This window comes from Emticicia soli (genome assembly GCF_037860775.1).
Lineage (GTDB): Bacteria > Bacteroidota > Bacteroidia > Cytophagales > Spirosomataceae > Emticicia > Emticicia soli.
This window is the reverse complement of the sequence record NZ_JBBEWC010000005.1, coordinates 461,374-519,044: the sequence shown is the minus strand read 5'-3', so window position 1 is coordinate 519,044 and position 57,671 is coordinate 461,374. Positions and strand designations below refer to the sequence as shown.

47 protein-coding genes (2 of these 47 only partly in view) are annotated in these 57,671 nt (G+C 39.5%); 22 read left to right on the top strand and 25 right to left on the bottom strand.

What is annotated here, in order from left to right:
- Window positions 1–912, top strand: partial view of a serine hydrolase gene (locus WAE64_RS10185; RefSeq protein ID WP_340236261.1) — the 3' portion only. Its footprint begins 510 nt before the window's first position; the window shows 912 of its 1,422 coding nt (coding positions 511–1,422); its start codon lies off the left edge, out of view; it ends in the stop codon at window positions 910–912.
- A gap of 254 nt (window positions 913–1,166) precedes the next feature.
- Window positions 1,167–1,880 (top strand): hypothetical protein, encoded by a 714-nt coding sequence (locus WAE64_RS10180; protein WP_340236260.1) that lies wholly within the window; start codon window positions 1,167–1,169, stop codon window positions 1,878–1,880.
- 121 nt (window positions 1,881–2,001) lie between these two features.
- Here WAE64_RS10180 and WAE64_RS10175 read toward each other — a convergent pair whose 3' ends face one another.
- Entirely contained in the window at window positions 2,002–2,376 is a 375-nt protein-coding gene (locus tag WAE64_RS10175) for a winged helix-turn-helix transcriptional regulator (protein ID WP_340236259.1), read from the bottom strand.
- Window positions 2,377–2,501: 125 nt separating this feature from the next.
- On the opposite strand from WAE64_RS10175, the gene WAE64_RS10170 reads away from it, so the two are divergent.
- Complete coding sequence (locus WAE64_RS10170; protein WP_340236258.1) at window positions 2,502–3,374, top strand: SDR family oxidoreductase; 873 nt, start codon at window positions 2,502–2,504, stop codon at window positions 3,372–3,374.
- A gap of 163 nt (window positions 3,375–3,537) precedes the next feature.
- Here WAE64_RS10170 and WAE64_RS10165 read toward each other — a convergent pair whose 3' ends face one another.
- The 3 genes from WAE64_RS10165 to WAE64_RS10155 all read right to left on the bottom strand — a co-directional run bounded on the left by WAE64_RS10165 (window position 3,538) and on the right by WAE64_RS10155 (window position 9,436).
- Window positions 3,538–3,885, bottom strand: coding sequence for a hypothetical protein (locus WAE64_RS10165; RefSeq protein ID WP_340236257.1), 348 nt, complete (start codon window positions 3,883–3,885; stop codon window positions 3,538–3,540).
- Between the two features lie 339 nt (window positions 3,886–4,224).
- Window positions 4,225–5,391, bottom strand: coding sequence for a glucuronyl esterase domain-containing protein (locus WAE64_RS10160; RefSeq protein ID WP_340236256.1), 1,167 nt, complete (start codon window positions 5,389–5,391; stop codon window positions 4,225–4,227).
- 169 nt (window positions 5,392–5,560) lie between these two features.
- Entirely contained in the window at window positions 5,561–9,436 is a 3,876-nt protein-coding gene (locus WAE64_RS10155) for a M36 family metallopeptidase (RefSeq protein ID WP_340236255.1), read from the bottom strand.
- Window positions 9,437–10,229: 793 nt separating this feature from the next.
- On the opposite strand from WAE64_RS10155, the gene WAE64_RS10150 reads away from it, so the two are divergent.
- The 5 genes from WAE64_RS10150 to WAE64_RS10130 all read left to right on the top strand — a co-directional run bounded on the left by WAE64_RS10150 (window position 10,230) and on the right by WAE64_RS10130 (window position 16,210).
- On the top strand, window positions 10,230–10,682 hold the full coding sequence (locus WAE64_RS10150) for a MarR family winged helix-turn-helix transcriptional regulator (RefSeq protein ID WP_340236254.1): 453 nt from the start codon (window positions 10,230–10,232) through the stop codon (window positions 10,680–10,682).
- 1 nt (window position 10,683) lies between these two features.
- The gene (locus WAE64_RS10145; RefSeq protein WP_340236253.1) at window positions 10,684–12,003 is read left to right on the top strand and encodes a TolC family protein; all 1,320 of its coding nucleotides are present in this window, start codon (window positions 10,684–10,686) and stop codon (window positions 12,001–12,003) included.
- 124 nt (window positions 12,004–12,127) lie between these two features.
- Complete coding sequence (locus tag WAE64_RS10140) at window positions 12,128–13,240, top strand: HlyD family secretion protein (RefSeq protein ID WP_340236252.1); 1,113 nt, start codon at window positions 12,128–12,130, stop codon at window positions 13,238–13,240.
- 4 nt (window positions 13,241–13,244) lie between these two features.
- Entirely contained in the window at window positions 13,245–14,801 is a 1,557-nt protein-coding gene (locus WAE64_RS10135; RefSeq protein WP_340236251.1) for a DHA2 family efflux MFS transporter permease subunit, read from the top strand.
- Between the two features lie 344 nt (window positions 14,802–15,145).
- Window positions 15,146–16,210, top strand: coding sequence for a tail fiber domain-containing protein (locus WAE64_RS10130; RefSeq protein ID WP_340236250.1), 1,065 nt, complete (start codon window positions 15,146–15,148; stop codon window positions 16,208–16,210).
- Between the two features lie 70 nt (window positions 16,211–16,280).
- On the opposite strand, the gene WAE64_RS10125 is transcribed toward WAE64_RS10130, so the two are convergent.
- Together WAE64_RS10125 and WAE64_RS10120 are read right to left on the bottom strand one after the other, a co-directional pair.
- Window positions 16,281–17,585 carry a DUF389 domain-containing protein gene (locus WAE64_RS10125; protein ID WP_340236249.1) on the bottom strand — a complete coding sequence of 435 codons (1,305 nt, stop codon included), beginning with the start codon at window positions 17,583–17,585 and terminating at the stop codon, window positions 16,281–16,283.
- 345 nt (window positions 17,586–17,930) lie between these two features.
- Window positions 17,931–18,254, bottom strand: a complete 324-nt coding sequence (locus WAE64_RS10120) for a winged helix-turn-helix transcriptional regulator (RefSeq protein ID WP_340236248.1) — start codon at window positions 18,252–18,254, stop codon at window positions 17,931–17,933.
- Window positions 18,255–18,326: 72 nt separating this feature from the next.
- Between WAE64_RS10120 and WAE64_RS10115 the strand changes: the two genes are divergently transcribed.
- Window positions 18,327–19,406 (top strand): alkene reductase, encoded by a 1,080-nt coding sequence (locus tag WAE64_RS10115; RefSeq protein ID WP_340236247.1) that lies wholly within the window; start codon window positions 18,327–18,329, stop codon window positions 19,404–19,406.
- 167 nt (window positions 19,407–19,573) lie between these two features.
- Window positions 19,574–20,485 (top strand): ClpXP adapter SpxH family protein, encoded by a 912-nt coding sequence (locus tag WAE64_RS10110; protein ID WP_340236246.1) that lies wholly within the window; start codon window positions 19,574–19,576, stop codon window positions 20,483–20,485.
- Window positions 20,486–20,668: 183 nt separating this feature from the next.
- Here the strand turns inward: WAE64_RS10110 and WAE64_RS10105 are convergent, their stop codons facing one another.
- The 5 genes from WAE64_RS10105 to WAE64_RS10085 all read right to left on the bottom strand — a co-directional run bounded on the left by WAE64_RS10105 (window position 20,669) and on the right by WAE64_RS10085 (window position 24,183).
- The gene (locus WAE64_RS10105) at window positions 20,669–21,028 is read right to left on the bottom strand and encodes a VOC family protein (protein ID WP_340236245.1); all 360 of its coding nucleotides are present in this window, start codon (window positions 21,026–21,028) and stop codon (window positions 20,669–20,671) included.
- Between the two features lie 136 nt (window positions 21,029–21,164).
- A complete protein-coding gene (locus WAE64_RS10100; RefSeq protein ID WP_340236244.1) occupies window positions 21,165–21,608 on the bottom strand; it encodes a hypothetical protein in 444 nt (147 codons plus the stop codon).
- Window positions 21,609–21,704: 96 nt separating this feature from the next.
- The gene (locus WAE64_RS10095; protein ID WP_340236243.1) at window positions 21,705–22,772 is read right to left on the bottom strand and encodes a hypothetical protein; all 1,068 of its coding nucleotides are present in this window, start codon (window positions 22,770–22,772) and stop codon (window positions 21,705–21,707) included.
- A 63-nt stretch (window positions 22,773–22,835) separates the two neighbouring features.
- Window positions 22,836–23,660, bottom strand: a complete 825-nt coding sequence (locus WAE64_RS10090) for a hypothetical protein (protein WP_340236242.1) — start codon at window positions 23,658–23,660, stop codon at window positions 22,836–22,838.
- A 163-nt stretch (window positions 23,661–23,823) separates the two neighbouring features.
- Window positions 23,824–24,183 carry a winged helix-turn-helix transcriptional regulator gene (locus WAE64_RS10085; protein WP_340236241.1) on the bottom strand — a complete coding sequence of 120 codons (360 nt, stop codon included), beginning with the start codon at window positions 24,181–24,183 and terminating at the stop codon, window positions 23,824–23,826.
- Window positions 24,184–24,271: 88 nt separating this feature from the next.
- Here WAE64_RS10085 and WAE64_RS10080 point away from each other — a divergent pair, with 88 nt between their 5' ends.
- A complete protein-coding gene (locus WAE64_RS10080) occupies window positions 24,272–24,643 on the top strand; it encodes a DoxX family protein (protein ID WP_340236240.1) in 372 nt (123 codons plus the stop codon).
- A gap of 87 nt (window positions 24,644–24,730) precedes the next feature.
- On the opposite strand, the gene WAE64_RS10075 is transcribed toward WAE64_RS10080, so the two are convergent.
- From WAE64_RS10075 to WAE64_RS10040, 8 genes are all read right to left on the bottom strand, one after another.
- Window positions 24,731–25,951, bottom strand: coding sequence for a multidrug effflux MFS transporter (locus WAE64_RS10075; protein WP_340236239.1), 1,221 nt, complete (start codon window positions 25,949–25,951; stop codon window positions 24,731–24,733).
- A 175-nt stretch (window positions 25,952–26,126) separates the two neighbouring features.
- Entirely contained in the window at window positions 26,127–27,071 is a 945-nt protein-coding gene (locus WAE64_RS10070; RefSeq protein ID WP_340236238.1) for a hypothetical protein, read from the bottom strand.
- Window positions 27,072–27,279: 208 nt separating this feature from the next.
- A complete protein-coding gene (locus tag WAE64_RS10065; protein WP_340236237.1) occupies window positions 27,280–27,756 on the bottom strand; it encodes a VOC family protein in 477 nt (158 codons plus the stop codon).
- Between the two features lie 72 nt (window positions 27,757–27,828).
- A complete protein-coding gene (locus WAE64_RS10060; RefSeq protein ID WP_340236236.1) occupies window positions 27,829–28,644 on the bottom strand; it encodes an AraC family transcriptional regulator in 816 nt (271 codons plus the stop codon).
- A 560-nt stretch (window positions 28,645–29,204) separates the two neighbouring features.
- On the bottom strand, window positions 29,205–31,880 hold the full coding sequence (locus WAE64_RS10055; protein ID WP_340236235.1) for an ABC transporter permease: 2,676 nt from the start codon (window positions 31,878–31,880) through the stop codon (window positions 29,205–29,207).
- Between the two features lie 349 nt (window positions 31,881–32,229).
- A complete protein-coding gene (locus tag WAE64_RS10050; protein ID WP_340236234.1) occupies window positions 32,230–34,863 on the bottom strand; it encodes an ABC transporter permease in 2,634 nt (877 codons plus the stop codon).
- Window positions 34,864–34,973: 110 nt separating this feature from the next.
- A complete protein-coding gene (locus WAE64_RS10045; protein ID WP_340236233.1) occupies window positions 34,974–37,652 on the bottom strand; it encodes an FtsX-like permease family protein in 2,679 nt (892 codons plus the stop codon).
- A 177-nt stretch (window positions 37,653–37,829) separates the two neighbouring features.
- Window positions 37,830–38,156 carry a helix-turn-helix transcriptional regulator gene (locus WAE64_RS10040; RefSeq protein ID WP_340236232.1) on the bottom strand — a complete coding sequence of 109 codons (327 nt, stop codon included), beginning with the start codon at window positions 38,154–38,156 and terminating at the stop codon, window positions 37,830–37,832.
- 454 nt (window positions 38,157–38,610) lie between these two features.
- On the opposite strand from WAE64_RS10040, the gene WAE64_RS10035 reads away from it, so the two are divergent.
- The 3 genes from WAE64_RS10035 (at window position 38,611) to WAE64_RS10025 (ending at window position 40,447) form a co-directional block, all read left to right on the top strand.
- Window positions 38,611–39,042 carry a hypothetical protein gene (locus WAE64_RS10035; RefSeq protein WP_340236231.1) on the top strand — a complete coding sequence of 144 codons (432 nt, stop codon included), beginning with the start codon at window positions 38,611–38,613 and terminating at the stop codon, window positions 39,040–39,042.
- Window positions 39,043–39,397: 355 nt separating this feature from the next.
- Window positions 39,398–40,063 carry a DNA alkylation repair protein gene (locus WAE64_RS10030; protein WP_340236230.1) on the top strand — a complete coding sequence of 222 codons (666 nt, stop codon included), beginning with the start codon at window positions 39,398–39,400 and terminating at the stop codon, window positions 40,061–40,063.
- 21 nt (window positions 40,064–40,084) lie between these two features.
- Window positions 40,085–40,447, top strand: a complete 363-nt coding sequence (locus tag WAE64_RS10025; protein WP_340236229.1) for a hypothetical protein — start codon at window positions 40,085–40,087, stop codon at window positions 40,445–40,447.
- Between the two features lie 163 nt (window positions 40,448–40,610).
- Here WAE64_RS10025 and WAE64_RS10020 read toward each other — a convergent pair whose 3' ends face one another.
- Window positions 40,611–41,456, bottom strand: a complete 846-nt coding sequence (locus WAE64_RS10020; RefSeq protein WP_340236228.1) for a DNA/RNA non-specific endonuclease — start codon at window positions 41,454–41,456, stop codon at window positions 40,611–40,613.
- 245 nt (window positions 41,457–41,701) lie between these two features.
- Here WAE64_RS10020 and WAE64_RS10015 point away from each other — a divergent pair, with 245 nt between their 5' ends.
- The gene (locus tag WAE64_RS10015) at window positions 41,702–43,072 is read left to right on the top strand and encodes a serine hydrolase domain-containing protein (RefSeq protein ID WP_340236227.1); all 1,371 of its coding nucleotides are present in this window, start codon (window positions 41,702–41,704) and stop codon (window positions 43,070–43,072) included.
- A 1,031-nt stretch (window positions 43,073–44,103) separates the two neighbouring features.
- Here the strand turns inward: WAE64_RS10015 and WAE64_RS10010 are convergent.
- The 3 genes from WAE64_RS10010 to WAE64_RS10000 are packed head-to-tail and all read right to left on the bottom strand — an operon-like array spanning window position 44,104 to window position 46,844.
- On the bottom strand, window positions 44,104–45,228 hold the full coding sequence (locus tag WAE64_RS10010; RefSeq protein ID WP_340236226.1) for a flavin-containing monooxygenase: 1,125 nt from the start codon (window positions 45,226–45,228) through the stop codon (window positions 44,104–44,106).
- Window positions 45,215–45,757: an aminotransferase class IV gene (locus WAE64_RS10005; protein ID WP_340236225.1), complete on the bottom strand. Its 543-nt coding sequence runs from the start codon at window positions 45,755–45,757 to the stop codon at window positions 45,215–45,217. The genes WAE64_RS10010 and WAE64_RS10005 overlap by 14 nt, the downstream gene beginning before the upstream one ends.
- Window positions 45,758–45,767: 10 nt before the next feature.
- Window positions 45,768–46,844, bottom strand: coding sequence for an aminodeoxychorismate synthase component I (locus WAE64_RS10000; protein ID WP_340236224.1), 1,077 nt, complete (start codon window positions 46,842–46,844; stop codon window positions 45,768–45,770).
- A gap of 120 nt (window positions 46,845–46,964) precedes the next feature.
- On the opposite strand from WAE64_RS10000, the gene WAE64_RS09995 reads away from it, so the two are divergent.
- The 4 genes from WAE64_RS09995 to WAE64_RS09980 all read left to right on the top strand — a co-directional run bounded on the left by WAE64_RS09995 (window position 46,965) and on the right by WAE64_RS09980 (window position 53,222).
- A complete protein-coding gene (locus tag WAE64_RS09995) occupies window positions 46,965–50,036 on the top strand; it encodes an amidohydrolase family protein (RefSeq protein WP_340236223.1) in 3,072 nt (1,023 codons plus the stop codon).
- Between the two features lie 40 nt (window positions 50,037–50,076).
- Entirely contained in the window at window positions 50,077–51,381 is a 1,305-nt protein-coding gene (locus tag WAE64_RS09990; RefSeq protein WP_340236222.1) for an amidohydrolase family protein, read from the top strand.
- Between the two features lie 115 nt (window positions 51,382–51,496).
- The gene (locus WAE64_RS09985) at window positions 51,497–51,859 is read left to right on the top strand and encodes a glyoxalase superfamily protein (RefSeq protein WP_340236221.1); all 363 of its coding nucleotides are present in this window, start codon (window positions 51,497–51,499) and stop codon (window positions 51,857–51,859) included.
- 52 nt (window positions 51,860–51,911) lie between these two features.
- Entirely contained in the window at window positions 51,912–53,222 is a 1,311-nt protein-coding gene (locus WAE64_RS09980; RefSeq protein WP_340236220.1) for a hypothetical protein, read from the top strand.
- 108 nt (window positions 53,223–53,330) lie between these two features.
- Here the strand turns inward: WAE64_RS09980 and WAE64_RS09975 are convergent, their stop codons facing one another.
- On the bottom strand, window positions 53,331–53,657 hold the full coding sequence (locus tag WAE64_RS09975) for a DMT family protein (protein ID WP_340236219.1): 327 nt from the start codon (window positions 53,655–53,657) through the stop codon (window positions 53,331–53,333).
- Window positions 53,658–53,797: 140 nt separating this feature from the next.
- On the opposite strand from WAE64_RS09975, the gene WAE64_RS09970 reads away from it, so the two are divergent.
- From WAE64_RS09970 to WAE64_RS09960, 3 genes are all read left to right on the top strand, one after another.
- Window positions 53,798–55,054 (top strand): NAD(P)-binding domain-containing protein, encoded by a 1,257-nt coding sequence (locus WAE64_RS09970; protein ID WP_340236218.1) that lies wholly within the window; start codon window positions 53,798–53,800, stop codon window positions 55,052–55,054.
- Window positions 55,055–55,164: 110 nt separating this feature from the next.
- On the top strand, window positions 55,165–55,728 hold the full coding sequence (locus WAE64_RS09965) for a WcaF family extracellular polysaccharide biosynthesis acetyltransferase (RefSeq protein ID WP_340236217.1): 564 nt from the start codon (window positions 55,165–55,167) through the stop codon (window positions 55,726–55,728).
- Between the two features lie 106 nt (window positions 55,729–55,834).
- Entirely contained in the window at window positions 55,835–57,055 is a 1,221-nt protein-coding gene (locus WAE64_RS09960; protein ID WP_340236216.1) for a glycosyltransferase family 4 protein, read from the top strand.
- Between the two features lie 80 nt (window positions 57,056–57,135).
- On the opposite strand, the gene guaA is transcribed toward WAE64_RS09960, so the two are convergent.
- Window positions 57,136–57,671, bottom strand: partial view of a glutamine-hydrolyzing GMP synthase gene (guaA, locus tag WAE64_RS09955; RefSeq protein ID WP_340236215.1) — the 3' portion only. It continues 994 nt past the right edge of the window; the window shows 536 of its 1,530 coding nt (coding positions 995–1,530); the start codon falls outside the window, past its right edge — the gene reads right to left on this strand; it ends in the stop codon at window positions 57,136–57,138.

Sequence of the window (57,671 nt, the reverse complement as noted above, 5' to 3'; positions counted from 1 at the left end):
GTATTGTTAGGCAAAGTGATTTCAAAACTCCGTGGAAAACCTTTCGCACAGGTATTTAAGGAGCAACAATTTGATGTGGTTGGTATGCCAAATACTGTCTTTGGCGATTCCCGTGATGTGATTCCACATTTTGCGCCAACTTATAGCTACAAAAAATATATGGATGGCTACCCACTTACCGAAGCCAAGCTCACTAATAATTATGCAGAGTTTGCACCGTCTCGTCGTACCGGCTCGGGTCTGAACAGCACCGCTGAAGAAATGGCTAAATGGATAATTGCCCTGCAAACAGGCAAATTGTTAAAAACCAAAGAAGCCCTGAAAACCATGTGGTTGCCGATAACCTTCAATAATGGCAAACCTACCAACTGGGCTTTGGGCTGGGGTGTAAATAAGTTTCGCCCCAAACACTGGGCCGTAGGCATGAGCGGCGGCGGTCGGTCGGCTTTTCTGGTGTACCCCGACGACGACCTGGCTGTAATTGCCCTAACCAATCTGGGTGGTTCAGCACCCGAAAACTGGTTGGAAGAACTGGCAGGCATCTACAATGCCGAGATTCCGGCCGCTGACCCTATCACTATGTTGAGAATTGAACTTAACAAACGTGGCTACGATAAAGCCCCTCAGATATTAGAAGAAATCAGAAAAAAAGACCCGACGCTTGTACCTGACGAAAACGAACTGAACGATTGGGCTTACAGAGTAATGGGAGATAGACCCAATGATGCCCTCGAACTTTTCAAAATAAATGTAGCATTATATCCCAACAGCTGGAACGTATATGACAGCTTAGGCGAAGCCTTGCTTAAAACGGGTAATAAAGCAGAAGCCATAAAAATGTATCAGAAATCGGTAGACCTCAACCCTAACAACAAGGGCGGTAAACAAATGTTGGAGCGGTTGAGTAAGTGATATTTATTTAGTAGCGAAATAGGAAAGCTCTATTTCGCTACTTTTTTAATTATAAGTGATAAAATGACTAACTCTACATTTACACAAATATGCTTCCTAACCTCAAAAGTCTACAAATCCCAAAAACCTCAAAAAAAATTACAACCAAACACCTGTTTTTTGAATCATAGTTATAAATAACCCAATTCAAGATTTCGTTCTTTAAATGCTTATATTTGTAATAGGTAGATGTAACGTATCGCTAAATAAAAACTATGAAAAACCTTGCCCTCATCCTCATACTTGCCTTTGCACTAGGGTGTAAAAAAGATGCCACTGACCCTACACCTATAGTTGGTAAAAGACTGTCAAGCGTAACAAGAGAAAATAGACCTTATATGACTTTCGAGTATCAGAAAGACGTACTGGTAAAAGAAAACTATTATATGATGTGTGAAACCAACCCGGCCGATGAGTTTGTATATGAGTATTCTGGCGGAACGCTAAGCAAGTTAAAAACAACTATGCGCAGTATTTACTCTAGTTTGGCAGCCTTGTGTGACCCTAAGGGGGGCATGAAACTAGAAGAGACTTTTACTTATAACAGTAAAGGGCAACTCACCAAAGTTATCAGAACTGATAACACTACTGAGTTTGTTTATAATGCAAAAGGATTGGTTGAAAAACAAATAATTGGCGGAGGAGAAACCCCCAGGGTAAGCACCTTCGAATATGATTCAAGAGGAAATCTTATTAAAGAAAATAACTTCTACGGCGGAACAACCCACTATACATACGACAACAAGATTAACCCTTATTATACCATCAACCAAAGGCCTCAATGGATTAGCCCTTTCAACAAAAGCCCTAACAATGTGCTAAAAGCAACAGGGAGCTATACATTTGAGCGCAGTTACAAATACGATGCCGACGGCTACCCAACCGAAGTACTAGAAGACAATAAATTTGTTTACAAATACAATTATTAAACCCCTACGGAAGGTGATTTAATAGTTATGCATAAATAGTGCAAAAAACTATTCATCTAAATGCATTTCTGCCATAGTAGCATGAGTCTTTTGTATTTTCACGATACGCTGTAATCCTAATTTAGCACTCATTTTGCATAATAGTTTTTCGATGCTTTAAGCCCCAATGCAGCATACTATCTATTACTGCCGATAAATCTTTGGCCGATTCAGTCATTTCATATTCTACCAGCACGGGAGTAGCATCGTACACTATCCGCTTTACCATGCCGTTGAGTTCAAGTTCTTTCAACTCTTTCGACAACATTCGTGGCGTTATCTTCGGAATATTGCGTTGTATCTCTGTAAAACGCTTAATTCCATAAGATAATGAAGCCAGAATCGGCAATTTCCACTTTCCGGTCAGTACATTCAGGGTATCGTTTATGGCCAATACAAATTGCTCGGGACAAGCCTTTGCTTCGGCAAAATCTACTATTCTTTTTGTTGCTGTCATAATTATTGAGATGCTTGCTATACAAAAGTATAGTGCTATACATTAGTATATTACTATATTTTATATAGCAAATATAAGTACTTTTGTGCCCATCAAAACAATTTATTTATAAAAACTTTCTGAACATGATTTTAGTAACAGGCGCAACAGGGCCTCTAGGCGCAACAACTATAGATTTTTTATTGAAAAAAGGTACTCCGGCCAATACCATTGCCGCATTGGTAAGAGACGAAGCCAAAGCAGGAGACCTAAAGGGCAAAGGTGTTACGATTCTGATAGGCGACTACGACAATTACGCTTCATTGGTAGCAGCTTTTAAAGGTATCGACAAGCTCTTTTTTGTCTCGGGTAGCGATGTAATGCAACGTGGACAACAACACGAAAATGTAGTGAAAGCGGCCAAAGAAGCAGGTGTAGGTCATGTGGTGTATACAAGCTTTATACGCAAAAACGAAACCGAAACATCGCCAATTTATATTGTAGCCAAAACTCACTTGGCAACTGAGGCAGCCCTTAAAGAAAGCGGGCTTACCTACACTATTTTACGCAATAATATCTATGCTGATTTATTACCTATGTTTATAGGACCAAATGTGCTTGAAACAGGTGTGTTCCTCCCAGCTGGCGATACTCCAGTAGCATTTACGCTACGTAGCGACATGGCAGAAGCAGCAGCCAATATCTTGAGCAGTACAGGCCACGAAAATAAAGACTATGCAATCTCGAATACCGAAGCAGTTACTTTTCACGACATCGCCAGAATCATCAGTGAAGCGTCGGGTAAAGCAGTAGGCTATGTAAGCCCTGAGCCTGCGGCATTTGTTGAAATATTGAAACAAGCAGGCGTTCCTGCTGAAATGCTGGGTGTAACTGCTGGCTTCGCAGAGGCTTTCAAACAAGGTGAGTTCTCATCAACCGAAACTGATTTAGAAACCTTATTAGGCCACAAACCAATCTCTGTAAAGGCTTTTTTAAGTGGGGTTTATGGGGGAAAGTGATTGCGTGAATAGATACCAATTATTTACTGTAATGCTACGTAGGGGTTCAAAATTTTGAACCCCTACGCATTGGGTTGCTCGTTCAATAAGTGTTAACCTATACAAAATCTTAGAAATAGTCGTTCAGAAACTTACAGGAACTATAACTTAACTCAGCCAAACGCTACTTCAATTTTTGTTTGTCAATAACTTCTTCTTTTATATAACTACGAACTACCTCATAGTTATCAATCGGTTCACCATCAAATATGTCGTCACTAAAGTCATGATGAACAGTTCTGTTAAAATATACCCTTGACTCTATCAATGGAAAATACTTTGGAGTCTCCGTAATCCAAAAATTGCCATAACCTCCCGAATATGCACCAACAGGTTTGAAATAAGCATTGAAAAGCCTTCCATCTACTGACTGATAATAAAAGGTGCGAAGTTTTGATATATCCCAGAAAAAGGTACTGACAAGGTTTAAACCTAATAGCCTCAATAAAGTTAACAGACAAAGAACATTCATTATTTTCAGTGATATTGTCAACCATAATTTATTTGTCCTTCTTTTAAATACAAATATCAACGTAATTATTGAAAGCACGATTGAAAATAGTATGCCAGTCCAAAAACCTACGAGCGAAATGTCAGTTAATAAAACTGTTGCAATATATACAGAAAAAAAAATGCTTAATACTATATGTTTCCACTGTTTCATGTATACATTGGTATTAAGTTTAACAACTCGCCTGTTTGAATGAATATGTATAAGTCACTACGTCAACCCTTCTCCGAACGACAGTCAATAAATATAACATCAATAAAATCCTGCCGGATTTTGACGATTTAGAAAATCGTCCCACATTTATTTATAATGAAACCCAGCAAAACGAATAAAATTGCCCCAGTCATAGGCGGTCATGTTATGAATGCCTTCTCTGTTATGGTAGCCTAGAATCGACTGTATGATAGGTGTATTAACTGCCGGAGGATTAGGACTTAATCCTGATTTTTTGCCGTATAATGAATAAACTTTCTGTGCCTCACTAATAGACATATAAGAGCCTACAGGGTCGGCCCATATATCTTCTGTGGCAGAGGTTGTGTAAACTGGTCGAGGGGCAATTAGTGAAATCAATAGATGTTGGTCTACGGGCAGGGCATCAGCATTATCGTTGAATCGCTTATAATTGTTATTGAACCAATGCGGAAAAGTAGTATTAATAGCCTTGATTGACTCGCCAACTTTCCTTCTAGCCAAAGCAGCACCCGTATTACCCGAGCAGCTAGCAAATATCATGGCAAAACGCTTATCTTGCGCTCCAGCCCATAAAGCAGCCTTCCCTCCTCTTGAATGCCCGACTAAACTGACTTTGTTAAAATCTATGTCTTTATTGGTTTTAAAATAATCCATAACCCTACTGGCAGCCCATGCCCAAGCACCAATGGCTTTCATGCCATTATCGGCATTTAGTTGCTCAGGGTACAACTGTAAAACACTATTCTGATAGGTGTCTTTGTTATCTGGGGCTGCATCGCTTATATGAAAAGCAGCAATAGCATAGCCACTGTCGATAGCCATTTCAGCAGGCCAAAACTCGCTCTTTACCTTGCGAGTTGGGTCGGTATTCTCTTTGCCCCTATTATTAATCAGCAAAAACACCGGTGAGTTTTTCGTAGCCTTAACAGGTATAAATAATATCAAATGAATCGTTACGGTTTTCTTGTCTTTTTCTACCTTAATATCTACTTCTTTTAAGTTTGCCTTGCCGTTCATAGCATTGGCTACTTCATTAGTGGTTTTATAGCTGATTTTATCGAATTTTTTAGGCATTTGCCCGTAGATATTGTCTTCAAATAAGGTCAATATTTCTGGTCGTCGCTTTTTCTCCCAGTCCGATACCTTGTCTATTGTTATTCCATCAATGGTTTTTAATGCATCAGGCAGTGGTGAAGTAGTTTCAATGGTTTGAGCATAGCTTTTTGTAATAACAAAAAGCAGAATCAAGCAAGATTTGAGTCGTTTTATCATAGGGTTGTTTATAAAAATGTGCGTTTACAAATCTATTCAAACTAGCGGCAAGAACAAAGGTAAAAGACGAGTAAATGTGAGCATAGCTTATTACCGTCAGCATAAAACAAAATAGGGATTCAAAATTTGAACCCCTATCCATTTACTACAAAAATCTATCTAACAAAAATCAAGGACAGTTCTCTATTTTGGCCATAAATATTTCGCTGCCTCCAGCCTGAAAACCGGGATTAAGTATAATGGCTTTAGCCGCATAATAATTTACCCCAGAGGCTACATTTGCCGTACTTGTAATAGTCTGCGAAGCTCTATAATTACCCGCTACCTGCGCACCAGTTACCACCAAATTCACATTGATTGTGGCTTGCACGGTTGTTCTGGCAGATGAACAAGCCCCAACCGTACAACTAACATAATAAGTAGTATTGGCCGATAAACTTGGTGTGGCATAAGTACCGCCGGTACCTACTGCAGTACCGCCAGTTGCTACTGTGTACCAGTTAATAGTACCACCTGCACAGCCCGTTGCTGCAAGCGTAACACTGCCAGCACCACAACGGCTTGCACCCGAAGCTGTTGGTACTGTTGCAATATTAACGGTTGCTACTGCTGCAACTCTGTTCGAAACACAAGCATTTAGCGTACAATTGGCATAGTAAGTTTTACTAGCCGAAAGGGCAGGAGTTGTAAAACTTGTTCCGGTAGCTAATGATGTGCCACCTGTTACACCATCATACCAGTTGATGTTACCACCAGCGCAGCCGGTTGCTGTAAGTGTTACTGTTCCGGCACCACAGCGGCTGGCTCCGGTTGTGGTTGGCAAGGTTACATTGGTTCGGGTAATAGTTGCTACTGACGAATTAGCTTGTGGGCAATCACCACTTTTTATCACTGCTCTATAATAAGTAGTTTGTGTTAAGTTCGAATAATTGAGGCTCGTTGTTGTATTAGAAATAGACACAACATTGCTCACAAAATTATCCGTCGACGACTCCCATCTGAGAATAGTACCTGTGTACCCACTTAAAGTAAGTGTACCCGAATTTGTATTTGAGCAAGCCGTTGTACTGCCCGCAATGCTTCCTCCAACGCTCGGGTTGTTAACAATAAATCGGGTCATAACACGGCAAGCCGATAAATTAGATGCATCGGCATAAAAATAGGTTGTGCCCGCAGTAGCAGTATTTGGCACCCCGGAGCCAGGCACACCAACAGGGTTGAACACGCTACCTTTTGCTAGAGCAGTGCCGCCAGTATTAGCAGTATACCACGTAACAATGTTACTAAAGATAGGCGCAGTAGCTCCTATCACAAAGCTACCTGTTGCATTCTGAGCGTAGGTAGTTACAACAACAATATAAGTGCTATCTTTAACCAAATTATAGGTAATTTTAGAAGCATAAAGCAATGCGCCACTATCATCATCACCAATCAGGAAATTATTCGCAGGCGCAGTACTGTTAAAAGAACTTTTGTACAACGAAAGATAAGTGTCGTATCTATCGGTGTTAATGGTTCCGTTAATCGTTTCGATAGATACAGAACCTGTAACCGGAGAGATAAAACTATAGGTATAATAACGATAATTTGTGCCACTTGCTCCATTATATGTAGTTACATTATCGCCTAATGGTCTTCTATATACAGGCGATAAACCTGTAAGTGTACCTGAAAAACTGCTGGAAACCGGATTTACGATTGCCAACCCTTCTCCAGCCGGTACAGTACCATTTTTACACACATTATAGGTATCAAGCGCAGGCACAGGCTCAGGATTCACTACTACTCTCACAGTTTGCAAAGCATTACAAGTACCAGGGCCAAGACTAAAATAATATAGCACTATTATTGGTTTATTGGTTGTATTAATCAATGATTCATTGATATTTGCCGAGCTTCCGCTCCCTGCTGCATTACTGATACCTGGTACAGCCGGGCGTGTCCAACTAAAGGTGGTACCTGCTACGTTGGTAGTAGCTGTATAAACAAATGGTGTGCGCGAACAAACGCTTAAAACTTTATCCGAGCTTAATGGTCTTTCTGTATATGGTGTAAAATCTTCTGTTACGATGCGGTCGTTGGTCGAAACTCCTGTTGATGCATTTATCCCCAAACCACGGCGGGCAAAAGCCTCCCATATTACACAACTGTAACGAGCATTAAATAACAGCGTATCAGCTTTCAGAATTGCGTTTCGGGCCTGAATCATACTTGGGCTACAAGGTTGCAAGGCAAGCCCCTGATTTACGAGTTTAAGTGCTGCTACATTGCCTAAAAGGCTATCGGTTTTGTTGATATTGCTTACAATTTTGTTATCAAACATAATTATTTTCCAGGTCATATCCCATAAGATAGTTGCCCATATAGACCCTATTCCATGCGGATTCGAAAATGAAATATTTCCTACCTGCCCGTAAGTTACATGAGCATTGTAAGTACCCATATCATGAGAGTATTTAAAACCTCTGATACCCACATCGGTGGTTTGCTGCCCTAGTACGTAAGTTCCGATGCTTACAGGTCTATTGGCAGAAACTGTATTAGGCTGAAGCGCCGCCCAGTTGGTTGTGAGCATCAGGCCCAGATAATCACTCCAGCCTTCACCGCCTTGCTCAACGTTTTGCAAGCATGATGAATTGGCAGGCCCACCTGTCAGACGTGTCGACCAGCCATGCCCGTATTCGTGTGCAATTACGCCGTTGTCAAAATCAGAGTCAGGCTGATAAGCCGGAGAACCACCCTGATTCCATAAAAACATCTGCATACGGCCGTTGATACCATCAATAGGCGGATAAAAATTTGCATTGTTCGTACCAGAGCCATCTTGTGCATCAGCATAAACAAAATCATTACCTAGCCCACCTCTGCTCATATTATCTTTCTGGAAATTCCCCGCCGTTTCGTTAAACCCGTATTTATACAATACATCATGAATCAGGTTATTCCAATAAAACAGATTAGTGATTGCGGCATTAAGGTTTGCATTAGCCGACCCTGTGGCATGTGTATAGGAATAATCAAACTCTAAAGTTGCCGACGAAGGGCTAAGACCAATGGTTAATTCATTATCATTTGCCCGATCTTCTTTGGCATATACGTTATTACCTCTGGTATTAGTATAATCGGTTGTGCCATCATTGTGCCAACCATTGGTGCTTCCGGGACCAGTGCCAGCAGGGGCAAATTTGGTATATGGGTTAGTTACCACTGTTTGGCTTCCATGAATCGGGCTCTCTACCGGATAATCGAACACCCGATAACTATTAGCTGCCACAGGTTGAAGAAAATTGATATTTTCTCTGGCTATGGCTGTTAAAGCACTTGCACCTTCGCAGGCATGCGGCGCTTGCTGATGCTCAGGCGTACCAAAATTACAGTGTATCACCATATCTTTTACTTGTACAACTTCGCCCGACTGCGCATTTACATGTACACTCCATACATTCTGGTGGTCTTTCGTCTGAATCTGAACCTGCCATACTAAGTCTATCTTAGAAATCCTTTGTCGGTTAATAAGAGTATCATAAGGAAACCAATAGAGTTTTACATTGATTTCGTCGTTCGACAATGCTGTGTTTCTATAAACAGCCTTGTCAATTTGTCCATTAGGCAATTTATTGGCACTCACTTCCTGAGTACTTACCGTACCTTTTGCTAGTTTAAGGTACGCAGCAGCTTTATCAATTGCCTCTGCCGGACTTAAGCCCAGGGTATTGGTAATAGCCGGAACCTTCGAGTTTATATTTGGCACAAAGGTATTACCAACGTTCACCACCTTGTCGTTTGAGAGAGTAACATTCAGAATGCCATTAAATACCTCGATTGCCTGGTATTTTTGTGCAAAATAAATGTGGTACAAGCTTGTTCCGGTTGATGGGTAAGCACTCGAAACCCCCATTTCTTCAATATCGGTTTTAGAAAGCTGAAACTGAGCTGCATTGGCTTGCAGATATGCTTTTGCATTTTCTACCTCTTTTTGGGCAAAAACTTGAGTAGAAAAAGTAATAGTAAGCATAAAAAGAAGAATTTTATTCAACTTTGGCATGTCAGAAAATAGTTGTTTTATCATATTAGCAAATTTATTTAACCACAAATATTTATTTAATTAAGTATAAAAACATTGATAACCAGATTTCTTAGCCAGCAAAAGAATTCTAAAGGAATTGGAAAGCAGAAAATAAGCGAAAAAAAACTTTATATGATACAGTATTGGTTCAGGGTAATTTTAGAACAAAAGCATTTAATAACAAGGCAGCATATCTGGTTTAGTTTAGTTTAAATGGCGTATATAGAGATGCGTAAAATTTTCCGACTATTTTACGGAGAAAAGCAAAAAAATCCTATAAAAATTTACTAAGCGGTTTTTTAAAACAAAAATTTTAATGTTGGGGTAAAATTGGCCGTGATTTATGATATATTCAGAAGTATTGTAATCGGTGTCAGCCTGCACCCAATTCAACTGCTTTTTCAATCAGTCGGTGTGTCAGTTTTTCTCTAAACAGCATTTTGAAACACACAAACGCTTAATAACTCACATAAAATTATGCCGGATTTTGACTATTAAAAAAAACACCCCACATCTCTTTTGCTTGCTTTCTTCTATTTCTAACGCCCCCTACTTCTAACTTTAACAACATTTTAATACAATCACACGACAAGCATCACAATAAAACACAAATCACTAAAAATCAACCAATTAACACATTAAAATATTTTAATTTCTGCTATCTCCTATCCTATTTTATCTTTTCAAAAAAACACCTAATCTTGGTATAATTACATTTTTAGCATTACTCGTTTGAACATTATTTGTTTAAACAAATATCACTATTACATTTGTGCATCTTTTCAAGACAGATATGGGTAAACAATATAAAAATCAATATCACGAACTAATAGCTAACCTGCATATTACAGATGGCTACATATTTAATTACTTCGACCAAAAGCTGGCTCCTTTCAAATTATCGGTACAACAATACGTAGTGTTGCGCCAATTACAAGAAGTTTATCCCGAAAGCCTGAATGCCGGAGAGCTAAAAAACAAAATGCACGAAATTAATTCGGACATGACCCGACTGACCGACCGCCTGATAAGCAAAAACCTTATTGTAAGAGAAACCGACCCACTTAACCGCCGACGGGTGAAACTACGCCTCACGGAAGAATCGAACGAGTTTGTGAAAAGGGTAGCTATAGAGTTTCAGAATTTTGAATCGATTGTCAGTCATCTCACCGACGACGAAGTAAAAACGTTAAACACACTTTTGACCAAAATCAGAACCAAATAAAATGAGAAAGTACATCACCGCCATTGGATTAAGCTGTCTGAGCATCGCAAGTGCTTTTGCACAGTCTGCCCCAATGCCTCTGAGCAAGGCTATTGAATTGGCCCTCCAGAATAACAAGGGACTCAAAGCCGCCGACTTACGCATACAAGGGGCCGAAGCCCGTGCGCAAGAAGTAAAAGACCGTAACTTACCACAAGCTAGCGCCTCGATTAGCTACTCTCGCTTTAGCCTTATCACACCCTTTGCTTTTGGTGAGGGTGAAGACAGCAAACCCTTGTTTGGTTTACCGAAAGGTGGTTTCAGCGCTACTATGGGAGGCTTGAGCATCAAGAAAGAATTGTTTGGTGGCTTTGCCGAAAAAGCAGCCCAACAATCGGCCGATTTATTGGCTAAAGCCAGCCGCTTAGATGCCCAACGCAACCGCCAAGAGCTGGTTTACACTGTTAGCGAGGCCTATTACAATATCGTGAAGTTGATACGCTCAACCGAGATTATTAATCAGAATATCAAACAGTTTGATGAGCGTGAGAAAGACGCTAAAAACCTAGAGAAAGAGGGGGTGATTTTGCCAAACGAGATTTTGAAACTGCAATTGCAGAAGCATAATCTGGAATTGAGCCGCTTGCAGGTAGATAAAGCCCGCCAGACAGCCCTGTTCAATTTCGGTTTATTGATTGGTGTTGACGATGCCTCAACTATCGCCATTGATACTACCTTAAATAATACTCCTGTAGCAATAGAATCGCTTAATAACTTTCTGAATCAGGCTGTTCAGTTGCGCCCTGAGTTACAGGCAAATGTTTTGCGTCAGCAATCAGCCGATGCACAACTGCGCCTTATTAAGAGTAATAAGTATCCACACGTGGGTTTATCAGCAGGGTATAATTATATAAACCCAAATGCCGCCCTTATTCCCGAAGCAAATACATTCATCAACGCATGGAATATCGGTTTGGGTGTTTCGTACAACATCGGTTCGCTTTATAACCTTAAAGGACGCATCAACAGCGCCAAAACAGCTATCAACGAGAGCATTTTGCATGGTCAACAACAAACCGACCAGATTCGCACTGAGGTAGTAGCGGCGTATCATAATTACGAACTGGCCATTGAGCAACAAAAAGTAATTCTGACGGCCCTTGAACAAGCACAGGAAAACTACCGACTAACAGACTCACGTTTCCGCAACGGCTTGGTAGGCTCAACCGAATTGCTTGATGCAAATAGTTTTTTGCTACAAGCCCAACTAAACCTGATTAACTCTAAAGTAGATGGCCAATTGGCGTATCAGAAGCTTATGAAGGCTACTGGAGGAAGATAAAAACAACCCCATCCCCGACCCTTCCCCAACAATGGGGAAGGGAGTTGAATTCAAGTTCCCTCTCCACTGTTGGGGGTGGGGTTAATAAAACATTTAAAAAACACATTATTTCATACTAAAAATCATGAATACCAAGATAATTATCAGAGTAGTAGGTGCTATCGGGCTCGTTATTGCACTTATTTATGGATACAAAGAAATCCAATACTTACAACGCTACGAAACTACCGACGATGCACAAATTGATGGCGACGTAAACGCCGTTACGCCTAAAATCGGAGGATACATTAAAGCCATTCGTTTCAAAGATAACCAGTTTGTAAACGCTGGCGATACGCTTTTTGTAATTGACGACGCCGACTATAAAATCAAGGTAGCACAGGCAGAAGCAGCCTTGCAAACGGCCATAGCAAGCGGAGGCGTAAGCCAGTTTAATATCGGGGTTGCATCGGCCACTATCCAGACTTCACAAGCCAATGCACAAACAGCTCGTAATCAGGTAACAACAGCACAGGCCAATGTTGCTGCGGCACAAATACGTCTTCAAAAAGCTTCCCGTGATTTTGACCGTTATAGTCGTTTATTGGCTGAGAAAACCATTCCGCAACAACAGTTTGATAACGTGCAGGCGGAACGTGATGCTGCACAGGCAGCTTTACAAGCGGCACAATCTCAATTAGAAACAGCACAATTGCAGGTAAATGCCGCTAATACACAAACGGGTGTTACAAGCTCTCAGCGCAAAGCTGTTGAAAGCCAGATTAATGTGGCACAAGCTACGGCCAAACAACGCCAGGCAGAGCTTGATTTAGCTAACTTGCAATTATCATATACCGTTGTTGTAGCTCCGACATCGGGTGTGGTTTCTCGTCGCTCAGTACAGGTCGGGCAATTAATTCAGCCGGGTCAGGCACTTTGCTCAGTTGTAGGCACAAATGGCTTGTGGGTAACGGCCAACTTTAAAGAAACGCAGTTAACCGAAATGCAGATTGGCCAGACTGTAGATATTGATGTAGATGCTTACAGCAAAGAGAAACTAACGGGTAAAGTAGAATCATTTGCCGGAGCAACAGGTGCTAAATTCTCATTAATACCACCAGATAACGCTACCGGAAACTATGTGAAAGTAGTACAACGTGTACCCGTACGAATAGAATTAGACAAAACTAGTCCGGCATTTGCCAAATTACGCCCTGGTTTGAGCGTATCAGTAGCCGTTGACACACAAAAGAAATAAAACCATGAATATAGGATTTGATAAGTGGATAATTGTGATAACTGTTACCACGGCAGCCCTATTACAAACCATCGATTCGTCGATTGTGAACGTTACCCTCAATCAGATGATGGGGAATCTGGGTGCATCGTTGGGCGATATTAGCTGGGTTGTAACGGGTTATGCTGCTGCCAGTGCCATCATGATTACTATGTCGGGCTGGTTGAGCGCTAAACTTGGCCGCCGGAATTACTTTGCCGCTTCTATCATTTTGTTTACAATCGCCTCTGTTTTTTGTGGGCTTTCAACCAACGTGTGGGAGCTAGTTTTCTTCCGTGTGGTACAAGGCATAGGTGGTGGCGGATTATTAACAACAGCACAAGCGATTCTGATTCAGACTTTCCCGAAAGAAGACCTCGGCCTTGCCAATGCTATCTTTGGTATGGGGGTTATCATCGGGCCATCAATCGGGCCAACTTTGGGCGGTTACATCACCGACCATCTTTCGTGGAGTTGGGTATTTTACATCAATATTCCTTTTGGTATACTGGCTACGTTTCTGGCATTTAGCTATATAAAAGAGCCTGCCGAGCCTATACCTGCGGGTAAGATGGATTGGTTTGCCCTAATATTATTGGTCATGGGTGTAGGGGGCTTACAAATTATTCTGGAAAAAGGCCACGAAAAAGACTGGTTCGATTCTAGTTTTATTGTGATGATGTCGGTTATTGCAGTAGTTGGGCTAATAGGCTTTATCTGGCGACAACTCAATGTAAAAATACCAATGCTCGACCTCAAACTTTTGGCAAACCGACAGTTTGCCGTAGCCAACCTCTTTAACTTTATTTTGGGTTTTGGTTTGTTTGCTTCTGTATTTATCATTCCGGTATTTTGTCAAACAATCCTTGGTTTTACAGCTAGCCAGACGGGGCTATTGATGATGCCCGGCTCTATTTTAACAGGTTTTATGATGCTAATTGTGGGGGTTGTAATGCGTAAAAACTTTATGTCACCCATCTGGTATGCGGCCATTGGTTTTGCCATGTTTGTGGCCTTCTGTTTCGATCTATCGGGTTTAAGCCTTTCGACAGGTCCTGATGATTTCTTCTGGCCATTGATGATTCGTGGGATTGGCATGGGCTTGATTTTCATTCCGCTTATGACTATTACAGTAGCCGACCTCGAACCCGCCAAGATGGCGCAAGGCTCTGCGCTATCGAGCATGGTACGTCAATTAGGTGGTACATTTGGCACGGCCATCATGACAACGTATATCTCTACACGTACGGTTTTTCATACCAATCGTTTAGGTGATAACCTTTCGATATACAACCCGATTTCGACAGAGAGACTGAAACAATACACAGCCCTGTTTATGTCGAAAGGAGATGCGCTGGTAACAGCCACCGAAAAAGCATACAAGATGCTTTACGGCACAGTAGTACGCCAGGCAATGGTACTTACCTACGCCGACACATTTCTAGTGATAGGCGCATTTTTTCTGGTATGCCTTCCGCTACTATTACTCTTCTCAGGCAAGAAAATAGAAGCCGGCGAACACACAGAAATGGTAATGGAATAGTTTTAAATGTTAGATAGATTAGAAAAGGCACAGCGATGATTGTGTCTTTTTTTTGTGGTATTATCTTAAAATTTGAGACCCTATAAATTCTTAAATTAAAATTATTGAGAATAGAGCCGTTAAATAAAAATATCAGATTAAAGCATTTAGTATTTTTACTATTGCAACATCAATAATTTTGATTTAAAACATCACCACTAATAGGTCATTTCATCGTAAAGAAGTAACCATAGAAGTCTTACTCATCAACCGCTTAGTAAATAATTAGCTTAAAATACAAAGCTTTTATTTAATGATTGGTTTTCAGAAATTAAATTTGACAAACTAAAATCAATTAAAAAGTCATGAAAAAACTTCTACTCGTAGGTGTATCTCTGATAACCCTATCTCAAATCTCTTATGCCCAGTCGGTAACAATTTTGCCTGAATCTTCAATTTTTAATAAAAACATCGGCGATTACTCCAACAATAGTACTGAAAGCAGTGCATATAGTTTACGGGCAATCATGACCAATACTGCTCCGGGTGGCTTTTCGTCGGCGCTAAGAGGTATAAATAATGGTACCGGGGGACTAGGCATTGGCGTATGGGGGAGCCAAGCCGGAAGTGGCTGGGGGATATATGGCGTTACACCAGATGGTTTAGGAGTGTATGGAAATTCTTCTGCATCAGGGACTGGATTATATGGAAACTCAAATACTGGGTCAGGTATTATAGGTACATCAAGCAATGGTGTTGCTGCCAAATTTGAAATTTATAATAATACAAATGCTAATACTGCCCTTATGGTTTCAACTGTTGGAGATGGAGTAGCTGCGCAGGTTACTAAATCAGGTACTTCTGGGAATGGCTCGGGCCTTATTGTGCAGAAATCCTCGCCGTATGGAGGAGCATATTCAAGTACTGCCCATGTAGATTTAGAAGTTAGACACCCTATTTTGAGTACAGACGGGATGACTGGTTTGCGAATCCTGAATACTGGCCCAAATTCCAATAGCTGGACATTGTACACCAATAACTCTGGGGGGGCATTATACTTGTTTTTTAATGGTGTTTTAAAAGGTGAATTTGCTTCTGGAAACGGAGCATATACCAACTTTTCGGATGCAAGGTATAAAAATAATATTCAGCCTTATGCATCGACACTTGATAACCTGATGAAAGTAGGTGTAAAATCATACAAACTTGTTAATTCAGATAAAACCGACGTAGGCTTACTGGCACAAGAAGTATTACAGTATTTTCCTGAAATAGTTTACAGCAATACCAACGATAAAGGTGAGCAGTTTTATACGATGGACTACTCTCGCATTGGTGTTTTGGCTGTTAAAGCTATCCAGGAACAACAAAAGGAAATTGATGAGCTCCGAAAAGAAATAGAAGAATTGAAAGCTCTGATTAAGAAGTAACTCGATTAATTAAACTTTGATTCATCTACCAGTAGATGAATCAAAGTTTAATTAAAAAACATCAGCTTGTTTATTTTGTATATACAACTTTCAAGTTTGTAAGGTTGTTTCGCTGTTTTATCCAGTCCGAAAACCTTGACAACTCCCTATTGCTCAAAGGTCTGTTTGCTTGATATATTATTAAAGGCATTAACGTAGTGGTATCTGTTTGCCCATAAAAGCGTTGTGTTGTAAATACCAATGACCTAATAGCAGGAAACAAAGCATTTGCTTCATTGTATATCCCTTTACTGTCTAAATTCTTGGTTTTCAGTTCGCTCTCAAGTTTACTTATCCTATCTTGCTTGGCTATCAGAAGCGTTTGGTTTTTCGAAATCTCATTATTAATATCCGATTTGAGATTCTTTAAACTTGTATTTTGCTTAATAACCAGCCTTGTATTATGGAGTCTGTATTGAGCAAGCTGCCGATTCATCTTACGGATATCCTTCTCGCTAAAATTATCAATTAGAAAAGCTAACTCTAATAGCCTCGGGCTCTCTCCATAATCACTTTTCTTATAAATTACGGTGTGTCCCTTACGAGTAAATTCGTTTTCAATAAAACTATCAATTCGCTGGTCGAATTGCTGTTTATCAAATAATCTATAAGCAAAATACATACTTGGCAATAGCATTACTACTATTATAAAAGAGATTCCATATTTTACCTGTTGCTGGTGTTTTACGTCTATATCTTTCTTTATAGGATACTTCAAATACTTTACTATTAATAAGGTAGCAATACATATAAAAACACAGTTAATAAAATACAAATACATTGCCCCCAGAAAATAGTTCCAGTTTGCGGTAGCAATCCCAAAACCTGCTGTACACAAGGGGGGCATAAGTGCCGTAGCAATAGAACCCCCCGGAATTGGATTCCCTTTTTCTACCCTCGTAATAGCTACAACACCAACCAAACCACCAAAAAAAGCAATCAATACATCATAAATATTAGGAGAAGTACGAGCCAATAACTCAGACTGAGCTTCTTTGAACGGGCTAATAAAAAAATAAACAGAAGATGCTACTAAACTCACAATGGTAGCAATCAGAAGGTTTTTGAGTGAGCGTTTTAATAAACCAAAGTCAAATATGGCCAGGGCAAAGCCGGTACCAATTATTGGGCCCATTAATGGCGAAATAAGCATTGCTCCAATAATAACAGCAGTAGAGTTGGTATTTAAGCCAACCGAAGCGATAATAATTGCACCCACTAATGCCCAGAGGTTTGTTCCTCTAAAAGAAATATTCTTTTTAACTTCTTCAAGTGTCTTACTTTTTTCCTGTTCCCCCTTATGAAGATTCATTAATTCTGCCAGATATGCTTTCATTTATTTTGGGTATGGTTTTGTTATAACAAAAGAAATATAGGCAGACTTATTAAAATTCACAAAAGAAAAACACCTTATACTTAATTCAAATAATTGAGTTAATAAGTATTAAAGTACAAAACCCCGAAAATCTCAGGGTTTTGTACTTTAACCTACATGAATTTTCATTTTTTTTCTTGCAAATAACCCAAAAAACTTTTAAAATTTGCAGTCAAATTCCATGGTTACATGGATTGATTTATTTATTGTAATACTATGCAAAAAATCGTGCGATACTATTGTACGATTTTTTTTTAGAATTTACGTTAAATAAGACTATATGGTTTGATTTCGAAAATTTTTGGTTTATTTATCCACCCTGAATGCCTCAAACTGTTTAAGCAGAGGCACAAGCTGTTGACCTTTTTCTGAAAGGCTGTATTCAATATGTAGGGGCTTAAGCTGAACAGTAGTTTTTATTAAATATCCCTCATCTACAAGGTCACGTAAGGCGACCGACAAAGTTTGTTTGTTTGCTCCACGTATTTTTCGTAAAAACTCGCTGAAACGGACGTTTGCATCTACTGCCACTCTGAACAAAATATGGAGTGTAAATTTGCTCGACAATAATCGCATTACATCTTCTGTCGGGCATTCTTGTGGCTGTTCAATCTGGTGTGTAGTAGTCATGTTTTTCTGACTTATTGACTTAGAAATATGTTCGTTGCAACTTTGCAACATAATTTTTAAATGAATAGGTTCATGACAAAAACAATTAATTTATTTACGCCTTATGCGGGAAAAATAAGTATTCAGAATAAAATAGTGATGGCTCCAATGACACGCAGCAGAGCCATTGGCAATATACCCAATCAACTAATGGCGCAATATTATGCGCAAAGAGCTTCGGCTGGGCTCATAATTACTGAAGGCACCGCTCCTAGCCCTAACGGCTTAGGATATGCCCGTATACCGGGTATTTTCAGCCAGGAACAAATAGCAGGTTGGAAACTTACCACCCAAGCTGTCCATGCGCAGGGTAGCAAAATTTTTGTACAATTAATGCATACAGGGCGCATTGGTCACTCGGCAAACTTGCCAGTTGGTGCACACTTGCTTGCGCCATCAGCCATATCGGCCAATGAAGCAATGTGGACAGATACACAAGGCATGCAGACAACCGATACACCCAAAGCAATGAGCATTGAAGAGGTAGAAGCCTGCATTGAAGAATTTGCACAGGCCGCTGCCAATGCCATTGAAGCAGGTTTTGATGGCGTAGAATTGCATGGTGCCAATGGCTATTTACTAGAGCAATTCCTTAATCCGGGCGTAAACCAGCGTACTGATGATTTTGGCGGCAACATCGAAAACCGAATCAGGTTTGTTGTAGAGGCAACTAAAGCAGTAGTTGAGCGCATTGGAGCCGATAAGGTTGGCGTTCGTATTTCGCCATACAATACATTTAATGCCATGCCTGCTTTTAATGAAACAGTAGAAACTTATAAGCGTTTGGTAGAATCATTAAACTCCTTAGATATTGCCTATCTGCACGTAGTAGATTATGCGGCTCGTGCCACAGAAGAGGGGCAGGCATTACTAAAAACTATCAGAGGTAGTTTCAGCAATACCCTCATCTTCAATGCCGGCTATACTAAAGAAAGAGCCATAAAAGCAATTGAAAACCAAGAGGCCGATTTAATTTCGTTTGGCTCATCGTTTATCGCAAATCCTGATTTGCCTTACCGATTCGCCAATGATATTCCTCTTTCAACACCAAATCCTGAAACTTTTTATACCCCCGGCGAGGCTGGATTTATAGATTATCCGAACGCAGAATAATTGAGTGATTTTTTGTCTGAACTCTGATTTAACTGATTGACCTGATTATAATGACATCTTTATGAAATTTACAGCCGATTTCAAATATTAAATCAGATAAATCATACAAATCAGCTAAATCAGAGTTCAGACAATCCATTCGCAATTCACAATTAAACAAACGAAACATGCAAGAAACAAACCCTTTACTGTGCGATATTGAGACAGGTATGTGCATTACCGACGCACCAGAAGGCAGCACAACTGTAGTTGAAACCGAAATTAAGGAAAAACCGATAAGAATAGTTTATTACACCGATCCCATCTGTTCTACATGTTGGGGAATTGAGCCGCAATTACGCAAACTCAAACTCGAATACGGCCAGTATATTGCTGTTGAATACCACATGGGTGGCTTACTAAAAGACTGGAGCTATAATAGTGGCGGTATAAGCAAACCCAGCGATGTAGCACACCATTGGGACGAAGTGAGTCAACACTACCAAATGCCTATTGATGGCGATGTGTGGCTTGAAGACCCACTCGATTCGTCGTATCCACCATCGGTTGCTTTTATGGCTGCACAATTGCAAGACCCTGCGAAAGCGTTGTTGTTTTTGCGTAGAATCAGAGAAATGGTTTTTCTGGAAAAGAAAAACATTACTCGCTGGGAGCACCTATCAAAGGCCGCTGCTGAAGTAGGCTTAGATGTAAATCAGCTTAAAGTTGATTATGAAGGACGTGGAGCAGAGGCTTTTAAAGAAGATTTGGCACTCGGAAAAATGATGGGTGTACGAGGTTTCCCGACCTTGTTTTTCTATGACCGAAACCACAATCAACAATATTTGTATGGCTTGAAACCTTATGCCGAGTTTGAGAGTAAAATTCTTGCTTTAATACCTGGCGCACAAAAACAAAGCTATAGCACAGATTGGGAATATCTGTTCTCACATTTTGCTACACTTTGTACCAAAGAATATGCAGTATTAAGCAATAAATCGATGCAGGAAGCTGAAGCTGAACTAGAAGGCTTGTATCAGCAAAACGTTATACAGAAAAGCACTTCGAAAAACGGAAATATCTGGAAGAAGAAGAATTGATGTTTTTTGCCTTGAACTTTGATTTAACTGATTTTTGTAATTTACCTGATTTAGTAGTCGACATTTCATGTTAAAATTTGATTATTTAATAAAACAATCATGAGTTAAAATCAATAAAACAATCATGAGTTAAAATCAATGCAATCAGATTAATCAGTTAAATCAAAGTTCAAGACTCAATTTTCAAGAAATCCTCTCTGCAAATCTGATATAAAAGCCATTGGGGTCTTTAAGCACAATCTCTTTTGTGCGATAACCCTGAATCTGGTTTAATTCCACTACTTCGGTTTTCATTTCAAACGGCTTTATTAATTCATCAATCGATTCAACCTCAATATAAAGCCCTGCATCTTTTAGTGCGTAACTTTCGCCGCTCCCTAGCGGATATAACATAAACTGTGCGCCATCCCAGTCAAGTAACGCCCAATCAATTAGACATCCAGGCTCTGAATGTGTACCCAGGCACTTAAACCCTATATCAAGATACCATTCGAGTGTTTTTTCTACATCTGGTACTCTTAAAAAAGCAATACATTTAGCCATAAAGTTCAGCATTTAAACGTGAAAAATAATTGATTTATGAAGATGGCTTTTAGCTACGTATGGTATATAGGTAGCTGAAAGCCTATTAGTAAATGAAGCCTCTTGCAGAGGAGGCTCAAGATAAAGCATTATTGTATTATTCTCCGGCCGGATCGCCTACCGGATTCGGCGTTATTGGTGAGCCCGAAACCGGAAAAGCTACTGTACATGAGCGTCCACCGAAAGTAATTACAAAAGAAGCTACACCACTTGTAGCAGGTGTTCCGGTTACGCCATAGGTAATTAAGCCAGAACCTAAAGCCAATGTACCTGGCACTAAAATAGCCTGCATGCCCATTACCCCTGTTGAAGAAACACCGTTATCTGAAGTGTAAGTGCTACCATCGCCACCTGTATAAGGCACTGTAAAAACGCCATTATAAGTTACGCCCGCCGTGGCTACACCCGAAAACACAGCTCCCGGACAGGTAAGGTCTGAAATGGTAACAGGCTCAACCGATACATCTTTTTCTTTTTGCTCACAAGCCTGAAATGTCAGCAATGCAAATAATCCCAAGCAGAATAGTTTTATAGTTTTCATGATAGTAAATTTTTTGTTGTGTGAATATCTAAACAACAAAAAATTCTATGCCATAGGAAATATAAGGGCGAGTATTCCCCAGTTTTGTGTTTATATCTACTTCCTCACCATCAACTCCGTATTATTCACACTCATCACAAAGTATGGATTTGTTTTATCGACCCGCTTCAAAACAATGAGAAATGGCTTATTGTAAATCATTTTTTTTGGATGTGGCAACTCTGCTCCTAGCGAGTCTACCGATGTATAATCTTCTGATTCAAGTACAGCACCATTCTGATCTAATACAAAGCCTGTTCTCTGGTATGCCTCATGAACTATATGTGGTCTACCATCTTTGGTAAAAAACTGCTGCCCTTCAAGTGTTTTATACTTTGTATCGATATGAAACTTTACTATTGGTATCGCAAATCTATCTTCTTCATTAAGCGCATATTTCCATGCTTGCTTAGGTTCTGTTTTTTCTTTTTTTCCCTTTTCAATGTTCTCATTCAACAAACCTAAGGCATCTTTTAGACTTTTAAATTTATCAAGACCCAGCGCCAGAATAATTTCATGTTGTTTGTCTTTTGGCAAAAGTTTTAGCACTAAATGAGCATCGTCTTTATAATACAAAATCTGAGTAGCTTCAATTACATCAAAATCTTGCCAGTCTAAGCCAAAAGCAGATACCTTAGTTTTACCAAAAACAATAGGCTCTTGCAATGCATGAAATTCTATTTTGAATGGTAAGGATTTATGAAAAAAGGCTCTGGCAACAATAGCGTCTACCTTTGTATCTACCTCTATCTTATATTCATCTGGGTTTAACGATTGCTCATGCGATTTTGATTGGGTAATTAGCTGCAAATCTTGTGAGTTAGACTCACTAAGTACAATCTCGCTCTTCAGTAATTCTTCAATTTTATTCCAGGCAAAAAGCAATGTAGGTGCATAGATAGCGTTCTTTTCCTCGTCAACTAGACTCTCCAACGTTGGAGTAAACATGGTTTTCTTTAGGCTTTTCAGACTAACCACTTCGGGCAAAGCCGTCTCCTTTATTTTTGATAACTTACGAACTTCTGCTTGTAAAACTGCATTTTCGTCGGTTTTTGTAGTATTTTGGCATGCAGCCATAGATAGCCACAGTATAGCAATAGTCAACAGCTTGTATAAGCGTAACATAAAAGGATTATTTATTTTACAGGTATCTTAAAGTACAGCAATTAATTGCGGAAATACAACTATCTACCTAAACCCCTTCACATATTTTTCCATTAGATAATTAATGTTTGTAGAAAAAATAAAATTTCGGGGATTTTGTGATGCATAGGCTTTCCTGATGGCCTGAATATCCTCGTCGGTGAGCCAGCCTGCTTTTTTCAAGGCTTCAATATAGCCTTCGTTTATTTCGCTTAGCCCGAACTGGATAATGCTCATTATTTCTCCTCTTTCATTAAAAATCGGAGAACCACTAAAACCCGGTTTCGATGGGCCAAACATCACCAATTGATAGGTATCTTGTACTTTGTCCTGAAACTGTAAAAACAGATGGATAAGCGTATCGTTTCTCAATACTCCCTGCGAATTATCAAAAGCCAATATTGGCATATTGCTATATTTGGGTGGGCTTGTTTTGGCACTTAACGGCAAGAGTTTTACCGGAATCACTTTTTTCAGTTTTAATACAATAAAATCTGTCTCAAGTTTATCTGCCTGATATACGTGTTTCGAAAAATCATACTGCTTACCTATATATTTGTATAGTAAATCAATATCAACCGAGTCGTTTTTCAGATTTTGTTTATCATCTACCCTGTAATTATAATAAACAACCATCCGTTTAGGTTTCTTGGTGAATCCTGTCGGTTTAAAAAGGCTATAAGTAGTTGCCAGATATTTACCATCTACAATAAATCCACCGCCATAAATGGTATATTCTTTCCCTTTGTCGTCTACAAGCATCGCCTTCACCCTTATCAGATTTTTGAGCATATATGCACTCACCTCTTGCGCCGACACAGTTAGCGACAGTAAAGAAAAACCAAGTAATAAACAGATAATTCGCTTCATAAAAGTATAGGTAAAAGCCTTTGTGGATTTTGTTTTATGTTAACCACCATCAAAATTAATTGTTCGGGCTAAGACTATAAAAGTTTTTGGAGTTTATTTTATTGATGGTGAGTTTAAAATCTCTTAAGTCCATTAGGGAACTTGGATGATGATAAAATAAACCTCATACAACATTCTCCATCATTTTTTCCTCTCCCCATTTATCCATTAATTGTAGAATCTCGCTTAAAGACCGACCTAATTCGGTTAATTCATATTCTACTTTTGGTGGTACCTGCGGGTGCACAATTCTGTTGATAAGCCCATCACTTTCGAGTTCTTTTAGTTTGGCACTTAGCATACGCTCCGAAACACCTTTCAGTCGGGTTTTCAGCTCGCTATAACGCAATTTCTGATTGTATAACAGGTAACTCAGGATATTTATTTTCCATCTTCCGCCAATAGCAGATAGTGTGTAGGTAATGCCGCAATGCTCATTCAGATAGTTCTCATTAATAGCATTTGTAGAGTTTTCTTTTCTCATGCTTACTTTTTTGTTAGTACCCAACAATTTTGTACGTTCTGTCTTTTATGCAAGTTAGTAAAGATATTTGCAGAAAAAATAACTAATAATGGAAACACTCAAAACAATTATTCACTGGGCAAGCTACCTTTACTATCTGTATGTTTTTGGCTATGCTTCGCTCTTCAAAGTATTTCAAAAAACCTCTATGATGGAAAGTATGCAATCGTTGGGATTTAATAAAAGCTGGACAATTGCCATAGGCATTGCTGAACTCACAGGTGTGATACTCATTGTAGTTGGTTTATTTAAGCCAAGTTTAAAAACTGCTGGTATTTTATTCCTCTTTCCGTTTGCAGTCGGCGCTTTTACGGCACACATGGCACATCTTGAGTACCAGCACTATTATAATTCTTTGGCTATGTGTATTCTGACAGTATTATTGCTGTGGACCGACAAAAACTTTAGTATTAGTTTTTAACTATAAGCTCTGCGAGCTTCATGTATTTTCCTGCATTTATATTAGTCATCGTGCTTTTTGCAGGAAAATACATGGCTACTCTTAAATTCAGCCTCTACCCTTTCCACTAAAAAACAAGCCCAATGCCAAAACACCACCCACGCAATAAGCAACAGTAAGCGGCACAACCGAATTCACTAATAAGCCATCAATCACTGAGCCGCCGAAGGCACCCACAACCAGATACGCCGTGCCATAGATAGATGCTGCCATGCCTGCCTTGTTGCCCATAGGTTCGAGCGCCAGCGAACTACTATTGGGCTCAATAGCAATATTGACACTTTGCAACAAACCAATAATAGTAAATAATACAAAGAGATTGATTGGCTCGGTGGAGTTGAGTGTAAGAGAAATTAACAAGACTGCAAGTAAAACGTATATACATAATAGTAGGCGGAGTGTTCGATATGCGCCAAGCCACTGTACCAAACGAGAGTTGATAAACGTAAAGATGCTCATACAAAACCCGATTGTGCCAAAAATATAGATAAAGAGGTGTGGCCGATGATAAAGTGTACCAACAATGCGCTCTGAACTACCTACATAAGAAATGAAAGCAGCAAACAAAATAGTGGTAATAGCCACATAGCGTACAAAAGTTCTGTTACTAAATACTTCCCTGAATGATTGAAATACGGCTAGCAAACTTGCTTTTTTACGTCCATCCGCAGGCACAGATTCAGGCAAACGCAACGACCATATTGCAAATACGATGGCAAAAACTGCTGGTGTAATAAACACCACTTTCCAGTTACTGACCGATAAAATGGCTGCACCTAATAATGGAGCCAGCACCGGAACAATCAGAAAAATTGTCATAATCAGTGACATCGTGCGAGCCATTTCGTCACCTACAAACCTATCTCTCACACAGGCCAGCACGCACACAAACATAGCAGCTGAACCTATGCCCATAAAAAAACGGGCTATTAGTAACCAAAACATACTCGGCACAAGAACAGTAGCAATACACCCGCTAATAAAAAACATAAACCCAATTCTTAAAATAGGTATACGCCCGTATCTGTCGGCCATTGGGCCAAATATTAACTGACTGAACTGCCCCATAAAAAAGAAAGTAACGAGTCTTGAAGTAGCTGTAGATTCTGCCCCAAGGTTGAATTCCTGCCGAACAGCATCGAAGGTAGGCAACATAATATCTATTGATAATGCCGTAAGCAACTCGATACAAGCCATCATGGCTATGAATTCGGCACGACTAATATTTTTGATGTGAGATTTAGGCTGACTTACTCCTACTGGTTGCATGTATGTGAACGCTATTTTTTAATAATACAAAGCTACAATAAGTTTATGTGATAAGAGAGGTACAAAAACGCCAAATTGAGGGGTAAACAAGACAAGAAAATGTCGAATGTCGATTGCAAAAGGTCGAATTAGCTGCATTTATTCGACATTCTGCAATCGACACTCGGCATTCCTATCATCTTTTATTAAAATAATAATAAATACTTTCGCCACCTTTAAGCATACCCCATTCTTCGGTCAGGTAGTCAAATTTCAGTATTGAGCCGTTGGTTTTGTCGAAAACTGCTTCCATTGCATCGCTTTTCTTGGGCTGAAATACCTCCAGTTGTTCTTCTAAGCCTTTGCGAATTCCATCGCCTTTTTCCAGGCCGAGTTTATCCCACGAGGCCCTTGTGCTTTCGTCGAAATACTTTTTATATTCGGGTTCTGAAATCTGAGACAGAAAACTTACTTCAAGCGAATTTCCAAAGGTATTGCGTGCCGTTTGGCTGATAGCTTTAGGTAAACGAATAGTCTTTTTGAAATCGAAAATATAATCCGTAAACACTTCAACAGTATCTTTCTTATAATTGGTTTCGGAAGGCAGCAACGAGAAGCCTAAAAAGAAATGCTTGATTTCGGGTACTAGTACCTCAATCACATCTTCAAAATTATCGGCTAAACTGAAAAAACTCTTCAAGTTGTCAATACAATGCGTACTTCTGCTTTTCGAACTTTGGCTGATATAAAAGGCTAGCATTTGCTTCTTTAAGGCATCGCCGCCAATTAAGTTGGCAAATTCGCCCTTTTCGTTAAGTTTCAGTTTAAGCGGGATATGTAATAAAAATTGTTTGAGCATCATGGCACATTCATCTTCCAGCGTATCCGACTCAAAAGTACTATACGATAGATATTTCCACTCTACCTCATAGCCAGGCTTGGCTTCTAAAACTTTTATTTGAAAACTCTTTCTTTTCCATTTGTCTCCACCTGTAAACCCTCCCAGATTCCGTTGTTTCAAATCATAAGTCCAGACATCCCCCACTTTCCATTGAATAGGTAGTTCAATTTTTTGAGCATAGCCTATGGCAGAAATGAGTAAAAAAGCGCAGAAAACAGTAAATCGGGCTATAATTTTCATTGATAAGTAGTTTCAATTAGTCACAATTATAATACTTACGTACAATAATATAAAAAAGTATGTAGCCTATTTAGTTATTAAGCATCTTATCTATAAATATTGATTGCTACTATGTGCATGAGAACACCTATTTCATCAATTTTAAGCATGACACGCTCTTTTTCTTGCGAGTATAGGCGTGCCATACTGTATATTGTTTCACTATCCCTTAGGGGTTGGGGGTTGCTGGGGGCGCATATTTCACAATATCAATTCCGATACCGTTGGGGTCTTCAATGGCAAAGTGTCTATCGCCCCAGGGTTCATTACGAAGCTCAATTTTAATAATTACACCTTTCTTTTTCAGTTCCTGATAAAGCGCATCTAGGTCGTTGACCTCAATTGTGAGGTAGATCCCTTGTCCCTGAAAAGGTTTGTGGAAAAGTGGCTGCTGGCTTGGATGATTAGGTAATAAAAAACTGATTTCGGCTTCATGGTTTGGTGTATGCATGAGCAGATAAAATTCGTTTTCGAATATTATACCGAAACCTAAATTTTTTATATAAAAAGCCTTTGTTTCGGCTAGTTTTTTTGTAATAATACCTGCATTAAGTTTCATGTTCTGCTGATTTTTGTGTGTAGTTTTTTGTGAATAACCCTGGCTTGAAAAGCTCAGTAAAAGCAAGACTATGAGTATTTTTTTCATTATTGTGCTGATTGACTAACAACACAAAGGTCGAGCAATCAGGATGGTAAACCTTGTAAAAATCGGACATAATCAACGGCCAAAAGCCTTGCTTGGCGATACCCCGTAGAAATTCTTGAACTCTTTAATAAAATGCGCCTGGTCGTAGTAACCTGCATCAAAAAACAACTTGTTTTGCCGCAAACTCTGCGACGAAGGCTTTGCTCGCAGAATATTCTGAAAGCGAACCACCTTGGCAAATGTCTTGGCGGTATCGCCTATATAGTACTCAAAAAGCCGCCTCAATTGCCTTGGGCTGATACCTGTATCTAAATCGGTTTCGATGTTGAGAACGCCAAAATTCTGTAAGATAATACCAATAGCTCCATAAAGCCGCTTATCATCATCGAATGACTTTCTACCTAGCAGGTTAATAAAATAAGCATCAAACAATGCCTTGATTTGTGCAGATGAAGGCAAGCCGTTCAAATACACAGCCAGAAAATCAGCTACCTGTGGCACAACATCGGCCAGATGCTGAAATCTATTGCTTAGTGTGGCTGCATCAACCCCAAATAACTGCGGAAACATAGTTGGCAAAAACCTGATACCTATATAATGAAAACTATCACCCAGCGGAAACTCGGTGTATTGTTTGCAAAAGCCCATTACGTACGCATCAGTGGGGTCAGTAAGCTCAAAATAGATATCAATGCAGCCATCAGCCACTACCCTATACAAAAACTCTTCTTGCAAGGGCTGGGCAGTCTTCAGTTCCCAATAGCAATAGATGTACGGCAAAAGCTGCTCATCAGGCAGAAGCTCTGTATAACTTACATTGTCGGCTGCCTGCCGCACCGTAGGCTGTATGGGCATATATAGCTGACGTATGTTTGGCGGTGTGGGCATTTGGGCGTGTGCTTATTGCGGCTTATATTTTGCTTTCACGTATTTGAGATATTGGCGGATATTATTCTCTAATTCTGTCGGATAATTATAACTCAATTGCTTTGCCAGCGACTGTCCCAGTTCATGGCATAAATCAGCATAAGAAAATAACAAATATAGAAAATTGCTCTGTTTAAAGAGAATTTCAATTAACCCCCAAATACAAAAAATCCCCTAAATGAAGGGGGTTTTTGCTTTAATTACAATTTATTTTACTTTTTAACTAAAAGCATCGCTAATTTACTGATATAAAAACGAACAAAAATTAATTAATTATAAAATATACTTATAATTATTAAAAAAATTTAAAAAATACAATATTATATAAGAAATACAAAAAAACCGCTTGCTCAAGCGGTTTAGTCGACAGGTAATTATTTAGTAATTTTTGTCTGAACTGTGATTTAACTGATTGAATTGATTTACCTGATTTATAGGAATATCCTGATTTTTTTCTGATTTAAGTTAAATAGATATTAAATCATAAAATCAGGTAAATCAAAGTTCAAGATACAACACCCCTACTCACTCTTCAAACTTTTCACGGGATTCATAAGTGCGGCTTTTATGCCTTGGAAACTTACTGTTAACAAGGCAATGACAATAGCTAACAAACCTGCCAATGCGAACATCCACCATTGTAGATCAATTTTATAGGCAAAATCCTGTAACCAGTGGTTCATGCCATACCACGCCAGCGGCGAGGCAATAAGAATGGCTATTAACACCAATACCACAAAATCTTTGACCAACAATTGCACAATGCCACCAATAGAAGCACCCAAAACCTTGCGGATGCCTACTTCTTTTTTGCGTTGTTCAATAATAAAGGTTGATAGCGCAAAGAGCCCCAAACTGGCAATGATAATAGCCAGCACAGCAAAGGCCGAGAATATCTGCTGTGTGCGGTGCTCGTTATCATAAAGCGCAGCAAACTTTTCGTCAAGGAAATAATATTCTATCGGACCAGCCGGGTTAAAACTATCCCATTTTGCTTTGAGGTCGGTCAAGAAACCGCCTACATCACTTGTATTGATTTTTATTACCAGCCCGCCATCATTACGGCCAAGCATCATCATGGCAGGGGCTACTTTTTGTTTTACTGATGCATAGTTGAAGTCCTCCATTACGCCTAGCACTTTAAACTCTTTTTGTCCTGAGCGCACAATGGTGCGTCCGATAGGGTTTTGTCCTTTCCAGCCCAGTTCTCGCACTGCCGCTTCGTTGATAAGCACGCCTGCCGAATCGGTAGAAAATTCTTTCGAGAATGCTCTTCCCTCTTTAATCTTTATGCCCAAAGTATTAATGTAGTCGTAGTCAATATTAAAAATATCGATATGAATTTCTGCACCATTCCCTTTTTCGTTTTTCGGATAGACCTGTGTACCGTTTAGGTATTTACTCCCCGGCACCATACGTGAAATACTCGCCGAAACCACTCGATTATCCTGTTTGAGTTGTTGCTGAAAAGCCAATTGGTTCTGATTAAGTACACGGGTATCAGGCATTACCAACACCTGGTCTTTGTCATAACCCAGTTTTTTGTTTTGCATGTGGTGCAATTGCTGATACACAACAATGGTAGCAATTATGAGCAAGGTAGAAACCGAAAACTGAAATACTATCAGGCTATTTTGCAGAGGTTTACGCTGCTTGCTTCCATTGAACAATACGCCTTTCAGGGTTTTGATAATATTGAACGATGATAGGAAGAAGGCAGGATAAATACCTGCAATAATGCCCGATAAAAGGCTTACAAGCATCAGTGCAACAATTACTTTATAGTTGAAAAAGAACAGAAAACTAACGTTTTTGTTCGCCAGTTGATTGAAGTATGGCAAAAACAGGAATATAAAAAGGTAGGCAAAAAAAATGGCAAAAAAGGTCAACAAAATAGATTCCGCCAGAAACTGAAACACCAATTGTTTTTTGACAGACCCTAATACTTTGCGAATACCCACCTCTTTAGAGCGTTTGGCCGATTGCGCTGTTGACAGATTTGTAAAGTTTACACAGGCAAGCAAGAGAATAAACACTGCCAAAGCAGAGAAAATATAAATATATTGAATATCTCCACCCGGTTCGATTTCATACTTTGTATTGCCGTAAAGATGTAAGTCAGTAAGCGGCTGTAACAAAAAGCGGAAAGTATCAACAGATTTCTGGGCTTCGGCAAGGCTCACGCCCATGTCTCGTTGAATTTCGGGCACTACATATTTCATTACCAATTGCGGGAATTTGGCCTCCAGTTTTTTGGCGTCAGCGTTTTTGTGCAATTCTATGTATGTATTCGGCCCCAGATTACTCCACGTAGGGTTGGTAACATGCCACGATGCCAAGCTGATAAAGGCATCAAAATGGAAATGGGTATTGTCTGGAATTTTATCGTACAAACCCGTCACCTTATACGGATTTTGTTGCGCACCTATTAACAATGACTTGCCGACAGGGTCTTGATCGCCAAAGTATTTGGTAGCCAATGCCTTCGAAATCACCATTGTATTGGGTTCTACCAAAGCCTTATCAACATTGCCTTCTAATAGAGGTACAGAAAACATTCTCAAGAAATTAGCATCGGCATAGGCTAGTTTCTGCTCTTTAAAATGTTTTTCATCATACTTTACAAAATCTATGGCTTGCGACACCATCGAGAAAGCTTTTACTTCAGGAAATGCATTTTTTATGCCTTCACCTACTGCATGATCGGCATTCGGATAAAGATCAGTATTACCATTGCTCGTAACTGCCAGATTCACACGGTATATCTGCTCTGCATTGGCAATGTGTCGGTCATAGCTCAGTTCGTTGTACACAAATACGGCAATGAGGATAAAACAGCTAATGCCGATGGCTAGTCCGAAAATATTAATGGCTGAAAAAGCTTTGTTCCGAAGCAGATTCCGCCAGGCGATGGTAAAGTAATTGCGAATCATAATTTTTGAGAGTGGTGAAACAGAATATGTATTGTTGGTAAAAGTTGACTGAGTCATTAAACGCCGTTTCAGAAAATACGGTCGGCAAAACCGTAGCACCTCCCATATATACAGCCATCGGGCTTTCAAGAGGCCAAATTCCTGTACCTGTATATCAAACTGCTCATGCATATCGCCTTGCAGTTCTTCCAGCAAATCATCAGGCAGAAAAGCCCTTAGTAGCTTATCGGTCCATTTTGGTGGCACATTGGAATGGTTTTGCATTGTCTTGAACTGTGATTAACCTGATTGAAATGATTTTTATGATTTTAGCATTGAATATGATTTATGATATAGAGTATGTTTAAAAATTATGATTCGACCTGCGAAGTAATCTTTTTTAGCTATACTTCGTTGCATTTTTTCGATGTAGCTGCTGGCTACATCTGCAAAATGGCGCCTTGTCTAGCCAAAAAATCTTTACTTCTCGGTCAGAATAACAAAATTTAAACATACTCTAAAACCAACTTACAATCATAGAAATGTTACAATTATTATGAGTGTATTATCAGTCAAATCTGTTTAATCAGCTAAAGCAGTACGCCGCCCCGCCAAAGTTCAAAACTAAATTCCCCTACTCGCTCTTCAAGCTTTTCACAGGGTTTACAAGAGCAGCTTTAATGGCTTGAAAACTTACTGAAACGAAAACAATAGAGATTGATGATAGCAGCGTAACAATAAATACGCCTGCGCCTATCACAATGCGGTAGTTGTAATCTTGTAGCCACTGTTCCATTACATACCAACCAATAGGTGCCCCTATCAGAAAAGCCACGAGCAATAGCCGTATGAAATCTTTGGTTAATAACTGCACTACACTTATTACAGGTGCGCCTAAAACCTTACGAATTCCAATCTCTTTGGTTCGTTGTTGAGCTGTGTAAGCAGCCAAGCCAAATAAACCCAAACAAGCGATGAAAATAGTTAGTCCGGTAAAAAGACCCGTTAATGTACCTGTGCGTTGCTCGTTTACGAATTTTAATTTATAAGACTCATCAGCAAAAGTGTATTCAAACGGATAACCAGGATTATACTTGGCAAATATCTTTTCTAATATTGCCAGATGCTCGCTCACAGGCACATTTTTGCTCAACCGAATACTTAACCAACCTAAAGAATTGGGTTCTTTCGGGCCTTCTACTATTACAGGCTTAATGGCTTCATAAGGCGAAGCAAAAATGAAATCTTTCACAACACCAACCACGTGCCAGTTGGTTTTACCAAAACTCACAACCGTGCCAACAGGGTTTTGCAGACGCATGGTTTTCACAGCTGTTTCGTTGAGCAAGATGGCAGTAGAGTCGGTAGGATATTTCCTTACATCAATCTCTCGGCCTGCTATCAGGCTCGTACCTGTAGTTTTCAGAAAATCGGTATCTGTACCAAATTTATCAAACTCAATATCTTTATCGGCGGTAGTGCTACCTGGCCATGCCACGCCCCATTGGCGGGTGTTGATGTAGGTAAGTGGGCCCAATGATTTACTCATTGATACCGCCACGCCACGCTGCATTAATTCTTGCTGAATAGCTGGGTAATGATTAATTAAATCACCTGACAGATAAGTAAATAGCAGGTTATTCTGGTCATAACCTTTGTCACGACTTTGTGCGTGGTCTATTTGTCGGTTTATAATCAGGGTAGCAATAATCAGCACAATGGCGAAAGTAAACTGAACCACCACCAGCACTTTTCGGGGTGTAAATGCAGCTCTTTGTGAACGCAAAGCGCCTTTTAATACTTTTGATGGCTGAAAATTGGCCAAGAAGAATGCAGGATAAGCACCTGCTAATATACCTGTGAATAACAAAACGCTAATAGCCACCAGCCAGAAATAGGCGGAAGTGAAATCTAAGGCGAGCATTTTGCCAGTAAGCTGATTGAAGAAAGGCAGGCTCAATAAAACAAGCAGCAAAGCCACAATGCCAGCCATAAAAGTGAGCAATACCGACTCGCCAATAAACTGTAATATCAATGATATTTTTTGTGCGCCCGATACTTTTCTTACGCCTACTTCTTTGGCTCTTTTTTCGCTACGGGCAGTGCTCAGATTAATAAAATTTACTGAGGCAATAAGCAATATAAAGAAGGCAATAAGCCCAAACAAGCGCACGGTTACAATATTACCATCAACCAGTTGTCCATTTTCTTGTTTCGAGTATAGATACCATCTATCGGCTGGGTGCAGAAAAATCTGGCGGTTACTTACATTATCAAGAATACCTTTCAGGTGTTCGGCCGTTACTTGTTTAATCTTGGCGTTTACGGCATCAGCATTGGCCGATTCTTTCAGTAATACATAGCTATAATCGTTGTTCGATTCCCAAGCTTCAGAGCCCCAACCTAGATTTACAAAATAATTGTAAGGCAGCAAATAAGATAAATTACTGAACTTGCTGTTGTTTGGTAGGTTTTCTAATATACCTGTTACCGAAAAAGCATCTTTATTTTCAATCTGAATCACTTTGCCTATGGCGTGGGTTGTACCAAACAATTTTTCGGCTAGTGCCTCGGTTATCACAATGCCGTTATTACCTACAAGTACACTTTGGGCATTGCCTGACAAAAGCGGAAAATCAAATAGAGTCAGGAATGATGGGTCGACAAAACCTCCTTCAACATTCATTTTAATATTATTGGTACTTAGTAATAAGTTTGTCGGTCGTATCCTTGCTACCTCTTCAACTTCGGGGTAATTTTGTTTCAGCGTAGGCGCCAGTAAGCGTGGGGCAGCATCCCATACCTGTGGTGTGCCGCTGAAAATATCTTTATTATAAACCTCATACAGGCGATTGGTCTTACTATAAAATCGGTCATACCCTAGCTCGCTCTGAATCCAGAGTATAATAAGCGTACAAGCAGCTATACCTACCGCTAAACCTATGATATTAATAGCCATGTAGCTTTTGGCACGCATTAAGTTGCGAAAAGCTATTTTCAGATAATTTTGTAACATAACAGGGTTTATTAAAAAGTAATAGTCATTCATAATATCAGCCTTGGCCATTAGCCTACGCTTCAAAAAATACGGTCGGCAAAACCTTAATACCTCCCAAATATATAGCCATCTGGCCTTGGTAAGCCCAAACTCCTCGACCTGCATTTCAAACTGTTCATGTATATCGCCTCGCAATTCTTCGGCCAGGTCATCAGGTAGAAAAACCTCCAGCAGCCTATCTGCCCAGCGTGGTGGTATGTTGTTTTTCATAATTTATTCAGTGATTTAGTAAATGAGTGATTTAGCGACTATTTTTTGTCTGAACTATGCTTGAGCCATTCAATCACACAATGGCTCATTCACTAAATCACTAAATTTCCCTACTCACTCTTCAAACTCTTCACTGGGTTCATTAATGCAGCTTTAATGGCTTGGTAGCTGACAGTAAGTAAGGCTACTGCAATTGTAAATGTCCCTGCTACTGCAAATACCCACCATTCGATATTGATGCGATAGACAAAATCCTGTAACCAACGTTGCATCAGATAATAAGCTATCGGAAATGCCAGAACCATAGCAACAAGTACCAATACAATAAATTCTCTTGTAAGCAAGGCATACACACTACTGATACTTGCACCAAGTACTTTGCGGATACCGATCTCTTTGGTGCGAAGCTCAACTGCGTACAATACCAGACCCAATAAGCCTAAAGAGGCTATTAGAATAGCCAGAACGGCAAAACTTGTGGCTATTTTGCCTGTTTTCTGGTCAGCCTCATACTGACGATTAAAATCTTCGTCCATAAAACTATAGTTTAGTGCCTGACCAGGTACACGAGCCTTCCACTTCGCTTCTATCTGGCTTATTAAGCCTGGCAGGTTTTGTGAAGAAACTTTAATGGAAATACTTCCCAGATTTTCACCCAAAAACAGCCCAAGTGGCGTAACCTCATGCCGCAGATTACTGAAATTAAAGTCTTTAATTATACCTACTACTGTGTAGGCAATCATTACTTTGGTATTTATATCTTGCAGTGTGTAAATCTTTTTGCCAAGTATATCATTCCCACCAAATTTTTTGGCAGCTACTTCGTTCAAAATAACCATTGAACTATCGGTGCTAAATTCTTTAGAGAAGTTTCGGCCTTTTAATAGTTCAATCCCTAACGTAGGTATATAGGCGTCATCAACTGTCCAGCTTTGCATAGATACCGAACCATCAGCAGCGGGATTTATGAAAAAAGTATTGCTGTTTCTATAATAATTTGACGGCAAATAACCGCTCTTAGAAACCGACTCAACACCCGAAATGTTGCTTAATTCTTTTTTGAAACTTTCAGCTTGTTTATTCAACACCTCCATGTTTTGTAAAACCAAAACCTGGTCACGCTTATAGCCTATATCTTTACTCTTAATAAAGTTGAGTTGGCGGTAAATAACAATTGTACCTATGAGCAAAATAATTGTAATGCTAAACTGAAATACAACGAGCGAATTACGGAACCAGCCCGACTTAAAGCCTTTGGTAATCTTGCCTTTTAATACCTGACTAGGCACAAATGAAGAGATAAAAAACGCAGGATAAGCACCCGAAAACAAGGATAAAACGAGCATCAACACCAAAGAAGACACAATGAGTTGTGGCTGCAGAATATCCTGAAATACTAGAGATTTGTTTGCCAGATGATTGAACGTCGGTAACAATAAGGCTAACAAGAGATAAGAAATAAATAAAGCTACAAACGATAGAACCAGCGATTCAGATAAAAACTGGACAATGATGCTCAGTTTGCTACTACCCATTACTTTGCGCATACCTACCTCTTTAGCCCGATTGGTGGCCACAGCAGTAGAAAGATTTGTGTAGTTGAAACTTGCCAGCAACAATATCAAAAACCCGATTACTGAGAAAATATACACATTGTCAGGATTGCCGTTGCCTTCTAGTTCTCCTATTTTATGAGATTTTAAATGGATATCTAACATAGGCGTCAGGCTGATATTAGCCAGACCTCCAGACTGTAAGAATTCATCAAGCGATTTGTTAATGACTGATTTTAGCTCTAAGCTGAGTTTTTCGTGGTTTATCTTGGCCATTTTAGCTTGTAGCGTTGCCAGATTAGCATCTTTACGCAGCAATAAATAAGTATTATAATTTGCGCTGAGCCAAGTAGTTGCTTTGCTGTCGGGGTCGTCGGACATGGGTACAAAAACATCAAAATTAAAATGCGATTGCTTAGATATGTTTTCAATCACAGCCGTGATTTTATATGTTTTATGGTCGGTCACAAAACTCTGGCCTGCTATATTGGTATTATTAAAAAACTGCAAGGCTATTTTTTCTGTGAGTACAATGCCGTTAGGTTCGTTGAGGGCAGTAGCCAGATTACCCGACAAAGCCTTAAAACTGAACACATTAAAAAGCGTAGAATCGGCAAAAGCTACCCTTTGTATCAATTCAGTTTGTCCGTCTTTTTTTAACAAAAGATTCCCTCTCCACCGTAAACGCACATAGTTTTCTATTTCAGGAAAAGAGGCTTTAAACACTACCCCGACTTGCGGCGAACACACAGCCATATCATTGTAGTTGTCGTTAAATTTTATTTCGTTATCAATCCGGTAGATTTGACTGGCATTTTTGTGATAGCGGTCGAAACTCAGCTCGTCGCTCACATATAAAAAAATGAGTAAACAGGTAGTAAGCCCCGTAACCAAACCAAATAGGTTGATAGATCCGAAGGTTTTGTTTTTAAGAAGATTTCTCCAGGCGATTTTTAAGTAATTGCGTATCATATAAGGGTTTATTAAAAAGTAATAGTCATTCATAGAATCGGCTTGCGCTGATAAGCGACGCTTCAAATAATAAGGTCGGCAAAAACGCAGCACTTCCCACACATACAGCCATCGGGCTTTGGTCAGCCCCATTTCCTCCACCTGCATTTCAAACTGCTCGTGCATATCACCTTGCAGTTCTTCGGCCAAATCCTCAGGCAAAAAAGCCATCAGCAGCTTATCTGCCCAGCGTGGAGGAGAGGGTATGTTGGGGTGGTTTTTCATAATTTTATATTTTTATCTTGAACTCTGATTTACCTGATTGATTTGATTACACTGATTCTTTGACATCTTGATTTTATCATTCTCCAAGTTGATAATAGCCCCTATAACATTAATCATAATTCTATAGTAAAATCATAAAATCAGCCAAATCAGGTAAATCAAAGTTCAAGACATTCTTTAATTGAACGAAAGTTTAGGAATTGCGCTCCATAACTCGTTGCGTACTTGGCGCATTTCATCTAGTGTGCGTTTGCCTAAGGCTGTTATACGGAAAAATCTTTTTCGTCGGCCGCCACGCTCGTTAGTAGCTCCACCTAATTCCGACTTCAAGAAGCCTTTTTCTTCTAGTCGGTACAAAGCAATGTGTACACCGCTGAGTGTAATTACGCGGTCGGTACGCTTTTTGAGTTCGGCTGCTATTGTAACTCCATAAGCCTCACCCTCCAGCATGGCTACGGTGAGCAAAACCAGTTCCTCAAATTCGCCTAAATAGGGTCGTCCCATAATACCTATTGTTTAATCGGGTTATTTCATTATTATTTGCTAAACAAATCGGGCTGCGCTTTCAAATTAAGCTAATAAACAAGGCCGAGATGTATTTCATTTATATTTGTTAAACAAATGGAGTGCCAAGCGAGAAAATGGACATTCGGGCTTAGGCGTTTTGCAGAATATTATTTGGCACACTTTCCAACTCTATCCTCCTAAACTATGAAAACAGTGCTTAAAAGTCCCTCTTCTTACTTTTTCGGCGATAAACTAATACGTAAGGACTTAGCGATTCCAAATAATATTTTACAACCATAACTTCAATGCCAGAATACCATTAGACCAAGAACGTCCGTTTTCGGACACTTACTTGTCCACTTTTGGGCAAAAGACAAACACGGCACTCCAAACAAAACGACCCTCTAGGGTGTTTATATGAAATTCGTTTATTGACTATATCTACACAACAATGAGCAGAACAGTAGCACAGAAAATGGGTATTAAGCCAAACAGCAAAGCCTTATTTGTTAATGCTCCGGCCGATGCCATAGAAGCTATAAATCTGCCCGAAATTGAAAGCACCGAAAATGCCACAGGAGAATTCGAGTATATTCATCTATTCGTAAAAACAGAGGTAGAACTTCGTGAACAATTTCCTAAACTGAAACCTCATCTAAAACTTACGGGTATGCTGTGGGTATCATGGCCTAAAAACAAGCAATTAGGGACTGATTTATCCTTGCCAAAGGTGATTAAGATTGGTTATCAATCAGGCTTGGTTGAAAGTACTGCCTTGAGTGTAAACGCCGTGTGGTCGGCTATTAAATTTACACACCCTAAAAAAGACAAAGAATACAACAACAGTTATGGCGATTTGAAAGCGCGGACTACTGGGCGGTGAGTTTATTTTCAAATCTTCCTTTAGACCATTTTATATATTTTTACACACCAAACCTTACACAAATATCTCAGACGAGCGTTCCTGAACAAAGAAAACATGGATTTGGCGTTCAGAGTCATGCAAAGAAGTTAGCACATTTTTATTCTGCTGTCGGGATTAGTTTTATCTGGCATTGGTATCTATTCCAATCGGCACGGCTGGCATTTTCCCATATCATTCAATACCTTGCCTTTGTTGTCGCCAATTTTTTGTTTCTCTATGCTTTTTGTTATGAGGTAGAAACTAATTTTATACCGCATCTAAAAGCTTTCTGATTTAAAAAGATTGAGTAATTTAGTGTAAAAATTCTCATAACATGACTATTGAGCAGATATTTGCACAACTTGAGTCTCTCTCAAACGAAGGAGTACTTAAACACAACAAAAAAACGGGTGCGCACGACAATATGTTTGGCGTAAAAATGGGCGACCTCAGAACCATGGCCAAGAAAATAAAGACTAATCATGTATTAGGATTGGAGCTTTGGGCAACCGGCAATATCGATGCTCAACTACTGGCTACTTTAATAATGGTTCCCAAGACACTATCTACGCAAGAGCTTGACAGTATGGTGCGCTCTGTTAAGTTCGACCAACTAGCCGATTGGCTTTATTCTTATGTCATAAAACTACACCCTGATAAAGAAGAACTTCGCCAAAAATGGATGCAGTCGACAGACCCAATGGCGGCACGAGCAGGTTGGAGTCTCACCAGTGGCCGAATAGCCCGAGAACCTGAAGGAATAGATATTAAAGCCCTACTCGACAGGCTAGAAACCGAAATGCCAACAGCCGCCCCCGAAACTCAATGGACAATGAATTCAGCATTGGCGCAAATTGGCATTAATCATCCCACCTACCGTGAACGAGCCTTAGCAATAGGCGAAAAACTAGGCATCTACCGTGATTACCCCGTTTCCAAAGGCTGTACCTCCCCCTTCGCCCCTATCTGGATAAATGAGATGCTGAAACGGAAGGGGTGAGTGAATTTAATAGATTTTGCCATGAATATAATAGCAACTGATACTGATGTAATTGAAATACTGTCAAACAATGAGAGCTTAATTAGTGGTAAATTAGTGGGTATCTCTATCTATACCAAAGAGCATAGACTTCAAATTGATTTGAATATAGAATTGATGTATTCTAAAAAGATGAAAAATATTAAGCTTCAATTCATCGGGGTTTCAGAATACTCTTTTTCCTACAGTTCTGACAACTATTTCTACAATATCGAAACCTATAAATTCTTTAAAGAAGAGAATATATTTTACATTTCTTTAGACCCGTCGCATACTCATAATGATGAAAGTAATATAGCGGACAATGATTACATTAAGGCTGAAAATATAATTCTTTTAGGGTAAAAAATAACTCTTGCTAAGTTATTCTATCTTGGCAAAATCTTCTATATAGCTAAGCCTAGCGGGAAATATTGTCGCTTTTCACTCACAGTGGTTAAATCTTGCTTCTTATGTTTAGCATTAGATTAGGTGCACGACAGACCGACTTGATTAAGACATAAATCAATCAATAAGTCCCTCCCCCATCCTTCTTCCCCTCCAACTGCTTTTGCAAGCTTGTAGATAGATTTGAAAAAAAATCATAACCTGTTAAGTCTTCTAATTCGTCAACACTTACTCTATATTTCCCCCAGTCGTTTTCTATTGATTGACGGTTAGGTATTTTTATGGCAATTACTCTTGTGTTGCTATTGATTCTGTTCTGGTCGTCGTCGCCAACAGGTAGTATCAGAATCACTTTCCACAAAAACTCGGGTACTGTTATACGGCCATCGGCTAATGTTTTGGTAGTGCCTCCGTTGCTGCCGCTTCCTCCCTGCCCCCATACGCCAGCCACAATATACATTTCGTTTCCAGTGGTAACCAGTTTGCGGCAATACGTCTCCAGATTCGCCCAAGGTTCACGGTTACTGTTGGGCGACTGCGGGATAATGTTTGTCATCAAGAAGGTAGCATCATTGTCGGCAACAGAACCATCTCTATCGTCTGACGGACACAGGTGTCCCCTATCAAAGCCCGAATTCACATAGTCAGCTGATTTTGTTTTATACCAGCCTGCGGGCAGGGCATCGTCTTGTCTGAAATTATCGGCCCTTGTTACATCGCCAAACCATGCCGTTGACAAATGCCATGAAACCCAATTAGCTGTACCCTTCGAGCGATTATAAGAAACTGTATATTGAGGTTTTTCAAGCAGATAATTGTTTTCGGCAGTTCCGGCCTTAGACGGATTCCCCAATGCCAGGTTATTATCCCTACCCTTAATTATGTCCGGGTCTTCACATGATACAATAAAAATGCCTATTACTATACCTAAAAGATACTTTTTCACCATTTGAATTTCTATTCTCATTACTCTCATCATTGCTACTACCTACTGTTTATATTATGCACGTCAACAAATACTAAACACTATTGCGTTAGAAAAATTGCTACGAGTAAAACAAAAATCCTGTGCCAGTGCCTAACAATTCGCCAGCTTTTCTGTCAGATTAAAAAAATTGCCGTATATTCAAATTTTAATTTAGTTTGTGCCATGATTATTGTGATACATGCACGCCCATGTAATCACAAATAAAACTTGCCGCCCGATTCTTTATGAAGTATTCCAACCTTTTTGTACTCGTTTTTTTTCTTCTTCTTGGTGAGCCGCTGATAGCGCAAAACAAAGCAAAAGTTGCCGCTATTGATAGCCTGCTTAAGCAGTTAAATCAGCGGACTCTGTTTAATGGGGCAATAGTGGTGGGTGAGCGAGATAGCATTTTATTGAGCAAAGGCTATGGATTTACTGACGGCTCTGCTCTCTTTAATGCCGATATTCCAACCGATGGCGGAGCTATTGCGGAAACCTTTACGGCAGCTTCTATTTTGCTATTGGCCGAGCAGCAAAAACTTAATCTGCTCGATTCGGTGCAAAAATACATTCCTGAATACCCCTATGCTCATACGCAAATCTGGAATCTGCTTACACACAGTACCGGTGGGCTGCCCGATTATGACTACTATTTTGGCAAAATTCCTGTTACCGAGGCACTTAGCACACAAGCTATGATTAAGGTCTTAAATCAGGAAAAACCTGCTTTACTATACCCTCCATACAGCAATTTTAGCCATGATAGCAGAGGTTTTGATATTGCGGCTGCTATTGTAGAACGTGTAAGCGGAGAATCTTATCAGCGCTTTTTGAGCAGATTTTTTTTTGAACCACTCAAAATGTATCAGAGTTACGTACGTCCGCCGATGCTCAATCAATGGCCGGGCGAAAGAGTGAAAGCATATACCTTTGTAGATGATACCTTTAAGCTTAACGACATCGGCGACCGAGAGGGGTTTTACGGTGGTGGTAACATCTGGTTTTCGGCCAAAGACTTGTATCTATGGGGCGAGTCTTTTTATAATAAACCTATTCTCAGCGAGTCCCTTTTGTCAATCATCAATTCGTGGGTGAGTATTCAGGGCAAACTTTCTATGTTGCGTCTCGGTGGCTGGTATCAGGGCCGTAACCAAAATGCCTATTACTACTGGGGAAGTGTGGCAGGTTTTTATAGCTTCGTCTATTACGATACCAAGCAACAGTTTACCGTTTCGTTTGTGAGCAATACCAATATGCCACAATGGGCACGTCCACAACTAACAGCAGCTCTGCTCGACATCATGGAGGGTCGCAAAACACAAGCCATTGCAGAGCCACAAGCCGACAAGATAGGCGAACAACAAATGCAAGGTATGGTTGGTAAATATAAGATTGATAAACTTGGCACAGTAGAGATATATCTGAAAGACAAAACGCCTTACATAAAGCTACCAAGCTATATGGAGTACCGAATCATACAGACTGACGCCAAAACTTTTTATATACCCGGCATCGACATTTGGGCATCATTTCAGAAGAGATTCAATAGCGTCTATGAAAATATATTGTGGTGTAACAGCTACTCGCTAGTTGTTGGCGAAAGAATTATGGATTGATTTAGGAAAAGTATATCTCATCTATGCTTTTTTCATTGAGAGTTCTTTAAAAAACTTTTTAAATTATTTATAGAATATAAACTAACCTAGTTCAAAAAAAATTGTACAATTCCTATATTTCCAAAAAGGATTGAAAGAATCTTCTCTGCCCATTTACAAAGAGTATTATCTTTCTTTGTATAGTTCAGGTAAGATTGAAAAAAACGGCTCATAAAAACTGAAGAAAAAAATAAAAAACAGCGAAAAGCACAAAACCAATATAAGGAATTACTACTTAAGGCAGAGCCTATATTTGATTTTAATAGATATCGTAAGGGCTTTATAAGTGAGGTCCCTAATGCAAAAATGTCACGGGGAGACCATCATATTTTGTAGTAAAAGGCATAGATGGGAAAAAATACGGTGAATATTATTTGTCGTCAGTAACTCTACCAGTACCGATTAATGAAAATCTTTGGGTCTACATAGTTAAGAGATTATCAAATGAAATTGTAAGTATTGACAATAACATCAAATGATAGGAAATATGGGGAGATTCCAATAAGTTTTTATACAGGGACACCTATAATTCGTACAGGCTCATACTAATTCAAACAAAATTTGTACGTACGAACGAGTTATATAACTAGATAGAAATCTATACCCGAAAACTATATCTAAATGCAAATCGTACACTCGTACGAATTCGTACATAATTTGTACGTACGAACGAATTATATAACTAGATAGCAATCTACACCCGAAAATTGTCTCTAAATGTAAATCGTACATTCGTACGAATTCGAACAAAAAGTGTTCGTACGAACGAGTGGTTGTTTAGTGTATTATTCTATCTTATATTTATATATATATTAATATAATAATATATTGATAATGAGTATTTTATTAAAATAAATATGCTTACTAAAGTCGTTCGTACGAACACTTTTTGTTCGAATTCGTACGAGTATACGAGTAGTGAAAATACCATTACTCGTTCGTACGTACCAAATTATGTACGAATTCGTACGAATGTACGACTAGCCAAAAAACTACTTTCTCTTCATTATCTGCTTCACAATTTTCTCAGAAGTGAAGTTAATATCTCTCAGTATTCCGGTTAGGGGCAGGTTAAAGCCTACAAAATATAAGCCTTTGTAGGGTTCTTCGTCAAACCACATGGCTTTTGGGTATGCTCTTTCGTTGAGTAGAGGGGCTATATTTTCAATTATTTCGTCGAGCCTTGCGTAGTAGCCTGTGGCCATCAGTATAACATCAATCTTTAGTTGCTGCCCATCTTTAAATAGTACTTCGTGCTCGCTCAATGACTCAATATCAGGCATTACTTTTATATTTCCGGCTTTTATCTGTGCCAATGTGCCCACATCAATTACAGATACTTTACCCTGTGTACGCAATTGCTCCGACGGTGCTAAGGGCGAAATCGGAATATTCGTTCCTTCCACAGTTTTCAGCAACATTTTCTTGAATTGTCTGGCTATAAAATCATAAAAAGTATTGCCAAAACGGATAAAGAAAATAGCCATGCTCTGCGTAGAACGCCCCATAAACTCTCGCTTAACGATATTAACAGGGTTTCGGATTGACACAAAAGTCTTTGCTCCGCTTTCATATAAATCAAGCGCTATTTCGGCACCTGAGTTGCCGTAGCCTACTACCAATACGTTTTTGCCTTTGTAGGGATTGCCGTTCTTATATTTTTCTGAATGCAGTATTTCGCCTTTAAATTGTGCTTGTCCTTTCAAAGTTGGGGCTTTAGGCACTCGGTTGTAGCCCGTAGCTACCAATACGTTTTTTGCTTCGTAGGTTTTGTTTTGGGTTGTTACAAGCCAATGCTTGCCGTTTTTCTTGACAGAAATTACCTCTTGTCCAAAAATCGGTTTTATGGCAAAATGCGCACAGTAGGAATCAATGTAGGCTATGTATTGATTTTTAGAAACGAAAGTCGGGTAATCGGCAGGGAATGGTAAATGTGGCAGCGCTGAATACTTCTTATCGGTGTGCAGATGCAGGCGGTCGTAGTGGTTTCGCCAGGCAATGCCCACGGTATCGGATTTCTCTAATATCTCGAAAGGTATCCCCAGTTTTCGTAACCTTCCGGCTACCGACAAGCCCGAAGGGCCTGCACCGATAATAAGGTTTTCAATGATTGCCATCAATTATAAGGTGGTTTTGGTGAAAACTGTAATCGTAAACAATGTTTAAATCTCGCATGGCATTTATCAAGGCTAGCTGCTTAAAATGCGCTAAATCAGCGGTCTTGATGGGCGCTTCTATTAATAAACGCTTATCTAATAAAGCCTGTCTTTTAGTACCATTCAGCAAGGGAGTATCGGGCGTAAGCCAGTTTTTCCCATCAAAAAAGGCAATGTTTGCAAAAGTGGCATCGGTTAGCTGATTATTATGTGTAATCAAGGCATCATCAGCATTGGGGTTTTGCGCCAGCACTTCCTGAAATCGGCTTCGGTCTTCAAACTTATAAGGATACACAAGGCTTGTATCTTCTACCAACTGAATCAACTTTGGATGTTTGTAGTGATACGCAAAGAACTCAATCTTCTCAATCTCTTGCTTATAGCTTACCCTGCACCTATACAGCCCCTCGCCTACCCAGTCAGGAATCTGAATCTGTGCTGCTAAGTCTATCTTTTCATCAATGCCCAACAATGCCTTTTTGCTTTGCACTACCCTACGATTATGATAAGCAAGATTGTGCAACTGACGGTTTTGTAACTGTATGGTCTCGAACAATAGGGACATATATTTTCTGAATCATTTCTTCGTATTCCTTTTCGGCTATGCTGTTGGCCGTAATACCGCCACCGCTTTTAAAGCTGAGGCTACCATCTGGTTTTTGCTCAATAAACCGAATCATCACACCAGAATCAAGGCATTTACCATCAAAAACACCAAAAATACCTGTGTAAAAATCTCGTTTATTGATTTTGGTTTCTGAACTCACGTAGGTTTCTTGCTCTGCTGTCTGAATGATTTCAACGGTTTTAGCCTTTGGTGCACCCGATATTGAGCCAGCCGGAAGCATTCTAAACATAATTTCACCCAGATTCTCCTGCCAATCGGCGGGTAGCAAGGCACTTACCTGCGAACTCACCTGTAATAATCGGCTTTGGTCTTGGGTCTCTATAGTATCAATGTATCTGAATTTCTCGACCCATACTTTTTCGGCAACGCTGCTCAGGTCGTTTCGAATCAGGTCTACAATGGTAGTGTGTTCGTAATATTCCTTTTGGTCGTTTAGCAAAATAGCTTCTGCATTGGGTATCGATGCATCGATAGTACCCTTCATCGGAAACGACGACATTTTGCCGTTTTCATCAATCTGCACAAATATTTCGGGCGAAAAACACACAAATTGGTCTTTCCACCAGAGTTTATATTTTGCCTGGCTTCTTTTAAAAACATCGAGCAGACTAATATTTAAACTGATGGGCGTTTCGCAGGTTAAATTAGTTAAAAAACTATTCCCCTTAAAAATATTCTGCTGCACATGGTCAAAGCCTTTTTTATACTGCGCAAAATCAATCGGAAACTTCTTTAATAGTACTTCTTTGCTTTGTGGCCTGGTCTTATCGGCCTCGGCTTTTACATTCGTTTTTCCATTCACCCAAAACTTAAGTTCTTTACTATTAATCCTGTCAAGCGGCTCTACCACACATTCATCTCCCTCAAAGTCAATAATGAACAAAAAAGGGATTCTTTCAGCCGAAAAAAAACTAAATTTCGAGATTGCACTCTGTCTATTAATTTTCACTTTTAAAAGCGTTTTTTTTGCATTTAGACGATAATCAGTACAAAAGTATTAATAGTTTTGTTTATTAAGGCAAAATTATCAATTTCGCAAAATCATTAACCAAACATCACAAACCTCTCCATGAAAAAAATTCTTCTCAGTTTTTTCATTTTATTCATCAGCATACAAGCATTTTCACAGGTTACTTTCCCTCGAAATGGTTCGTACGATGAGCGTCCGGCTCAATATGCGTTCAAGAATGCAACTATCGTAGTTGATGCCCAGACGGTGCTTGATAACGCCATGATTTACATTAAAAATGGCATTATTGAATCGGTTGGCAAAGATTTAAAAATTCCGGCCGGAACAGTAACTTATGACCTTAAAGGTAAAAGAATCTACCCGGGCCTTATCGACATTTATTCAGACTATGGCATGCCAGAAATCGTTCGTCCACAAGGTGGCCGTGGTTTCGGTGGCCCTGCGCAGTTTGAAAGCAACAAAAAAGGTGCTTACGACTGGAACCAAGCAGTAAAACCAGAAATAGCAGCAGGAAAAGAGTTTAAAGCAAATGCACAGAAAGCAGCCGAACTACGAAAAATCGGTTTCAGTGCAGCTTCGGTTCATATTGCTGATGGTATCGTGAGAGGTTCTGGAGCATTGGTTACACTAGGCGAAGGCAAAGAGCATGAGCTTTTGTTGAAAGAAAAAGCATCGGCGCATTATTCATTAAACAAAGGTACTTCTACGCAATCGTATCCGGTTTCAATGATGGGTTCGGTGGCATTGCTTCGCCAGACTTATTATGATGCAGAGTGGTACAAAAAAGGTGGTAACAAAGAAGAAAGAAACCTTTCGTTAGAAGCGTTTAACGAGATTCAGGATTTACCGCAAATCTACGATGCGAACGATAAATTGGGTATTTTAAGAGGTGATAAAATTGGTAAAGAATTTAAAGTTCAGTACATCTTTAAAGGCATTGGCGACGAATACCAACGTATCGACGAAATAAAGGCTACTGGTAGCTCTTTGATTTTACCTTTAAATTTCCCGACTGCCTATGATGTTGAAGACCCATTTGATGCAGCACAGGTTTCGTTAACAGAAATGAAACACTGGGAAATGGCTCCATTCAACGCTAGCTACGTAGCAAAAGCAGGTATCAACTTTGCTTTAACTACTAACTCACTAAGAAACAAAGCTGATTTCTGGACAAACCTTAGAAAAGCGATTGAAAGCGGTTTATCTGAAAGCAAAGCACTTGAAGCCTTAACTTCTACGCCTGCCAAATTATTGAAAGTCGATAATATGCTAGGAAGCCTTAAAAAAGGCATGATTGCCAACTTCATTATCACTTCTGATAACCTTTTCAGCAAAGACAACGTAATTTACGAAAACTGGATTCAAGGTAAGAGATACATCATCAGCGACATGAACGTAACTGATATAAGAGGTGTATATGATTTATCAGTTGGCAACAAAACAGGCTTAAAACTGAATATTTCTGGCAAAGTAGACAAACCAGAATACCAGATAATTGCAAACGATACTATTAAAACAACACCTAAAGTTACTCGTCTGTCAGACCTTTTCACTATCAGCACCAAATTAGATAGAAAAGATGCCGGCGATACTCGTTTGAGCGGTTATTATGATGGCAAAAACATAAAAGGTGATGGTGTGTTGCCAGATGGCAAACAAGTAAAATGGTCGGCTATTTATAAAGAAGCGGCTAAAGATGTAGCCAAAAAAGATACAGCAAAAGCTAAAACTCCGGTAGCGGGTACTATTTTGTTTCCGTTTACGGCTTATGGTAGCGAAACAAAACCTCAACAAGAAACAATGTTGATTAAAAACGCTACTGTTTGGACCAACGAAAGCGAAGGTATTGTTCAAAATACCGACGTATTGTTACAAAATGGTAAAATTGCAAAAGTAGGCAAAAACCTTTCAGCTCCGGCAGGTGCTAAAACTATCGACGGAACGGGCAAACACCTTACAAACGGTATTTTTGATGAGCACTCGCACATTGCCTTGTTCTCAATCAACGAAATCCAAAGTGTATCGGCAGAAGTTCGTCAGGAAGACGTAGTAAACTCAGAAGACATCAATATTTACCGTCAGTTGGCAGGTGGTGTTACTTCATCGCAACTATTACACGGTTCGGCTGACTGTATCGGTGGACAATCGGCATTGATTAAATTAAAATGGGGTGAGAATCCGAACAATTTATTGATTAAAGGTGCTGATGGTTTCATTAAATTTGCCCTTGGCGAAAACGTAAAACAAGGTAACAGCTCATCGGCTACAAGTCGTTTCCCTGCTACTCGTATGGGTGTTGAGCAAATCTACATGGATGCGTTCCAGAGAGCAACAGAATACGAAAAAGCATGGAAAGCATACAATGCATTAGGAAACAAAAACGGTGTAACGCCTCCTAAAAAAGACCTTGAACTTGATGCATTGGTTGAAATCATCAACAAAAAACGTTTCATCACTTGTCACTCTTACGTACAGTCTGAAATCAACATGATGATGAAAGTTGCTGAAACTTTCAACTTCAACATCAATACTTTCACGCATATATTGGAAGGTTACAAACTAGCCGACAAAATGAAAAACCACGGTGTAGCTGCTTCTACTTTTGCTGACTGGTGGGCATACAAAATGGAGGTTAAAGAGGCGATTCCTTACAACGCTGCTATCTTAACCAAAATGGGTGTAAATACAGCCATCAACTCTGATGATGCTGAAATGGCTCGTCGTTTGAATCAGGAAGCTGCTAAAACTGTATTATACGGTGGTGTGTCGGAAGAAGATGCATGGAAAATGGTAACCCTTAACCCAGCCAAAATGCTTCACCTTGACAACCGTTTAGGAAGTATCAAAGCAGGTAAAGATGCCGACGTAGTACTTTGGAACAACAACCCACTTTCAATTTATGCTCGCCCTGAAAAAACTATTATTGACGGAACAGTTTATTTTGATGTTGAGAAAGACGACCAGATGCGTCAACAAGTAGCCAAAGAACGTAATAGATTAATGTTAAAAATGTTGGCTGAAAAATCAGGTGGCGCACCAACGCAAAGACCTGCACCACGCCGTAACCTACAAATTCACTGCGATACTATCATGGAAATGGGTGTAACAGAGAACCGTGGCGAGTCAAGTGAAGAAATGACAGAATTTAACCATTCTCACGAAAAACACTAAGCATTAATCACAAGCAATTAATTCAAAATAAAGATTTCAGATGAAAAAATATATAACAGTTCTTGGTTTAGCACTACTAACTTTGGGTTTAAAGGCTCAGAATCAGGCGCCTGCACAACCACAAACTAAACCAATTGCACTAGTGGGAGGCACTATTCACGTAGGCGATGGCAAGATTATTCAGAATGGCACAGTAGTATTCGACAAAGGCCTTATTACCGCCATTGGCGATGCTTCGGTTAATTTTGATAAAGGTGCAACAGAGGTTATCAATGTAGCAGGCAAATCGGTGTATCCGAGTATCATTGCGCCGTCTGCATTGGCAGGGCTTGTTGAGATTGCTTCTGTAAGAGCAACTTTAGATAACCGGGAAACAGGTGAGTTCAACCCGCACGTAAGAGCACTTATTGCGCACAATACTGACTCAGAGGTAATTCCGACGATTAGAGGAAATGGTATCTTAATAGGCCAAAGCACACCTGAAGGTGGTATTATTTCGGGTACTTCAGCTATTATGGAGTATGATGGTTGGAACTGGGAAGATGCCGCTTTGAAAAAAGATGATGGTATCTGGTTGAACTACCCGGCATTGGTAAGCCGTCAGTTCAGCTTTGAAGAAATGAAGTTTGCTATCAAGAAAAACGAAAAATACGTTGAGCAAAAAAATGAGTTGGAGCAAATTTTCTCTGAAGCCCTGGCTTATTCAGAAATCAGCAATCCAAATCCTAAAAATGCTCGTCTTGATGCATTGAAAGGCTTATATGATGGCTCAAAACAATTGTTTATTCGTGTAAATTACGGTAAAGAAATTGTTGAAGCTGTGAAACTTGCACAGAAATACAAAATCCAGAAAATAGTAGTTGTAGGTGGTGAAGAAGCAGAATTAGCTATCGATTTCTTGAAAGAAAACAATATTCCGGTAATTGTAAATGGTACGCACCGCCTACCAAACACTGCCGACGAAGATGTTTGGAACCCTTACAAATTGCCTGGTATACTGAGCAAAGCAGGTTTAACGGTAGGTATGTATTATACCGAAGAATTCTGGCGTACTCGTAACCTACCATTCGTAGCCGGAACAGCCGCTGCCTTTGGTATGGCACAAGAAGATGCCTTGAAAATGATTACGCTAAACAATGCCAAAATCTTGGGTATCGACAAACAAGTAGGTTCACTAGAAGTTGGTAAACACGCTACTATTGTGGTATCAGCAGGTGATATTTTGGATATGCGTACAAGCAAAGTTGAGCAGGCGTTTATCAGAGGTAAGAAAATCAACCTTGATGATAAACAAAAAAGACTTTACAACAAATATGTTGGTAAATATGGCTTAACTGAGAAGTAAGTCTTGGAAATATTCATTGAAAAAGGATTGCAGAGAAATTTGCAATCCTTTTTCGTTTTTAAGCCATAGATAACTCAGAAAATAGTAATTTTGGTAAATCACAACATTTAACAAAATGAACACGATAACACCTGTTTTCCGAATTTTTGATATTGACAAAGCAAAAGAATTTTACATCGACTGGCTTGGTTTTAAGGTCGATTGGGAGCATCGTTTCGGCGACAACTTCCCACTTTATATGTCAATCTCAAAAGGCGACATTGTGATGCACCTTTCAGAACACTATGGCGATGCCACACCCGGTTCTAAAATCATGATTAACTACACAGGGCTGAAAGAATACTGTGCAAGCCTGCAAGCTAAAGATTACCGTTATTTCAAACCCGGAGTAAAAGATTCACATTGGGATTCTTACATCATGGAATTAACCGACCCGTTTGGTAATCGTTTGATGTTTAATGAACCAAAGACAAATTAGTTTTGCCTTTGCAGCCTATTATTAAAAAGATAAACTACTACCTATTTAACCTATGAAAAAACAAGTTTTAACAGCCACAATTATTATTGCAACACTTGCATTTTTGCTGAATGCCTGCTCTAATAGAAACAATGAAGAAACCTTCAGCCCGAAATTCAAACTGATTCCTTCCGAAAAAATTACTTTCAACTCCTTTGTTGATTGCAATATGGCTGAGGTTTGGGTGGGTGATACTTTCAGAATTTTTCCGGGCAAATATGGAGAAGACCCACTTTGGGGATATGCCAGAGACCTGAAATATGCCGATGGCAAAAATGCCGAAGAAGTATTTAAGAGCCCTAAAGAAAATTTCCATTCGCCAAATATGCCTGCTAATGCACCGGTTGGCCAAGCGGGTTTGCACGGGGCAGTTTGGTTCGAAACCGTTTATCAGTCGTCTAAAGATGCCACCGGTAAAACTTTGTATGCTGTGTATCATAATGAGAATTATCCTCAGACTTTACCCTTCGATGCAAAGACTGGCGAAGGTTATAAAAACGAAAAGTGGCCTCAAGGTTTAACAGGAGAAACCAGCCCTGCGGCAGTTTGCAGAATCGGCATCATGAAGTCGGTTGACGGTGGTAAAAGCTGGGAAAATAAAGGAATATTTATTGAAGATTTGAATGCACGCATGATTTTAAAACCACATAATACCTCCAACACTTTTGCAGGCGGTGTAGGCGACCCTTCGGCCGTAGTAAGCGGGAACTACCTATATTTGTTCTATGGCGAATATGGTTATCCGGGTGAGTATAAAGCAAACACCTACAATCCAAAAACAGAATGGGCAGGCCAATGCATAAGTATAGCTCGTATTGCGCTGTCAGATTTAGACAATCCGGTCGGAAAAGCCAGAAGATGGGACGGCAAAGGATTTAATGCCACACATAATGGCATTGGCACGCCTGTTAGGTCGTTACAGATACCTATGGAGCAAGGTGGCGGCCCTGCTTCAGCACCAACTAATGGGTTTCATTGGGGGCCTTCGGTTAGCTGGAATACTTATCTTAATTGCTGGGTAATGATGATGGCAAAATCAGAAGGAAAATCATGGAAAGGCGATAAAGTTTACATTTCGTTCAACAAAAATGCTGACCTTACCGAGGGCAATAACTCACAGGATTGGACAAGCCCTCAACTCGTATTCGAAAAACCAGGGTATATTCTATGGTATCCGTCATTACAACCACTCAACACGCAAGAAGATATTGAGGCCAAAAATACTTGCCTGAAATTAGGTAAAAAAGCAAGATTTTTCGTGAAGCGTATCAAACCTGGTGATGATTCATACGCTTCCGAACATATCATTGAATTTGATAAATAACAGTTTTTTTCTGTTGAGCTAAACTATGTATAAGTCCCAGGTTTTTACATTAACCAACCGCAAAACTTAGTAAGCAACACGGGTCAACTCTTTAGTTAAAACCTTATTTTATTTTTTGAAAACCACCCAAACTGCCAGAAATATCAGCCCAAAACCTACAAGATAATTCCACTTTAAAGGCTCTTTTAAGTACAGTACGGCAAAAATCACAAAGACAACAAGCGTGATAGCCTCCTGAATAGTTTTGAGCTGAAAAGCATTAAATTGTCCATAACCGATACGATTGGCCGGAACCATAAAAACGTATTCAAAGAAGGCAATTCCCCAGCTGATTAACACAGCCTTCCAAATAGGCAGGTCTGGTCTTTTTAAGTGCCCATACCAGGCGAAGGTCATAAAGGTATTAGAAACGATAAGTAATAGGATTGTACGCATTTCGAAAATTTAGTTCGTATTGATTTATATTTATTGTTAATTTGTAGTTTGATTTATGCATCACCGAAAGCGCTGCAGATTAAAATAAAATCGCGCAAAATTATAGCATATTTCTAAATCGCCTAATTAAAATAGATAAAATGAAGATAGGGATTATTGGATTGGGAGACATGGGTAAGATGTTTGCCCGGATATGGGCAAAATCAGGGTTTGAAGTGTACGGTTGTGACCTCCCAAAGAATTTTGACAGTTTACAGGAAGAACTTGGAGCCTTTGGCGTACAAATCTTAAAAGATGGTGTTGCAGTTTCAAGATTATGTGATTTTATACTGTACTCGGTAGAAGCCGAAAATATTGATAAAGTAGTGGCCCAATGTGGCGGCGCAACAAAATATGGTGCTATTGTAGCCGGGCAAACCTCTGTAAAAGCACCGGAAATAGCTGCATTTGAAGAGCATTTACCCAAAGATGCGCAGATTGTTACCTGCCATGCCTTGTATGGCCCAAGCGTTAACCCTGAAAACCAGACATTGGTTGTTATTAATCATAGAGCGAGTAACTCGGCATTTAATGAGGCGCTTGATATTTTCAGTAGAATAGGCTCAATTATACATGAGTTGGGCGATTACCACGAGCATGATAAAATGATGGCCGACATACAAGCCATTACACACGTGGGTTTTGAGAGTATCGGTACGGCCTGTATGCACCGCAAAGTGTATCCGTGGGAGAATCCGCTACACCCCAATGGGCTCGATAATGTAAAGTTTCTGATGACCTTGCGTATCTATAGTTACAAGTTTCACGTTTATTCGGGATTGGCTTTATTGAACCCTTATGCCAAGAAAGATGTAAGAAAATATGCCAATTGCGAAATGGAATTGTTTGAAATGATGATAGAAGAAGACGAAAAGAAATTCCGTAAGCGCATTTATGCTGCACGAGACCACGTTTTTAAGGATAAAGATGATACGCTGATGCTCGATGATAAAATCATGAGTGAGTTCAGCCTTAGTCAGGATAAAGGTCATAAGCCTAACTCACACCTGAGTTTACTGGCAATGGTAGATACCTGGCATAAGTTAGGCACAAACCCATACCGTAATCTTGTGTGCCAAACGCCACCATTCAAGCTCAGAGTGGGTATGGCAGAGTATCTTTTTATGAATGAAGACTTACTGGAAGAATCTATTCAGTCGGCCTTGTTTGATAAAAGTATCAGAGGAGAAGACCTTGCTTTTCATACCGCTGTGCACGAGTGGGCCAACATTGTAGAAATGGGCGATAAAGAGAGTTACAAAAAGCACTTTGAAGCAACAAAAACATACCTTTCCGACCGTCTGGATGAAGGTCGACACAAAAGCGGCTTGTTGATTAATAAATTACGTAGTATCTAAAATTCAACCCGTTGGTGAAATACGTTTAATATATCATAATTTCACCCAACGAATCTATCAATCTATTATTTATTGAGTTTAAGTTACTTTTTCATCAAAAACACTTCTAAATGAATAAAACAGACTTATCAAAATTCAATAACGACTGGTATAAAGAATCAACGCTCACACGAGGTTTTTTGATAACATTTATATGGTTTATTACCAACCATATATTTATAAATTCGTATTTGCCAATACCAGGGCCAATAAAAAAAGCTATTTTAAAAGCCTTTGGGGCTAAAATTGGCAAGGGTCTTACTTTAAAACCAAAGGTAAACATAAAAGCACCCTGGAACTTAGTAGTAGGTAATAACGTTTGGATTGGTGAATGCGTTTGGATAGATAACATTGGTAAAGTCAGTATCGGCAATAACGTTTGCGTTTCGCAAGGGGCTTTGCTTTTATCAGGCAACCATGATTATAAAAAAGAAGCGTTTGACCTCATTATTAAAGACATAGTACTTGAAGATGGGGTGTGGGTAGGTGCTAAATCTATTATTTGTACAGGGGTTACCTGTTTTTCTCATGCGGTTCTGTCCGTTAATTCTGTTGCCACACACAATCTTGATGCTTATCAGATCTACCAAGGAAATCCTGCCAAAGCCGTACGTGAGAGGATTATCGCCATTTGATAAAAAAAATAGCAAAAAGAAGTTCACTTTTTTCTTTTAAGAAAAAAAAAAGTGTTTATTTTGTAAAATTAGATACCCCAAAAGTATTATCTAAAATCAAAATCTAATGTTTCCCACATTTGAATCACTAATACCAGATAAAAACATCCAGATCCTTATTTCAGCTATTATCGCATTATTTATAAGTCTGCGGTCAATACCTGTTATCATCAATATAAGTGGACTTCGTGGTTTAATGGATAACCCTGTTAAAAGAAGTTCGCACAGCACTCCTACTCCTACTTTTGGCGGAGTTGCCATTTTTGCTGGTATATTGATTGGCTACATGATATGGAATTTTGGTGATGAAGGTATTTTATTACATAAAGTTTTTGCCGGAATGACAATTTTGTTCTTTCTAGGAATCAAAGACGACTTATATGCGCTGTCTCCGACTAAAAAAATAGGTATTCAGGTTATAGCCTCGGCCATTGTTGTGGTTGGTTGTGACTTACGTATTTCTGACCTTTTTGGCATATTTGGTATAGGCGAAATTCCTTATTTACTTAGTATTGGGCTTACAATTTTTATATTTGTAGCCATGATTAACGCTTTTAATCTTATCGATGGTATCGATGGCCTTGCAGGTGGTATAGGCATGATTGCCAGCGGTGGTTTTGGTCTTTGGTTTTTGGTTAATCACCATTATTCGCTAGCTTGTCTTGCACTTTGTTTATCAGGTGCTTTGTTAGGCTTTTTAAGATTCAATTTCTCGCAGAATAATAAGATATTCATGGGTGATACAGGCTCGTTGATTATCGGCTATATTATTACAGTATTGGCTGTAAAGTTCATCCATTTTAATGTATTACACGCTTGGGATCCAAGCAGTTCGTTTGTGAGTGCGCCAATCATTGCCATTGTTATATTGGTTGTGCCAATTTTCGATACTATCCGTGTATTTTCGGTACGTATTTTAAGAGGCAAGTCGCCATTCAAGGCAGACCGCATGCACATGCATCATTTGCTGATAGATAATAAACTATCTCATATGCAGGCGTCATTTACACTCTATGCTGTTACAATTTTGCTGACAGTTATGACTTATTCAGCCAGGTTATATTTCAGCAATACAGAGCTTTGTTTCTTTATACTTTTCCTCTTGGTGTGTTATTTCCTAGTAGCAAACTGGCTGGAAGTGAGACGATTTCAGGCTAGAAAAGCCAAAGAAGAATTAGTTGCAGTTGCAAGCACTGAAGCTACAGCAACCAAAGCCGTAGACAACAAAACAAGCGATAAATTAGCAAATGCTGATAAACTTCAATTAAGAGAAATCAGTGCCAATTAATAGAGATATTCTTTGAATGTTATATACTAAAAAAGCTCTTTCGGTTGAAAGAGCTTTTTTATTTATGCTTGATTTGAGAATTATTCCCATTCGATAGTTGCAGGTGGTTTTGAGCTAATATCGTATACCACTCTGTTTACACCTTTCACTCTGTTTATGATTTCGTTCGACACATCGGCAAGGAACTCATAAGGCAAGTGCGCCCAGTCGGCTGTCATACCATCTACACTTGTTACGGCACGTAGCGCAACTACTTTTTCGTAAGTACGCTCATCGCCCATTACACCTACACTTTGTACCGGTAACAACATAGCTCCTGCTTGCCACACTTTATCGTAAAGACCACTGTCTTTTAGTGCATTGATAAAAATAGCATCAACCTCTTGTAAAATCTTTACTTTATCAACTGTAATATCGCCAAGAATACGGATTGCCAAACCAGGTCCGGGGAATGGGTGACGACCAAGGATATTATCAGGGATATTTAATGATTTACCTACTTCACGCACGCCATCTTTAAATAACAATCTTAGCGGCTCAACCACTTTCAGCTTCATGAAGTCAGGCAAGCCACCTACATTGTGGTGAGACTTGATTGTAACCGAAGGCCCTTTTA

Bases quoted from the DNA above. Each gene is read 5' to 3' on its own strand.
- WAE64_RS10180 (WP_340236260.1), top strand. From the start codon at position 1,167: ATGAAAAACCTTGCCCTCATCCTCATACTTGCCTTTGCACTAGGGTGT.
- WAE64_RS10020 (WP_340236228.1), bottom strand. From the start codon at position 41,456: ATGAGAATAGAAATTCAAATGGTGAAAAAGTATCTTTTAGGTATAGTA.
- WAE64_RS10115 (WP_340236247.1), top strand. From the start codon at position 18,327: ATGACAAAAACAATTAATTTATTTACGCCTTATGCGGGAAAAATAAGT.
- WAE64_RS10135 (WP_340236251.1), top strand. From the start codon at position 13,245: ATGAATATAGGATTTGATAAGTGGATAATTGTGATAACTGTTACCACG.
- WAE64_RS10040 (WP_340236232.1), bottom strand. From the start codon at position 38,156: ATGGGACGACCCTATTTAGGCGAATTTGAGGAACTGGTTTTGCTCACC.
- WAE64_RS10095 (WP_340236243.1), bottom strand. From the start codon at position 22,772: ATGTTACGCTTATACAAGCTGTTGACTATTGCTATACTGTGGCTATCT.
- WAE64_RS09960 (WP_340236216.1), top strand. From the start codon at position 55,835: ATGTTTCCCACATTTGAATCACTAATACCAGATAAAAACATCCAGATC.
- WAE64_RS10170 (WP_340236258.1), top strand. From the start codon at position 2,502: ATGATTTTAGTAACAGGCGCAACAGGGCCTCTAGGCGCAACAACTATA.
- WAE64_RS10015 (WP_340236227.1), top strand. From the start codon at position 41,702: ATGAAGTATTCCAACCTTTTTGTACTCGTTTTTTTTCTTCTTCTTGGT.
- WAE64_RS10140 (WP_340236252.1), top strand. From the start codon at position 12,128: ATGAATACCAAGATAATTATCAGAGTAGTAGGTGCTATCGGGCTCGTT.
- WAE64_RS10145 (WP_340236253.1), top strand. From the start codon at position 10,684: ATGAGAAAGTACATCACCGCCATTGGATTAAGCTGTCTGAGCATCGCA.
- WAE64_RS10055 (WP_340236235.1), bottom strand. From the start codon at position 31,880: ATGCAAAACCATTCCAATGTGCCACCAAAATGGACCGATAAGCTACTA.
- WAE64_RS10075 (WP_340236239.1), bottom strand. From the start codon at position 25,951: ATGCAACCAGTAGGAGTAAGTCAGCCTAAATCTCACATCAAAAATATT.
- WAE64_RS10060 (WP_340236236.1), bottom strand. From the start codon at position 28,644: ATGCCCACACCGCCAAACATACGTCAGCTATATATGCCCATACAGCCT.
- WAE64_RS09965 (WP_340236217.1), top strand. From the start codon at position 55,165: ATGAATAAAACAGACTTATCAAAATTCAATAACGACTGGTATAAAGAA.
- WAE64_RS10090 (WP_340236242.1), bottom strand. From the start codon at position 23,660: ATGAAGCGAATTATCTGTTTATTACTTGGTTTTTCTTTACTGTCGCTA.
- WAE64_RS10080 (WP_340236240.1), top strand. From the start codon at position 24,272: ATGGAAACACTCAAAACAATTATTCACTGGGCAAGCTACCTTTACTAT.
- WAE64_RS10025 (WP_340236229.1), top strand. From the start codon at position 40,085: ATGAATATAATAGCAACTGATACTGATGTAATTGAAATACTGTCAAAC.
- WAE64_RS09985 (WP_340236221.1), top strand. From the start codon at position 51,497: ATGAACACGATAACACCTGTTTTCCGAATTTTTGATATTGACAAAGCA.
- WAE64_RS10030 (WP_340236230.1), top strand. From the start codon at position 39,398: ATGACTATTGAGCAGATATTTGCACAACTTGAGTCTCTCTCAAACGAA.
- WAE64_RS10100 (WP_340236244.1), bottom strand. From the start codon at position 21,608: ATGAAAACTATAAAACTATTCTGCTTGGGATTATTTGCATTGCTGACA.
- WAE64_RS09980 (WP_340236220.1), top strand. From the start codon at position 51,912: ATGAAAAAACAAGTTTTAACAGCCACAATTATTATTGCAACACTTGCA.
- WAE64_RS10065 (WP_340236237.1), bottom strand. From the start codon at position 27,756: ATGAAAAAAATACTCATAGTCTTGCTTTTACTGAGCTTTTCAAGCCAG.
- WAE64_RS10050 (WP_340236234.1), bottom strand. From the start codon at position 34,863: ATGAAAAACAACATACCACCACGCTGGGCAGATAGGCTGCTGGAGGTT.
- WAE64_RS10045 (WP_340236233.1), bottom strand. From the start codon at position 37,652: ATGAAAAACCACCCCAACATACCCTCTCCTCCACGCTGGGCAGATAAG.
- WAE64_RS09975 (WP_340236219.1), bottom strand. From the start codon at position 53,657: ATGCGTACAATCCTATTACTTATCGTTTCTAATACCTTTATGACCTTC.
- WAE64_RS10010 (WP_340236226.1), bottom strand. From the start codon at position 45,228: ATGGCAATCATTGAAAACCTTATTATCGGTGCAGGCCCTTCGGGCTTG.
- WAE64_RS10175 (WP_340236259.1), bottom strand. From the start codon at position 2,376: ATGACAGCAACAAAAAGAATAGTAGATTTTGCCGAAGCAAAGGCTTGT.
- WAE64_RS10105 (WP_340236245.1), bottom strand. From the start codon at position 21,028: ATGGCTAAATGTATTGCTTTTTTAAGAGTACCAGATGTAGAAAAAACA.
- WAE64_RS10120 (WP_340236248.1), bottom strand. From the start codon at position 18,254: ATGACTACTACACACCAGATTGAACAGCCACAAGAATGCCCGACAGAA.
- WAE64_RS10070 (WP_340236238.1), bottom strand. From the start codon at position 27,071: ATGAAAATTATAGCCCGATTTACTGTTTTCTGCGCTTTTTTACTCATT.
- WAE64_RS09990 (WP_340236222.1), top strand. From the start codon at position 50,077: ATGAAAAAATATATAACAGTTCTTGGTTTAGCACTACTAACTTTGGGT.
- WAE64_RS10165 (WP_340236257.1), bottom strand. From the start codon at position 3,885: ATGAATGTTCTTTGTCTGTTAACTTTATTGAGGCTATTAGGTTTAAAC.
- WAE64_RS10035 (WP_340236231.1), top strand. From the start codon at position 38,611: ATGAGCAGAACAGTAGCACAGAAAATGGGTATTAAGCCAAACAGCAAA.
- WAE64_RS10160 (WP_340236256.1), bottom strand. From the start codon at position 5,391: ATGATAAAACGACTCAAATCTTGCTTGATTCTGCTTTTTGTTATTACA.
- WAE64_RS10155 (WP_340236255.1), bottom strand. From the start codon at position 9,436: ATGCCAAAGTTGAATAAAATTCTTCTTTTTATGCTTACTATTACTTTT.
- WAE64_RS10085 (WP_340236241.1), bottom strand. From the start codon at position 24,183: ATGAGAAAAGAAAACTCTACAAATGCTATTAATGAGAACTATCTGAAT.
- WAE64_RS10125 (WP_340236249.1), bottom strand. From the start codon at position 17,585: ATGAAAGCATATCTGGCAGAATTAATGAATCTTCATAAGGGGGAACAG.
- WAE64_RS09970 (WP_340236218.1), top strand. From the start codon at position 53,798: ATGAAGATAGGGATTATTGGATTGGGAGACATGGGTAAGATGTTTGCC.
- WAE64_RS10130 (WP_340236250.1), top strand. From the start codon at position 15,146: ATGAAAAAACTTCTACTCGTAGGTGTATCTCTGATAACCCTATCTCAA.
- WAE64_RS10110 (WP_340236246.1), top strand. From the start codon at position 19,574: ATGCAAGAAACAAACCCTTTACTGTGCGATATTGAGACAGGTATGTGC.
- WAE64_RS09995 (WP_340236223.1), top strand. From the start codon at position 46,965: ATGAAAAAAATTCTTCTCAGTTTTTTCATTTTATTCATCAGCATACAA.